This window comes from Mycoplana sp. BE70 (assembly GCF_031455855.1).
In the GTDB taxonomy this organism is placed as follows: domain Bacteria; phylum Pseudomonadota; class Alphaproteobacteria; order Rhizobiales; family Rhizobiaceae; genus Mycoplana.
On sequence record NZ_JAVDTM010000009.1, the window covers coordinates 225,757 to 273,091 of the forward strand.

52 protein-coding genes and 2 pseudogenes (1 of these 54 cut by a window edge) are annotated in these 47,335 nt (G+C 62.2%); 14 read left to right on the plus strand and 40 right to left on the minus strand.

Annotation, left to right across the window (positions count from 1 at the left end; genetic code table 11):
• Nucleotides 1-5,167 carry the 3' portion of a hypothetical protein gene (locus J2Y48_RS18115; RefSeq protein ID WP_310420768.1) on the plus strand. Its footprint begins 467 nt before the window's first position, so only the last 5,167 of its 5,634 coding nucleotides appear in the window; its start codon lies off the left edge, out of view; the stop codon is at nucleotides 5,165-5,167.
• 221 nt (nucleotides 5,168-5,388) lie between these two features.
• On the opposite strand, the pseudogene J2Y48_RS18120 reads toward J2Y48_RS18115, so the two are convergent.
• The 5 genes and pseudogenes from J2Y48_RS18120 to J2Y48_RS18140 form a co-directional block, all read right to left on the minus strand.
• Nucleotides 5,389-5,988 (minus strand): annotated as a pseudogene (locus J2Y48_RS18120) (dienelactone hydrolase family protein); the annotation flags it as partial.
• A 214-nt stretch (nucleotides 5,989-6,202) separates the two neighbouring features.
• A complete protein-coding gene (locus tag J2Y48_RS18125) occupies nucleotides 6,203-6,820 on the minus strand; it encodes an ABC-type transport auxiliary lipoprotein family protein (RefSeq protein ID WP_405030252.1) in 618 nt (205 codons plus the stop codon).
• Nucleotides 6,821-7,053: 233 nt separating this feature from the next.
• Nucleotides 7,054-8,424 (minus strand): MlaD family protein, encoded by a 1,371-nt coding sequence (locus J2Y48_RS18130; RefSeq protein WP_310420771.1) that lies wholly within the window; start codon nucleotides 8,422-8,424, stop codon nucleotides 7,054-7,056.
• Between the two features lie 238 nt (nucleotides 8,425-8,662).
• Entirely contained in the window at nucleotides 8,663-9,463 is an 801-nt protein-coding gene (locus J2Y48_RS18135) for an ABC transporter ATP-binding protein (RefSeq protein ID WP_405030253.1), read from the minus strand.
• Nucleotides 9,463-10,674 carry an ABC transporter permease gene (locus tag J2Y48_RS18140; RefSeq protein ID WP_405030254.1) on the minus strand — a complete coding sequence of 404 codons (1,212 nt, stop codon included), beginning with the start codon at nucleotides 10,672-10,674 and terminating at the stop codon, nucleotides 9,463-9,465. The genes J2Y48_RS18135 and J2Y48_RS18140 overlap by 1 nt, the downstream gene beginning before the upstream one ends.
• A gap of 86 nt (nucleotides 10,675-10,760) precedes the next feature.
• On the opposite strand from J2Y48_RS18140, the gene dgcA reads away from it, so the two are divergent.
• Complete coding sequence (gene dgcA / locus J2Y48_RS18145) at nucleotides 10,761-11,744, plus strand: N-acetyl-D-Glu racemase DgcA (protein WP_310420777.1); 984 nt, start codon at nucleotides 10,761-10,763, stop codon at nucleotides 11,742-11,744.
• On the opposite strand, the gene J2Y48_RS18150 is transcribed toward dgcA, so the two are convergent.
• The 3 genes from J2Y48_RS18150 to J2Y48_RS18160 form a co-directional block, all read right to left on the minus strand.
• The gene (locus J2Y48_RS18150; protein ID WP_310420779.1) at nucleotides 11,696-12,916 is read right to left on the minus strand and encodes an MFS transporter; all 1,221 of its coding nucleotides are present in this window, start codon (nucleotides 12,914-12,916) and stop codon (nucleotides 11,696-11,698) included. The genes dgcA and J2Y48_RS18150 overlap by 49 nt on opposite strands.
• 152 nt (nucleotides 12,917-13,068) lie before the next feature.
• Complete coding sequence (locus J2Y48_RS18155) at nucleotides 13,069-13,899, minus strand: UDP-2,3-diacylglucosamine diphosphatase (RefSeq protein ID WP_310420781.1); 831 nt, start codon at nucleotides 13,897-13,899, stop codon at nucleotides 13,069-13,071.
• 118 nt (nucleotides 13,900-14,017) lie between these two features.
• Nucleotides 14,018-14,422 (minus strand): nuclear transport factor 2 family protein, encoded by a 405-nt coding sequence (locus J2Y48_RS18160; RefSeq protein WP_310420783.1) that lies wholly within the window; start codon nucleotides 14,420-14,422, stop codon nucleotides 14,018-14,020.
• Between the two features lie 238 nt (nucleotides 14,423-14,660).
• Here J2Y48_RS18160 and J2Y48_RS18165 point away from each other — a divergent pair, with 238 nt between their 5' ends.
• The 4 genes from J2Y48_RS18165 to J2Y48_RS18180 all read left to right on the plus strand — a co-directional run bounded on the left by J2Y48_RS18165 (nucleotide 14,661) and on the right by J2Y48_RS18180 (nucleotide 21,799).
• Nucleotides 14,661-16,973: an NADP-dependent malic enzyme gene (locus J2Y48_RS18165; RefSeq protein WP_310420785.1), complete on the plus strand. Its 2,313-nt coding sequence runs from the start codon at nucleotides 14,661-14,663 to the stop codon at nucleotides 16,971-16,973.
• Between the two features lie 193 nt (nucleotides 16,974-17,166).
• Entirely contained in the window at nucleotides 17,167-17,823 is a 657-nt protein-coding gene (locus tag J2Y48_RS18170) for a CBS domain-containing protein (RefSeq protein ID WP_310420787.1), read from the plus strand.
• A 104-nt stretch (nucleotides 17,824-17,927) separates the two neighbouring features.
• A complete protein-coding gene (locus J2Y48_RS18175) occupies nucleotides 17,928-20,390 on the plus strand; it encodes a phosphoketolase family protein (RefSeq protein WP_310420789.1) in 2,463 nt (820 codons plus the stop codon).
• Between the two features lie 89 nt (nucleotides 20,391-20,479).
• Nucleotides 20,480-21,799 carry a glucoamylase family protein gene (locus J2Y48_RS18180; protein WP_310420791.1) on the plus strand — a complete coding sequence of 440 codons (1,320 nt, stop codon included), beginning with the start codon at nucleotides 20,480-20,482 and terminating at the stop codon, nucleotides 21,797-21,799.
• A gap of 1 nt (nucleotide 21,800) precedes the next feature.
• Here the strand turns inward: J2Y48_RS18180 and J2Y48_RS18185 are convergent, their stop codons facing one another.
• Nucleotides 21,801-22,016, minus strand: a complete 216-nt coding sequence (locus J2Y48_RS18185) for a hypothetical protein (RefSeq protein WP_310420793.1) — start codon at nucleotides 22,014-22,016, stop codon at nucleotides 21,801-21,803.
• A 657-nt stretch (nucleotides 22,017-22,673) separates the two neighbouring features.
• Here J2Y48_RS18185 and J2Y48_RS18190 point away from each other — a divergent pair.
• The 6 genes from J2Y48_RS18190 (at nucleotide 22,674) to J2Y48_RS18215 (ending at nucleotide 26,733) form a co-directional block, all read left to right on the plus strand.
• A complete protein-coding gene (locus J2Y48_RS18190; protein ID WP_310420795.1) occupies nucleotides 22,674-23,711 on the plus strand; it encodes a GH25 family lysozyme in 1,038 nt (345 codons plus the stop codon).
• 402 nt (nucleotides 23,712-24,113) lie between these two features.
• On the plus strand, nucleotides 24,114-24,623 hold the full coding sequence (locus J2Y48_RS18195) for a hypothetical protein (protein WP_310420797.1): 510 nt from the start codon (nucleotides 24,114-24,116) through the stop codon (nucleotides 24,621-24,623).
• A 164-nt stretch (nucleotides 24,624-24,787) separates the two neighbouring features.
• Nucleotides 24,788-25,699 (plus strand): J domain-containing protein, encoded by a 912-nt coding sequence (locus tag J2Y48_RS18200; RefSeq protein ID WP_310420799.1) that lies wholly within the window; start codon nucleotides 24,788-24,790, stop codon nucleotides 25,697-25,699.
• A gap of 1 nt (nucleotide 25,700) precedes the next feature.
• A complete protein-coding gene (locus J2Y48_RS18205; protein ID WP_310420802.1) occupies nucleotides 25,701-26,015 on the plus strand; it encodes a chaperone modulator CbpM in 315 nt (104 codons plus the stop codon).
• A 39-nt stretch (nucleotides 26,016-26,054) separates the two neighbouring features.
• A complete protein-coding gene (locus J2Y48_RS18210) occupies nucleotides 26,055-26,222 on the plus strand; it encodes a hypothetical protein (RefSeq protein ID WP_310420804.1) in 168 nt (55 codons plus the stop codon).
• A gap of 190 nt (nucleotides 26,223-26,412) precedes the next feature.
• Nucleotides 26,413-26,733 (plus strand): DUF1883 domain-containing protein, encoded by a 321-nt coding sequence (locus J2Y48_RS18215; RefSeq protein WP_310420806.1) that lies wholly within the window; start codon nucleotides 26,413-26,415, stop codon nucleotides 26,731-26,733.
• An 18-nt stretch (nucleotides 26,734-26,751) separates the two neighbouring features.
• Here J2Y48_RS18215 and J2Y48_RS18220 read toward each other — a convergent pair whose 3' ends face one another.
• Entirely contained in the window at nucleotides 26,752-28,059 is a 1,308-nt protein-coding gene (locus J2Y48_RS18220) for a replication-associated recombination protein A (RefSeq protein ID WP_310420808.1), read from the minus strand.
• Complete coding sequence (locus J2Y48_RS18225) at nucleotides 28,056-29,447, minus strand: DegQ family serine endoprotease (protein ID WP_310420812.1); 1,392 nt, start codon at nucleotides 29,445-29,447, stop codon at nucleotides 28,056-28,058. Before J2Y48_RS18225 ends, J2Y48_RS18220 begins: the two co-directional genes overlap by 4 nt.
• A gap of 207 nt (nucleotides 29,448-29,654) precedes the next feature.
• Between J2Y48_RS18225 and msrP the strand changes: the two genes are divergently transcribed.
• Both msrP and msrQ read left to right on the plus strand, forming a co-directional pair.
• A complete protein-coding gene (gene msrP, locus J2Y48_RS18230; protein WP_310420814.1) occupies nucleotides 29,655-30,596 on the plus strand; it encodes a protein-methionine-sulfoxide reductase catalytic subunit MsrP in 942 nt (313 codons plus the stop codon).
• Between the two features lie 2 nt (nucleotides 30,597-30,598).
• Nucleotides 30,599-31,246 carry a protein-methionine-sulfoxide reductase heme-binding subunit MsrQ gene (msrQ, locus tag J2Y48_RS18235; RefSeq protein WP_310420886.1) on the plus strand — a complete coding sequence of 216 codons (648 nt, stop codon included), beginning with the start codon at nucleotides 30,599-30,601 and terminating at the stop codon, nucleotides 31,244-31,246.
• 8 nt (nucleotides 31,247-31,254) lie between these two features.
• Here the strand turns inward: msrQ and J2Y48_RS18240 are convergent, their stop codons facing one another.
• The 29 genes and pseudogenes from J2Y48_RS18240 to J2Y48_RS18380 all read right to left on the minus strand — a co-directional run.
• Entirely contained in the window at nucleotides 31,255-31,692 is a 438-nt protein-coding gene (locus J2Y48_RS18240; RefSeq protein WP_310420816.1) for a hypothetical protein, read from the minus strand.
• A 131-nt stretch (nucleotides 31,693-31,823) separates the two neighbouring features.
• Nucleotides 31,824-32,246 carry a 50S ribosomal protein L17 gene (rplQ, locus tag J2Y48_RS18245; protein ID WP_310420818.1) on the minus strand — a complete coding sequence of 141 codons (423 nt, stop codon included), beginning with the start codon at nucleotides 32,244-32,246 and terminating at the stop codon, nucleotides 31,824-31,826.
• Between the two features lie 123 nt (nucleotides 32,247-32,369).
• Nucleotides 32,370-33,380, minus strand: coding sequence for a DNA-directed RNA polymerase subunit alpha (locus tag J2Y48_RS18250; RefSeq protein WP_310420821.1), 1,011 nt, complete (start codon nucleotides 33,378-33,380; stop codon nucleotides 32,370-32,372).
• Between the two features lie 106 nt (nucleotides 33,381-33,486).
• Nucleotides 33,487-33,876 carry a 30S ribosomal protein S11 gene (gene rpsK / locus J2Y48_RS18255; RefSeq protein ID WP_023513823.1) on the minus strand — a complete coding sequence of 130 codons (390 nt, stop codon included), beginning with the start codon at nucleotides 33,874-33,876 and terminating at the stop codon, nucleotides 33,487-33,489.
• A 258-nt stretch (nucleotides 33,877-34,134) separates the two neighbouring features.
• The gene (gene rpsM / locus J2Y48_RS18260) at nucleotides 34,135-34,503 is read right to left on the minus strand and encodes a 30S ribosomal protein S13 (protein ID WP_310420824.1); all 369 of its coding nucleotides are present in this window, start codon (nucleotides 34,501-34,503) and stop codon (nucleotides 34,135-34,137) included.
• A 229-nt stretch (nucleotides 34,504-34,732) separates the two neighbouring features.
• Nucleotides 34,733-35,311, minus strand: coding sequence for an adenylate kinase (locus J2Y48_RS18265; protein ID WP_310420826.1), 579 nt, complete (start codon nucleotides 35,309-35,311; stop codon nucleotides 34,733-34,735).
• Nucleotides 35,308-36,648, minus strand: a complete 1,341-nt coding sequence (gene secY, locus J2Y48_RS18270) for a preprotein translocase subunit SecY (protein ID WP_310420830.1) — start codon at nucleotides 36,646-36,648, stop codon at nucleotides 35,308-35,310. The genes J2Y48_RS18265 and secY overlap by 4 nt, the downstream gene beginning before the upstream one ends.
• A 323-nt stretch (nucleotides 36,649-36,971) precedes the next feature.
• Nucleotides 36,972-37,442 (minus strand): 50S ribosomal protein L15, encoded by a 471-nt coding sequence (gene rplO / locus J2Y48_RS18275; protein WP_310420832.1) that lies wholly within the window; start codon nucleotides 37,440-37,442, stop codon nucleotides 36,972-36,974.
• Nucleotides 37,443-37,455: 13 nt separating this feature from the next.
• Nucleotides 37,456-37,659, minus strand: a complete 204-nt coding sequence (rpmD, locus tag J2Y48_RS18280; RefSeq protein WP_192244083.1) for a 50S ribosomal protein L30 — start codon at nucleotides 37,657-37,659, stop codon at nucleotides 37,456-37,458.
• A 13-nt stretch (nucleotides 37,660-37,672) separates the two neighbouring features.
• Nucleotides 37,673-38,239: a 30S ribosomal protein S5 gene (gene rpsE, locus J2Y48_RS18285; protein WP_310420834.1), complete on the minus strand. Its 567-nt coding sequence runs from the start codon at nucleotides 38,237-38,239 to the stop codon at nucleotides 37,673-37,675.
• A 126-nt stretch (nucleotides 38,240-38,365) separates the two neighbouring features.
• Complete coding sequence (gene rplR / locus J2Y48_RS18290) at nucleotides 38,366-38,728, minus strand: 50S ribosomal protein L18 (protein ID WP_310420836.1); 363 nt, start codon at nucleotides 38,726-38,728, stop codon at nucleotides 38,366-38,368.
• Between the two features lie 12 nt (nucleotides 38,729-38,740).
• Nucleotides 38,741-39,274 carry a 50S ribosomal protein L6 gene (gene rplF, locus J2Y48_RS18295; protein WP_310420838.1) on the minus strand — a complete coding sequence of 178 codons (534 nt, stop codon included), beginning with the start codon at nucleotides 39,272-39,274 and terminating at the stop codon, nucleotides 38,741-38,743.
• Between the two features lie 41 nt (nucleotides 39,275-39,315).
• Nucleotides 39,316-39,714: a 30S ribosomal protein S8 gene (gene rpsH, locus J2Y48_RS18300; protein WP_310420840.1), complete on the minus strand. Its 399-nt coding sequence runs from the start codon at nucleotides 39,712-39,714 to the stop codon at nucleotides 39,316-39,318.
• Nucleotides 39,715-39,726: 12 nt separating this feature from the next.
• Nucleotides 39,727-40,032, minus strand: a complete 306-nt coding sequence (gene rpsN, locus J2Y48_RS18305) for a 30S ribosomal protein S14 (protein ID WP_310420842.1) — start codon at nucleotides 40,030-40,032, stop codon at nucleotides 39,727-39,729.
• Between the two features lie 34 nt (nucleotides 40,033-40,066).
• Nucleotides 40,067-40,624: a 50S ribosomal protein L5 gene (gene rplE / locus J2Y48_RS18310; RefSeq protein WP_310420844.1), complete on the minus strand. Its 558-nt coding sequence runs from the start codon at nucleotides 40,622-40,624 to the stop codon at nucleotides 40,067-40,069.
• On the minus strand, nucleotides 40,617-40,928 hold the full coding sequence (gene rplX, locus J2Y48_RS18315) for a 50S ribosomal protein L24 (RefSeq protein ID WP_310420845.1): 312 nt from the start codon (nucleotides 40,926-40,928) through the stop codon (nucleotides 40,617-40,619). Before rplX ends, rplE begins: the two co-directional genes overlap by 8 nt.
• 13 nt (nucleotides 40,929-40,941) lie before the next feature.
• On the minus strand, nucleotides 40,942-41,310 hold the full coding sequence (rplN, locus tag J2Y48_RS18320; RefSeq protein WP_119258425.1) for a 50S ribosomal protein L14: 369 nt from the start codon (nucleotides 41,308-41,310) through the stop codon (nucleotides 40,942-40,944).
• A gap of 245 nt (nucleotides 41,311-41,555) precedes the next feature.
• Nucleotides 41,556-41,792: a 30S ribosomal protein S17 gene (rpsQ, locus tag J2Y48_RS18325; protein ID WP_310420848.1), complete on the minus strand. Its 237-nt coding sequence runs from the start codon at nucleotides 41,790-41,792 to the stop codon at nucleotides 41,556-41,558.
• Between the two features lie 12 nt (nucleotides 41,793-41,804).
• Nucleotides 41,805-42,005 carry a 50S ribosomal protein L29 gene (rpmC, locus tag J2Y48_RS18330; protein WP_112599126.1) on the minus strand — a complete coding sequence of 67 codons (201 nt, stop codon included), beginning with the start codon at nucleotides 42,003-42,005 and terminating at the stop codon, nucleotides 41,805-41,807.
• A 10-nt stretch (nucleotides 42,006-42,015) separates the two neighbouring features.
• Entirely contained in the window at nucleotides 42,016-42,429 is a 414-nt protein-coding gene (rplP, locus tag J2Y48_RS18335) for a 50S ribosomal protein L16 (RefSeq protein WP_003573792.1), read from the minus strand.
• 33 nt (nucleotides 42,430-42,462) lie between these two features.
• Nucleotides 42,463-43,179: a 30S ribosomal protein S3 gene (rpsC, locus tag J2Y48_RS18340; protein WP_310420849.1), complete on the minus strand. Its 717-nt coding sequence runs from the start codon at nucleotides 43,177-43,179 to the stop codon at nucleotides 42,463-42,465.
• Nucleotides 43,179-43,568, minus strand: coding sequence for a 50S ribosomal protein L22 (rplV, locus tag J2Y48_RS18345; RefSeq protein ID WP_310420851.1), 390 nt, complete (start codon nucleotides 43,566-43,568; stop codon nucleotides 43,179-43,181). Before rplV ends, rpsC begins: the two co-directional genes overlap by 1 nt.
• Before the next feature lie 2 nt (nucleotides 43,569-43,570).
• Nucleotides 43,571-43,849 carry a 30S ribosomal protein S19 gene (gene rpsS, locus J2Y48_RS18350; protein WP_075627127.1) on the minus strand — a complete coding sequence of 93 codons (279 nt, stop codon included), beginning with the start codon at nucleotides 43,847-43,849 and terminating at the stop codon, nucleotides 43,571-43,573.
• A gap of 16 nt (nucleotides 43,850-43,865) precedes the next feature.
• The gene (gene rplB / locus J2Y48_RS18355) at nucleotides 43,866-44,702 is read right to left on the minus strand and encodes a 50S ribosomal protein L2 (RefSeq protein ID WP_310420853.1); all 837 of its coding nucleotides are present in this window, start codon (nucleotides 44,700-44,702) and stop codon (nucleotides 43,866-43,868) included.
• A gap of 31 nt (nucleotides 44,703-44,733) precedes the next feature.
• Nucleotides 44,734-45,027 carry a 50S ribosomal protein L23 gene (locus J2Y48_RS18360; RefSeq protein ID WP_310420855.1) on the minus strand — a complete coding sequence of 98 codons (294 nt, stop codon included), beginning with the start codon at nucleotides 45,025-45,027 and terminating at the stop codon, nucleotides 44,734-44,736.
• Nucleotides 45,024-45,644 carry a 50S ribosomal protein L4 gene (gene rplD / locus J2Y48_RS18365; RefSeq protein WP_310420857.1) on the minus strand — a complete coding sequence of 207 codons (621 nt, stop codon included), beginning with the start codon at nucleotides 45,642-45,644 and terminating at the stop codon, nucleotides 45,024-45,026. Before rplD ends, J2Y48_RS18360 begins: the two co-directional genes overlap by 4 nt.
• 12 nt (nucleotides 45,645-45,656) lie before the next feature.
• Nucleotides 45,657-46,340 (minus strand): 50S ribosomal protein L3, encoded by a 684-nt coding sequence (gene rplC, locus J2Y48_RS18370; protein ID WP_310420858.1) that lies wholly within the window; start codon nucleotides 46,338-46,340, stop codon nucleotides 45,657-45,659.
• Between the two features lie 167 nt (nucleotides 46,341-46,507).
• Nucleotides 46,508-46,816 carry a 30S ribosomal protein S10 gene (gene rpsJ / locus J2Y48_RS18375; protein ID WP_108001314.1) on the minus strand — a complete coding sequence of 103 codons (309 nt, stop codon included), beginning with the start codon at nucleotides 46,814-46,816 and terminating at the stop codon, nucleotides 46,508-46,510.
• Between the two features lie 434 nt (nucleotides 46,817-47,250).
• Nucleotides 47,251-47,335, minus strand: a pseudogene (locus tag J2Y48_RS18380) (elongation factor Tu); the annotation flags it as partial.

The following is a 47,335-nucleotide window of genomic DNA, read 5'->3' on the forward strand; positions in this document are numbered from 1 at the left end:
CATGCCGATCATGCTGTTCTTCGCTTTTGCGACGATGATCTCGCGCGCCCAGGAACTGCGCAGCGCCGCCCGCTCGATGGCGGAGGTCGCCCTTCGCCTCTCGGAGCCGGAAACGGTTGCCTCCGAACGCATCATGTCCGTGGGACAGGCCGTGCGGCGCGAAGTGTCGGCAATGAACGAGGGTATCGAGCGCACGATTGCGCGCGCCACCGAGTTGGAGACGCTCGTTCACTCCGAGGTCAATGCGCTCGAACGCAGCTACGCCGACAATGAAATTCGCGTTCGCACGCTCGTGCAGGAACTCGGCGCCGAGCGCGAAGCGATCGTCAACCACTCCGAGCGGATCCGCACCACGATCTCCGGCGCCAACGAGCAATTGCGTCGCGACCTCGAAAGCGCAAGCGAGGACATCGCAGCACGGATGGCCACGTCCGGGGAAGCCTTTGCCTCGATGATCGATACGCGCTCTGCGATGCTGATGGAGAAGTCCGACAGCGCGACGCAGACGATCGGTTCGATGCTTGCCGCCCGTACGGATTCCCTGCTCTCGACGCTGAACTCTTCCGGTTTCGCGCTTGCCAACGAGTTCGACAGCCGGTTGGAGGGGCTTACCGCCGCGATGGAACGGCAGGGCCAGGCGCTGCTCAAGCAATTTGAGACCCGCGCCTCCTCGCTCGACGCGAACACCGAGAAGCTGAATGCGGCGCTGAACGAGCGCGCACGCCAACTCAACGAAACCCTCATCGCCCGGACCCGTGAAATCAACGACAGCCTGACGATCGGCCAGCAGGCCGTCGTTAGCGGTCTCGACGACGTGATCCAGACGATGAATGCGACGCTCGACGAAAAGGGTGCGCAATTCCGGCAAAGCCTGAAGAACGCTGCCGACGACACGATCATGGATCTCGATCTGCGTTCCGGCTTCTTCGATGAAAAAATGCAGGCGACCATCGGGCATGTTGCCGGCGCCTTTGATCAGCGCTTGGCTGACTTTGCCGAGGCCTTCGACCAGCGTGCCGGCTCGCTCGACACGAAGCTGATGGAGAGCCTGGGCCGCCTGAACGAGACGATCAGTGGCGGCAGCGACGCGATCGAGGGTGTTCTCGGCAGCAGCATCGACCGCCTTGCCTCAACGCTGACCGACCAGTCGTTTGCGCTGACCACAGCGCTGGGAACCGGTCAGGAAGTCTTTGAAAGCGCCGTCACCGGCCACGCCGAGTCCATTCGCGCCTCCGTGGACGGTGCGCACGGGAAGATGCGCGACGTGATGAAGGCTGCGCAGGACCGGATGCAGACGACCCTCGGCGACGCGCAGGAAAAGATGCAGTCCGCTCTCGACGAGCGTTCCGGGACCCTGCTTGGAAACCTTACCAAGGTCCAGGAGCGGCTGGAGCGTAGCGTTGGCACCCATGCCGAGCATCTCGTCGGCGCCATGACGGCCAGCGAGGAGCGCCTCACCAACGCGCTTGAGTCCCGCACCCTCGGCTTCGTCACCGTTCTCGACATGGCACAGACGCGCATGGAAGAGACGCTCGCCGGCCGGGCCGACGAATTCACCTCGTCGATCGCAGCAAGCCACAACCGTATCGACAACGCACTGTCCGAACGGACAGCCTCGCTGTCCTCGATGCTGAACGAGACGAGCGGCGCGCTGGAAACATCGGTGGGTTCCGCTGCCAATCGGATCGAGACCGCTCTCTCGGGCGCGGCGGAGGAGATGGACGGCGTCCTGTCGAAGCGGACGGAGACGCTCACCACCGCTCTCGGCAACAACACCGATGCGATGAAGGCAGCGATCCATCAGGCTGCGAACCGCGTCGAGACCGTTCTCAGCGAGGGCACCGAACAGATCGGCGGCGTTCTCTCCGGCCAGGTGGCGGAATTCGCCGATGCCTTCTCCGGTCGTGCTGCCGAAATCGCCGGCACGCTGTCCGAACGGGCGACGGCGCTTGCGGGCTCCCTGGTCTCCACGCATGACCAGATCCGCTCGACGCTGGACGACCGCATCACCGCCATCAACGTCGCGATCAACGAGGGCCAGCAACAGCTGTCGGAGACCCTTTCCGACCAGGTGACAGCAATCGGAACCACCATTGCCACCAGCGCCGGCATGCTCGAAATGACCCTCGAGCAGCAGGAGGAAAGCCTGCGCCGCGCCATCGATGGCAGCGCGACGGCCCTCGACAAGCGGCTGCGCGACAGCGCCAGCGCAGTTGCCGACCGCCTCAGCAGCAATTCCGACGAGATCGCCCAGGTTGCCGAAGCCTTCAGCAACCGCATGGATGTTACCCTTAACAGCGTCGCCACCCGCCTGGACGGCACCGGAAGCCGGATCGAAGGCAACCTCGGCGCGCTTGAGAACCGCATCCAGCACGGTGTCGAACAACTCTCCGGCCTCGTCGACTCCGCCGGCAACCGCATTGTCGAGACGTTTTCTGACCGGCTTGGCGATCTGGAGCGGGCTGCTGCCGATGCCTCGGAAAGCGTCACTGCCGCGGTGACGAGCAGCATTGATCACCTTGAACGGGCGGCAAATGCCTCGTCGGATGCGATCGGTTTGGCCGTAAGCACCAGCGTCGGAACGCTTGAGGATGCAAGCGAGAGCGTTACCCGGCGGATCTCCGATACGCTGGCCGGCCGCGCATCCGAGATCGATCGAGTGACCGAGGAAGCGGCAAGCCGCATCGCCGGGACGATCGACGAGCGGACGGACCGGATCGGCGAACGCCTCGCCACGATGGACAAGGCGCTGACGATCGGGCTGGAAAACGTCAACCGGACGATCGACGGCAAGGCCGCAGGCCTGGCGCAGACCCTGCGTGAAGCCGTCACGCAGGCTGCCCAGGACATGGACGCCGAAGCCGTCCGCTCGGCGCAGTCGCTGGCCAAGACCGGCGAAGAATTCGCCAGCCTCAGCAGCACCCTTCGCGGCGCGGTATCGCGCGCCGCCCAGGACATGGGAGCCGAAGCACAGCGCGCCACGGATGCGATCGCCAAGACCGGCGAAGCGTTTTCCGAGAACCTTGCCGCACGCAGCGAGGCGTTTACCCGCTCCGTCGAGGACACGACCGCCGCAGCCGCCAGCCGCTTCGCCGAGGTCGAGGGGCGCCTGGAAGGCCACAGCCAGTCGATCCGCACCGGTCTTTCCGACATCGACAAGGCGCTGGAAGCACGTGGCTCCTCGATCCGTGCGACGCTCGACGAACGCACACGCGAACTGAACTCGATGCTCGCAGGCCGTTCGGCCGAACTGTCCCGCATCATCGACGAACAGGCCAAGCCGATCATCGAGCAGTATGCCGCAACCGGACGCGAGGCGGCCGAACAGATCACCGCGTCGGCCCAGATGAATGCCGATCGGATGCGCACCGAGAATGCCGCTCTGCTGGAGGCGATCTCTGCCCGCACCAATGATACGCTCGGCGCGATCACGGCCCGCACCCAGGAGGCGGCGCAGGCGCTCAATCAGGTCGAATCCAGCCTTCAGGGCAGCGTCCTCGGCCTGATCGATCGCCTCTCCGGCAGCAACAACGCCATCGCAGCACTCGTCAGCGAGGCGACGACGAACCTCGCCAAGGTGGACGAGCAACTGACGGCGTCGAGCGAGCGCTTCTCCTCGTCCGCCGACGTGGTCTCGACAGCGTCCCGCCTGCTCGAGGGCAAGATCGATCGGCTTTCGGACATTTCGAACGGCACGCTGTCACAGATCGGCGGTATCGTCGGCCGCTTCGAAGACCACTCGAAGCTGCTCTCCCAGGCCACCGACCTTCTGGGCGCGGCCCAGTCCAACCTGGTCAGCACGCTCGAGGAACGCCAGGACGCCCTACGCGTGCTTGCCGTCGGCCTGGTTCAGCGTTCGGAAGATATCGAGAACACGATGCGCTCGCTGGAGGGCATGGTGGAAGGCGCCTTCAGCCGCGCCGAGCAGCGCTCGGGCCAGGTTGCGGCCAACCTGCGCAGCGGCATCCAGGCGTCCTTCACCGATGTCGGCCAGTTGCTGGGCGAAACCGAGGAGCGTGCACAGGCCGCATCGGCCACCCTGCGCGACGCGCTTGCCAAGGCGAGCGAGGACGCGGGCCGTGCCGTCGAGGGCGCATTCGCCAACGCCGAGGAGCGCGCCCGCGACGTTGCCAACCGGCTGCGTGGCAGCGTCGGTGCAACGCTTTCCGACGTGGATCGCCTTGTCTCAGAGACCGGCCAGAAGTCCGATGCCGCCACCCAGAAGATGGGTGAAACGCTGCGCCAGGCGGTCGACGACGCGCTCGGCAAGTTCTCGGGCGCCACCGACGAAATCCGCCGCGCCGCCTCCGATATCCGCCGCGAACTCGACCAGACCCGCACGGAACTGAAGCGCGGCGCCTTCGACCTCCCGGAAGAGGCCAAGGAGAGTGCCGCCAGCATGCGCCGCGCGGTCTCCGAGCAGATCAAGGCGCTGCAGGACCTGTCCGACATCATCGGCAAGTCCGCCCAGAACCTCGAAGTCTCGCGACCGGTGGACTATCGTCCGACCGCCGCCCAGACCGTCGCTCAGGCGATCCAGCAGGTCTCCCAGCCGGTCGCCCCGCCGCGGCAGGAAGAGAGCACCCCGGCTCTGCGCGGTACCCTCGGTCTCGAACGTGCGTCGACGCCGGCACCGGCACCGGCGCCGAGCGTCCGCGAGGCTCCTCAGAGTACCCAGGTCACAGAGTCCGCCCGTCAGGGTGAAGGCGGCGGCTGGATGCGCGACCTCCTGCGCGGCGCTTCCCGCGAGGAGCAGCAGTTCGGACAGCCGCCGAAGACCGAGAACCAGCCGCAGCGCACGGCAGATGCCCGCAATCCGCACCACGTGGTCGAGTCGCTGAATTCGCTTTCGGTGGATATCGCCCGCGCGATCGATCATGACGCATCCGTCGACCTCTGGCGTCGTTACCAGCGCGGCGAGCGCGACGTCTTCACCAGGCGCCTGTACACGCTGAAGGGCCAGCAGACCTTCGACGAGATCAAGCGCAAGTACGATCGCGAACCGGAGTTCCGGACCGCTGTCGACCGCTACATCGGCGACTTCGAAAAGCTGCTGGCCGACGTTGCGCGCAATGACCGCGACAAGGTGCTCACCCAGTCCTACCTGACGTCGGACACCGGCAAGGTCTATACGATGCTTGCCCACGCGGCCGGCCGCTTCAACTGAGCCCACGGGAAATAGGTATCGAGAACGGCCGCTTAAGCGGCCGTTTTCATTTGCGGCGAATAAAGCGAGGGTGACGCGGAACCCGCGGCGCCACGACCGACCTGCCGGCTTTCGTGGCGCCAAAGGGCATAGAGCTGATGGTTCGCCGATTTCGACATAGCGACTACGCTACCTGCATCCCCCCGAAAGGGTGCTGCGCCCAGGCCGGGACACGGCATGGATCAAACGCGATCCAGGAACGCGCGCACTCGACTGGCGAGCAGCACGGCCGCATCCGCGTCATAGGACGGGAGCGAACTGTCGGCAAAGTAGTGCTGATCGCCCGGGTAGAGAAAAAGCTCCGCGTCCTCGACCTTCTCGACGATCTCACGGGCGGCGTCGATGTCGCCCTCGCCGACGAAGATCGGGTCGTTGTCCATGCCGTGAATCTGGACGGCAACACCGTCTGGCCAAGGTCCAAAACCCCACTCGCCGCTGATCGGCAGGCAAGAGTGGAAGAGCAGGGCTCCGCGGGCGCCGGGCCGTGTCTGTGCCAGCTTCTGCGCCGGCAGCACTCCGAAGGAGAACCCGGCATAGACGAGCTCGCGGGGCAGTTCGTCGGCGACGCGGACGCCGCGCTCCCGCATCGCTTCAAATCCGCTCTCACCGATAAAGGCGAGCCCCTCATCTATGCTCTGGAACGTGCGCCCACCGAACAGATCCGGCGTGTGCACGATGTGGCCGGCGGCCCGCAAGTCGTCGGCAAACGCTCGCACACCCGGGGTCAGCCCCTGGGCGTGGTGGAACACCAAGACCTCGGCCATAGGGAGCCTCCGGGATGGTCGGGCGCCTGTCCACTCTACAGCGTCATCGCTTGGCCGGGAACCGTGCCGGCGCTTTGAGTAACGTCGGCGACCAAATGTGGGCGCCAGAATGCGCCCCGTACAAATGGTGCCCTATACTTTGGGTGTAATCGGCTGCGGGAGCGGAACTGGTTGCGTTCGGCCAGAGCCGTCGGAACTGGAGCGAACGGCCGCGACTGGAACGCGGCGCCGGTCAGATCGACTTCAGCGTCCAGCCGACGATGTCGGCGGTGACCCGGGCAAAGGCCGCATCGAGCCCGGCTACGAAGGCCGGACCGCCGGAGCCTGATACGGGCGCGGTGGCGCGGAAGACCTGCTGCGCCCTGACTGTGCCGTTGCGGTCGTTGATGATCTTCGCAAAGATCTCCACCACGGCGGTTGCGGGCCCGTTCGTCCGCACTTCGAAGGTCCGGAGAGTGGTCACCACCTGATAGTCGATTGCCAGCCCCTCGCCCGGTTTGCCGACGCCGCCGACCCTTCCGGTTGTTTCGAAGGCCTGGATCAACTTCGCCTGCACCAGTTTCGGCAGGCTATCGCTCCATTGCGCCTTGGCGAGATATTGGATTTCCGAGGATGTCGGCCGCACCACCACCTGGTCACCGCCGAGCGCCCTCAGGGCTGAGGGTTCGGGCACAAGGATCTGGCGACCGCGCGCAGAGGGGCCTTCCACCGTGGGCACGGACGTCAGGTTGAAGGTGTCGTTCACCGCCTTGCCGCCGCCGCACGATGCAAGAGCGGCGGCGGCAACGGCCAAAACCGCGACCTTCGTCGCCCATCCGTATCCCTGCCGCGTCATCCCCAATACCGTCATGCTGTGCGAATCTCTCCAACATGCAATCTGTAGCAGCGGCCCGGCGGACTGTCACCGCCGGCCGAGAGCAGAAGGCACGGAAAAGCCAATCGCTTCAATGGTTGTGGAGTTGCGGCCACAGGGGAAGCCGCTAAAGCGCGTCGCGATCTTTCAGATTCGCTTGCCACGCTTTAGGTCCTTGTTCTCGCATGTCTTTTGTCCCGAAACCGGTTGCCACTTTCGGGGGACATGCTCTAGCGGCGGGCCCGGCCGTCGTAGGTCTTCACCGTATCGCCGCCGAACAGCAGCCGGCTCGGGTTCTTGTCGAAGTTGGAAATAGTGCCCTGCAGGCTCTGGACCGCCTGCCGCGTCTCGCCGACGAGCGCCTCGACATCCCGCAAACCGCCGCCGGAGAAGCGCTGCAGGTTGTCGGCAATGGGACCGATGCGGGCGTTCAGCGTGTCGGCCGCCTGCTTGAACGATTGCAGCGTCGACTTCGCCTCGGCAAACAACGATTCGGAATCGCCCTTGCCGAGGAACTCGTCGAGTTTGGCGAGGACGCCGTCGACGCGGCTCGAGGCCGCATTCAGCTTGCTCGCCATCTGCCGAAAATCGGTGACGGTCTGATCGATGTCATCCTTGCGCTCGCCGAGTTTGTCGGCGACCCCCTTGATGGAGGCAATCGCCTGGCGCGCATCGGCACTCGCCGCATTGATGTCGTTGATCGTGAGCTCGACCTTCTGCGTATCGACGGCCGCAATGAGCTTGTCGACCTTGTCCAGGGTCGCGGTCGCGTTCTTGCCGACACTGTCGAAGGTTTCAGCTGCCCGCTTGAAGCTTTCGACGGTGCCCTTGACGTCGCCCGATGCTGCAGCCAGGTCCGACGTCACCTTGTCCACGTTCGAAACGACCCGGTCGATCTTCTTCGCGTCCACCGCTTTCAGCAGCGAATCAATGGAAGCCATCGTTGCATCGAGACGGCCGGACAGGCCGGTGAAGGTATCGGATAGCCCGCCGACGCTCTGCAGGAACTTGTCGATGTTGTCCGAATTCCGCGTCAGGACATCGGAGAACTTCTCCGCGTTCCGGATGGTTGAGGTCAATGGTCCGCGCGCATCGGCGACAAAGCCCTGGATATCGGAGATGGCGTCGTCCGCACGCTTGAGAATCTTGTCGGCGGTCGCAAGCAAGTTGGTGACACTCGACTGTTCGGCAACGAGAACGGCGGTTCCGTCCGTCTCAAGCGCGAGCTTCAGAATATTCTTGTCTTCCGTCCTGCCGCCGGAAAGTTCGATGTAGGCTGCGCCCGTCAGACCCTGGACTTCGAGCACGGCCGAGGTCGACTGCTTTACCGGCGCCTCGGTCGAGACCTCCGTCAGGGCGACGGAGTAGCGCGGATCGTCGGAATCGATTGCGAGGTTGCGCACCGTCCCGACCGGAATGCCGTTGAAGCGCACCGGCGAGCCGACGCTGAGACCGTTGGCGGAACCCGGGATGCGGATGGCGAGCGGCGCCATCTCGCCGCTGCGACCATACTGCGACATCCAGTAGACGAAACCGAAAGCGGCTGCGATCACCAGCAAGGTGAAGAAGCCGACGATCGCGTAGTTGGCCTTTGTTTCCATATCTCTCTCAGTGCACCCGCATTCGCCCGAAACGCGCCATCGGCGCCTCTAAAGCGCGTCGCGATCTTTCAGATTCGCTTGCCACGCTTTTGGTCCCTGTTCTGTCGCATGTCTTTATCCCGAAACCGGTTCCCACTTTCGGGAGACATGCTTTAGTCGACGTTCCGGGAATCGCTTCCCGTCTGTCAGCATCAATTCAACCCCACCCGGCTGGCGACGTCCAGCCGGCGGCATTCGATCACGTCCTGACGATCGAACGCGCGCGCTTGCCCTGAAAATAGGCTTTCACCCATGCATCGTCACAGCCCAGCATGTCCTCGATCGTTCCCTCGACCAGGACCTTCTTCTGCGCCAGCACCGCGATCCGGTCGCAGACCGAAAAGAGGCTGTCGAGGTCGTGCGTTACCATATAGACCGTCAGGCCCAGCGTGTCCCGCAACTTGGCGATCAACTCGTCGAATTCCGCCGCCCCGATCGGGTCGAGACCGGAGGTCGGCTCATCGAGGAACACCAGGTCCGGGTCGAGGGCGAGCGCGCGCGCCAGGGCCGCACGCTTGATCATGCCGCCGGACAGTTCCGAAGGGAATTTGTCGGCAGCCTCCGGTGCCAATCCGACCAGCTCGATCTTCAGCCGGGCCAGGTCGTCCATCATCGATTGCGGCAGGTCGAGATATTCCCGCATCGGCACCTGGATGTTTTCGCGCACCGTCAGCGAGGAGAAGAGTGCGCCGTGCTGGAAGAGCACGCCGAGCCGCATGTCGAGCGCCATTCGCTCTTCTTCGCTCGTCCGGTCATAGTCGGCGCCGAGGATATGGATCGTGCCGGCGCGGCGCGGCAGGAGGCGCAGCACCGTGCGCATCAACACCGATTTGCCAGAACCTGACGCGCCGACGAAACCGAGGATCTCGCCACGGTAGATGTCTAGGTTCAGCCGGTCGAGAACGATGCGATCGCCGAAGCCCACGGTGAGGTCCTTGACCGAGAGCACCACCTCTTCGCCCGTGCTTGCAGCTTGCTTGTCCACGCCCTGCCCGTCCATCAGAAATCGATCGCCGCATAGAACATGGCGAACAGTCCGTCCATGAGGATCACGACGAAGATCGACTTCACCACGGAGGTCGTGACCCGCAGCCCGAGCGATTCGGCGCTGCCGCCCACCTTCAGCCCCTCCACCGACGCGACGATGCCGATGACGAGCGCCATGAACGGCGCCTTGATCATGCCCGACACGACCGTGGACAGGTCGACCGCTTCTCTGAGCCGCGACAGGAAGGTGTCATAGGTTATGCCGGAATAGGCATTGGCCACGACGGCGGCCCCGAACAACGCCGCAAAGTTGGCGATGATCGTCAGCAGCGGCAACGCAACGGTCAGTGCCACGAGCCGCGGAAAGACGAGGACGCCGATCGGCGAAAGGCCCATGACCTTCAGCGCATCGATTTCCTCGCGCATCTTCATCGAGCCGATCTCGGCCGTGATCGCGCTGCCCGAGCGGCCGGCGATCATGATGGCGGTCAGAAGCACGCCGATCTCGCGCAACTGCAGAATTCCGACGAGGTCGACGACAAACACTTCGGCGCCGAAATAGCGCAGCTGGAAGGCGCCCTGCTGGGCGATGATCGCGCCGATGAGGAAGGACATCAATGTGATGATCGGGACGGCCCGCACACCCATGTGGTCGATCTGGTTGATGATCGCCGCCGGCGAGACGCCGCTGTGGCGGCCGAGTTTGAGCTGCGCGCCGCGAACCGCCGAGCCGAGGATGAACATCGCGGCAACCACGTCGCCCCAGATCTCGACGACATTCCGGCCGATCGCCGTCAGGAGACGCGTGTGCAGTCCTTCCCGGCGTCCGTTGTCGGCGGTGGGCTCGGGCAGTTCCGCGGGCAGCGCTTCAATGAGATCCAGAAAGCGGCCGTGCGGATCGGTGACGCGAACGTCCGCGCCGGCCTGCTGCCGTTCGGTCATCGCCTCGCGGATCAGCCATGCGCCGGCCGTGTCCATCCCCTCGATCGCGCTGAGATCGATTTCGAGCGGTCCCCTGTCGTGATTGAGTGCGTCCAGCTTGCGCTTGGCTGTAACTGCGGTCTGCGCACGCCACGCCCCGGAAAGCCGCCAGATCTCACCGCCGCCCTCTGGACGGCTGGCACTCTCGATCTCGGCGGATGGGATGGTCGCGGAATTCAATGCTCTTGCTTCTTCCCGGACGATGCGGACAAAAACTGATAGGAACCGTTGATTGCGACTCATATCGGCTCGGCCTTGATCTGTCACCGAAAGAAGCCTTATCGGATCGTTGCACCGCCTGAAAAATTCGAACGGGAGCCAAAGAAGACATGCGCCGAACCCTTGCCTCAGCCACAGAAACCTTTCCGATCGCCGGCGGCTTCACGATTTCGCGCGGAACCAAGACCGAGGCGGCCGTCGTCACCTGCCGAATCACCGCAGACGGTCATACCGGCTGGGGCGAATGCGTGCCCTATGCGCGCTACGGCGAATCGCTCGACAGCGTTCTGGCGGAAATCGCCGCCGCGACGGCGGCTGTCGAAGCCGGCGCCTCTCGCGACGAACTGCGCCGGATCATGCGGGCCGGTGCCGCTCGCAACGCCGTCGATTGCGCATTGTGGGATCTAGAGGCCAAGCTCTCCGGGACGCCCGTGTCGTCCACGATCAACGCCACGCCGCCACAGCCGCTCACCACCGCCTATACGATCTCGCTCGGCGAACCGGAGGTCATGGCCGCCCAGACCGCCCGCCACGCGGATCGCGCCCTGTTGAAGGTGAAGGTCGGAACCCCGGACGACGCGACACGCATACGCGCCGTTCGCGCCGCCGCGCCGAAATCCCGCATCATCCTCGACGCCAATGAGGGGTGGACCGGCGAGACGCTCGCCTATCACTTCGCCATCTGTGCCGAGGCAGGCATCGCCTTGATCGAACAGCCGCTTCCGGCGGGTCGGGACGAGGCGCTGGCGCAGGTGAAGCGCGTCGTTCCCGTCTGCGCGGACGAGAGCGTGCATCTGGCGTCCGATCTCGCAGCGCTAACCGATCGCTACGACGCCATCAACATCAAGCTCGACAAGGCGGGCGGCCTGACGGAAGCGCTCGACTTGCGCGCCGAGGCGGCCCGTCTCGGGCTACAGGTCATGGTGGGCTGCATGGTCGGCTCGTCGCTCGCCATGGCCCCCGCGGTCCTGCTGGCGCAGGGCGCGGATTTCGTCGACCTGGACGGCCCGCTTCTTCTTGCGCGCGACCGGGAGCCCGGACTTCGCTACGAGGGTTCGTTGGTGTTCCCGCCAGATTCCATTCTCTGGGGCTGAATGCTGCGGGCCAGAAGCACCAGCACCAGTCCGAGAGCCGCGACCACGGACATCGCGTAGAAGCCGTCGATGCCGTACCAGGCGAAGAGATAGCCGGACAGGAACGTCGTCAGGGCCATGAAGATGCCGTTGTAGAAGAAGTACAGCCCCTGCGTGGAGGCTTCCTTCTCCTCGGCGAGCCGTTCGATGATCCGCCCCTGCACGCCGACATGAATGGCGGCGAAGGTGAAGGCATGCAGGCTCTGCAATGCGAAATAGCCGAAGAACCCCAGGTCATGGGGGAAGGCGACCCACCGGAACATCGCAACCGCGCTGCCGAAGACAATCATCGTCCAGAGACTAAAGCGGCGGCACAGGCGGGCCGACACGATGAAGAACAGCACTTCCGCGGCGACACCGACGCTGAACAGCAGGCCGATTTCAGTGCCCGAGAAACCCTCCGCGCCCCACAGGATTGCGGAAAAGGCATAGAACATGCCGTGGCTGGCATTTACCAACGCCGCGCCGAGCATCATCAATTGCACGTCCATCTGGCCGGCCAAGCCGGTCGGAGCAACCGGCAGCGCCGATATCGGTGACGCCCGGCGCGGCTTGCCGATGCGCGGTGCGATGAATGCGGCCATGACCGTGGTGATGAAGCCCACGGTCATGGCCGGCAGCACCATCGCACCACCGAATATCCCGGCAAGCCAGCCGCCGATCATGGTCGACACGATGAAGGCGAGCGAGCCCCAGAACCGCATGCGGCTGTAGTCGAAGTGCCAGCGGCGCACGCCGCTGAGAGCAATTGCGTCGGTGATCGGCAGATAGGGCGCATAGACGATCCCCTGCAGCGTATAGAGGATCAGCACAGGCCAGAAATGTTCCGTAGAGAGCAGCGCGATGGCAGTCGCAAGCGACATCGCTCCGGACCAGACAAGCACGCTCGCCCGATCGCCGATCCGGTCGGCAATCATACCTGCAATCGGTGCGGTAAAGACGCGGACCACCATCGGCACGGCCAGCACCACGCCGATTTCCCAATCCGTCATCGACAGCGTATTGAGCCAGATCGGAAAAAACGGCAGGGCGATGCCGTTCACCAGCATCGGCGCGCAGAAGACAATCGCGATCCGCAGAACGAAAAGGCGCGGCGGACCAGCGGTCGCGACCATGCCGTGAGGCGCGTGCATGTTTGGAACCTGAATAGAGAGATAGGCAGAATTACCACGCCAAGGCAGATGCGCCAATCCGTGATTTCTGCCAGCCCCTGCGGGTCCCCGCCTCTCCGGTTCGGTCGATAAAGTCCGATGGCGCGTCTCGGGATTTTAGCCCACGCCGGTTTTTACGCGGCCTCCGGCGCTCGCACCTGCGCGGCTGGCGCGTCTACGGCAGCGGTCACGGCTGAACGGGCAGCCGGCGACGGCCAGGAGATCAGTTCCATGCGGCCGTCGAAATGCTCGACGACGGCCGTGCAGCTCTCCACCCAGTCGCCGGTGTTGATATAGCGTATCCCGTCCAGTTCCTCGATCACGGCATGGTGGATGTGCCCGCAGATCACACCGTCGGCGTCGTGCCGGCGCGCCTCTTCGGCCACCACGTGCTGGAAGGCGCCGATGAAGTTCACCGCGTGCTTGACCCGCAGCTTCGCCCAGGCCGAGAATGACCAGTAGGGCATGCCGAGACGCCGGCGCGCGGCGGCAAGCACGATGTTGATAGCGATCGCCGCGTCATAGGCCCAGTCCCCGAGATAGGCGAGCAGGCGGGCATTGCGCACGACGACGTCGAATTCGTCGCCGTGCAGCACCAGGTAGCGTTTGCCGTCGGCCGCCTCGTGGATGATCTGTTGTGCGACCTCGATGCCGCCAAAGTGAACGCCGGGGAAGTCCCGCAGGAATTCGTCGTGGTTGCCAGGGATGTAGATGATGCGGGTCCCCTTGCGCGCCTTGCGCAACAGTTTCTGGACCACATCGTTGCAGCTCTGCGGCCAGTACCAGCTGCGCTTCAGCCGCCAGCCATCGACGATATCGCCGACAAGGACGATCGTCTCCGCCTCATGGCACCGCAGGAAATCGAGCAGAAAGTCCGCCTTTGCCGCCCTCGAGCCAAGGTGAACATCCGACAGGAACAAGGTTCTCACGCGGCACACGTTCGGTGTCGGGTCGTTGGCACTCATCCCATGCACTCCGGCAATACCTCTCGGGGAGAGCCTCCCCCCAAGCAGGTGAAAACCAGACTCGTGTATCAGCAGGATGACAGCCGCCGCGCCGAACGCTCACTCTTTCGCGCTGCGGCTACCCGATGACCTGGCGGGCAATGGCGGCACTGTCGCGCGCACCCCAACGACAGGTGATGCGGCCGTCCTCGATGACAAACCACTCCATCGCGGTGATCTCGTAGGAGCGTCCGGTCGGCTCGTGGCCAGCGACCCCGCGGAACGTCCCGGTAAAGCGGCCCGTCTCGCGAAGCCGCACCACGACATTGGCGCCGTCGGCAACGATATCGAGTGCTTCGAGCCGCATGTTCATCCCCTCGTGCAACTCACGCCAGATCGGAGCGACATCGGCAAGCACGCCGAAACCAAGCACGCCATGAATTTTTGCGTCCGGGGCGAAAAGCTCTGCGAGCCTCTCCAGGTCGAATGCGTTGAATGCGGCAATATATTCCTGGACGATGGATTTGTTTGCTTCCGCTTTCATCGGGGCCTCCTTGGCTCAAGCGACGTTTTCATACGATCAACAGCGACGCATCACAACCATTGGTCGTCACTGCCGCCACGCCTTTGATGGTGGCGCCGCTGGTCATCCCACAAAGGCAGGGTTGGTGGTTGCAAGTAAGGACAATTGGGGCTTTATGGCGTTGGTCCCAACTTCACGGCGCGCCCCATCCGTGCCAGAAGGACGGCCGAAAGAGCGAATGGAAACGGGCAGGAAGAACATGACCACTGGCGACAAATCGAAAGCGAATTCCAAGCCGACGAGCGGCGACATCGACCAGCAGGCCCTGTTCTTTCATCGCTACCCCCGCCCCGGCAAGCTGGAGATCCAGTCGACCAAGCCGCTCGGCAACCAGCGCGACCTGGCGCTCGCCTATTCGCCGGGCGTTGCCGCCCCCTGCCTTGCGATCCGCGACAATCCGGAAACGGCAGCGGACTACACCGCCCGTTCCAACCTCGTCGCGGTCATCTCGAACGGCACCGCCGTGCTGGGCCTCGGCAACATCGGGCCGCTTGCCTCCAAGCCCGTGATGGAAGGCAAGGCCGTCCTTTTCAAGAAGTTCGCCGGCGTCGATGTCTTCGATATCGAGATCGACGCGGCAACCGTAGATGAGATGGTCAACGTCATCTCCGCCCTCGAGCCGACCTTCGGCGGCATCAATCTCGAGGACATCAAGGCGCCGGAATGCTTCGACGTCGAACACCGGCTGCGCGAGAAGATGGACATCCCCGTCTTTCACGACGACCAGCACGGTACGGCGATCATCGTCGCCGCAGCGATCATGAACGGGCTGGAACTCGCCGGCAAGGACATCGCCAAGGCGAAGATCATCGCGTCCGGCGCCGGAGCCGCCGCCCTCGCCTGCCTCAATCTGCTCGTTACCCTCGGCGCAAAGCGCGAGAACATCTGGGTCCACGACATCGAAGGCCTCGTCTACAAGGGCCGGGAAGCGCTGATGGACCAGTGGAAGGCCGTCTACGCCCAGGAGTCCGACAAGCGCGAGCTGGCGCAGACGATCGACGGCGCCGATGTCTTCCTCGGCCTTTCCGCGGCCGGAGTCATGAAGCCCGAGCTGTTGGCGCGCATGGCCGAAAGGCCGCTGATCATGGCGCTGGCGAACCCGACGCCGGAGATCATGCCCGAAGAGGCCCGCGCCGCAAGGCCCGACGCGATGATCTGCACCGGCCGCTCCGACTTCCCCAACCAGGTCAACAACGTTCTCTGCTTCCCCTACATCTTCCGCGGCGCCCTCGATTGCGGTGCCCGCACGATCAACGAGGAGATGAAGATGGCGGCGGTTCGGGCCATCGCCGCACTTGCCCGCGAAGAGGTCTCGGACGTGGCGGCACGCGCCTATTCCGGCGACACGCCGGTATTCGGCCCGAATTACCTGATCCCCTCGCCGTTCGACCAGCGCCTCATCCTGCGCATCGCCCCGGCGGTCGCGCGCGCTGCCGCCGAAAGCGGTGTCGCCACCCGGCCGATCGCCGATTTCGACGCCTATCTGGATCAGCTCAACCGCTTCGTCTGGCGCTCGGGCTTCATCATGAAGCCGATCTTCGCGGCAGCGAAAAAGGCGGAAAAGAAGCGCGTGATCTTCTCCGAAGGCGAGGACGAGCGCGTGCTGCGCGCGGCCCAGGTGTTGATGGAGGAAAACATCGCCCAGCCGATCCTGATCGGCCGGCCGCAGATCATCGAGGCCCGGTTGAAGCGTTACGGCCTGCGCATCCGCCCCTCACAGGATTTCGAGGTCATCAACCCCGAAGACGATCCACGTTACCGCGAATATGTCGACGACTATTTCAAGCTGGTCGGCCGGCTAGGCGTGATTCCGGAGGCCGCCCGCACCATCGTTCGCACGAACCAGACGGTCATCGGCGCGCTCGCGGTGCGCCGTGGTGAGGCGGACGCGCTGATCTGCGGTGTCGAAGGACGCTATGCCAAGCACCTGCGCGACGTTCGGCAGATCATCGGCCTGCGCGAGGGGGTGACCGACTTCTCCGCCCTCAGCCTACTGATTTCCCAGCGGGGAGCGACCTTCTTCACCGACACCTATGTCAACTTCGAGCCGAGCTCGGAGGAAGTTGCGCAGATGACGGTGATGGCGGCCAAGGAGATCCGCCGCTTCGGCATCACGCCGCGTGCGGCGCTGGTTTCGCATTCCAATTTCGGCTCGCGCGATTCGGTCAGCGCTTTCAAGATGCGCAAGGCCATGGACCTTGTCCGTGAAAGGGCGCCGGAACTGGAGGCCGACGGCGAAATGCACGGCGATTCCGCGATATCCGAATTGCTGCGCCAGCGCGTGATGCCCAGCAGCACGCTGACCGGCGAGGCCAACCTCCTGGTGTTTCCGAACCTTGACGCCGCGAACATTTCGCTCGGCGTCCTGAAGACGATGATGGACGGTCTTCACGTCGGTCCGATTCTGCTCGGTGCCGCCATGCCGGCTCACATCCTGTCGCCTTCGGTGACCTCGCGCGGCGTGGTCAACATGGCGGCGCTTGCCGTCGTCGAGGCGTCGTACCCGGGCTGATCGCTCCATCTGCAGCACAGAGCCGCCGCGGCCCGTAACGGAGCCGCGGAGGCTGGCTGACGCCGCAAGCGCAAGCGTTGTGCTGCTCGAATCTCAAGGACAGCACCTCCCCTCGTGCCGGTGCCCAAACGGTTGTCGAACTCCCGCAACAGGGTTAACGTGAGGCTCCGCTAACGTTCGAGCTGGAACCGAGATGCGCGTCAAGGATGTCATGTCGTCGACCGTTGTCGGTGTGTCGCCTGACAACAGCATCAGGCAGGCGGCCCGGATCATGCTGGACCATCGCGTCAGCGGCCTTCCCGTCGTTGGCGGGGACGGGCAGCTTGTGGGTATCATCAGCGAAGGCGATCTGATCCGCAGAACGGAACTGGGGGGAGGATCGACCGCTTCTGCTGCCGAGATGACAGAACCGGCCGAACATCGCGCCAATGCCTACATAAAACGTACTTCCTGGAAGGTCGGCGACGCGATGACGCCCGACCCGGTGACAATCGATGAGAATGCCACCATTTCGCAGGCCGCAACCCTCATGCAGCGACATGGCATCAAGCGCATCCCGGTCATGCGGGACGGGACCCTGGCGGGGATCGTCAGTCGCGCGGACCTGCTGCACGCAATCACAGCCGCCAGGCCGGATGAAACCGCATCGGGAGATGAAGCCATCCAACGAAGCGTCATGGTTCGGCTTCTGGAAAATACCGGCCTGGAAGCACTCGGCCTCAACGTGACCGTGGAAAATGGGATCGTCCATCTCTGGGGCGTTGTGGAGTCACCGGAATGCAAACGGGCCGCTCGTACCGTAGCGGAAAGTGTCTACGGCGTGCGGGGCGTCGTCGAGCACTTTACCTGAGCGTCTGCGCGTGGATGGCCCGCCGTCGCCGTATCGCGTAGTAGCGCCCCGGCGGGATAGCAACCAACTTCTCGAACGCAATCCGACTTGGCAAGGAGGCTTCGATGGAACCGGACAAGACGGACAAGGGCAAGCAAGAACGGACGACCGATACGCGAACAGAAAACGCTCTTGCCGCAGAAGAGCTTCGCCTGTTGGACGCATACTGGCGGGCATCCAACTATTTGTCCGTCGGTCAGATATACCTTCTCGACAATCCTCTCTTGCGTGAGCCTCTCAAACGCGAGCACATCAAGCCGCGCCTGCTCGGACATTGGGGGACATCCCCTGGCCTGAACATGCTGTATGTGCATCTGAACCGGGCCATCAAGCGGGACAAGCTCGACATGATCTACGTGATCGGCCCCGGCCATGGCGGTCCGTCGCTGGTCGCGCACGCCTATCTCGAAGGCACCTACAGCGAGTTCTATCCCAATATCAGTGAGGACGCGGAGGGCATGAAGCGGCTGTTCAAGCAGTTCAGCTTCCCCGGCGGCATCCCCAGCCATGTCGCCCCGGAAACCCCTGGCAGCATCCACGAGGGCGGTGAACTCGGATACGCACTCAGCCACGCCTATGGCGCGGCCTTCGACAATCCGGACCTGATCGTCGCGTGCGTCGTCGGCGATGGCGAAGCGGAGACCGGCCCGCTGGCGACCGGTTGGCAGGGCAACAAGTTCCTCAATCCGGCCCGCGACGGCTGCGTGCTGCCGATCCTGCACCTCAATGGGTACAAGATCGCCAATCCATGTTTCCTCGCCCGCATTCCCGAGGACGAATTGCGCAAGTTCTTTGAAGGTATGGGTTACCGGCCGTATTTCGTCGAAGGACACGAGCCCGACAAGGTCCATCAGCAACTGGCAACCACGCTCGATGCCGCAGTGGCGGATATCAAGGCGATCTGGACCGACGCCCGCGTCAACGGCAACCTGAATCGGCCGGCGTGGCCGATGATCGTCTTTCGCACACCGAAGGGCTGGACGTGCCCGAAGGAAATCGACGGCAAGAAATGCGAGGGCTACTGGCGATCGCACCAGGTGCCGATGGGCGAGATGGACAAGCCGGAACACATTCGCATTCTCGAACAGTGGATGAAGAGCTATCGTCCGGAGGAACTGTTCGACGCCTCCGGCAGGCTGCGGCCCGAGATCGCATCGTTGGCGCCCGCCGGCCATAGCCGGATGAGCGACAACCCGCACGCCAATGGCGGCCTGCTGCTGCGCGACCTGAAGCTGCCGGACTTCAGGGACTATGCCGTCGAGGTTCCAAGCCCTGGAGCGAAGACGGCGGAATCCGCCCGCGTCATGGGGAAGTTCCTGCGTGACGTCATGAAGTCGAACATGGAAAGCCAGAACTTCCGCCTGTTCAGTCCCGACGAGAACAATTCCAACCGCTGGCAGGACGTGCTCGAGGTGACGGACCGTTGCTACATGGCAGAGATCTATCCCGAGGACGATCATCTGTCACCGGACGGCCGCATCATGGAGGTTCTCAGCGAGCACCAATGCCAGGGATGGCTGGAAGGCTATCTCCTGACCGGCCGGCATGGCTTCTTCTCCTGCTACGAGGCCTTCATTCACATCATCGACTCCATGTTCAACCAGCATGCGAAATGGTTGAAGGTGTGCAACGAGATTCCATGGCGCCGGTCGATCGCCTCGCTGAACTATTTCCTCAGTTCGCATGTCTGGCGACAGGATCACAACGGCTTCAGCCATCAGGATCCGGGCTTCATCGATCATGTCGTCAACAAGAAGGCCGACGTGATCCGCGTCTACCTGCCGCCTGACGCAAACACGCTTTTGTCGGTCACCGACCATTGCCTGCGCAGCCGCAATTACGTCAACGTGGTCGTCGCCGGGAAACAGCCCGCGCCGCAATGGCTGACCATGTCCGAAGCGGTCCGGCATTGCAGCATGGGGCTTGGCATCTGGGAATGGGCCAGCAATGACAAAGGCAGCGAGCCGGATGTCGTGATGGCCTGTTGCGGTGACGTTCCGACCCTGGAGACACTTGCGGCAGTCCAGTTGATACGGGAGCACCTGCCCGAATTGAAGGTGCGGGTCATCAACGTCGTGAACCTGATGAAGCTGCAGCCGGCGGAAGAGCATCCGCACGGGCTGTCGGATCGGGATTTCGACGCCCTGTTCACCAGGGACAAGCCGATCATCTTCGCCTTCCACGGCTATCCATGGCTGATCCACCGCCTGACCTACCGCAGGACCAACCACGCGAACCTGCATGTTCGCGGCTACAAGGAGGAAGGAACGACGACGACGCCGTTCGACATGGTGGTTCTGAACGAGCTCGATCGCTTTCACCTCGTCGGCGATGTCATTGACCGGCTGCCGCAGCTCGGTGCGCGTGCGGCCTACTTCAAGCAGGCGATCCAGGCGAAGCTGATCGAGCACCGCGAGTACATCGAGAAGCACGGTGACGACATGCCTTCCATCAGTGGCTGGAAATGGGGCACCAGGGCGCCCGCTGATGCGACGCGGAAAACGTCCACGGAAGGAGACAACATGTGACGGCGTGGACGTCCTGACCGGTAATGCGACGGTGCCACTTGCCGGAGGCGGTCGCTGCGACGATCTCCGGCTTGGCTCTGGATAGCGCGATGTCCCAACTGCCTTCGACCGCTCCGGAATTGCATCGGATGCCGACGGATCAGGATCTTGGTCGGCTGCAATTCACCACGCTTCTATACTACCTTCAATGCACCAATCCGGATAACGGGCTCGTGAGGGACAAGACGGCGCCCGACACGCCTGCGAGCATCGCCGCTATTGGAATGGCGCTCGCGACAATTCCGGTGGTGGTGGAGCGCGGCATCGTCATCCGCGAGTTTGCGGCCAAGATCGCGCGGCGACGGCTGCAGTTCCTGCTGTCCTGCCAGCAAGGGCCTGAAACGGACGCTTCCGGGTACAAGGGCTTCTTCTACCACTTCCTCGACATTGAAACGGGTCGCCGGGTCTGGGAGTGCGAATTGTCCACCATCGACTCGGCCTTCCTGTTCGCGGGCGCGTTGACGGTGGCCACGTACTTTGACGGCGATGCCGCCGAGGAGACCGAAGTCCGCCATCTTGCCAATGAACTCTACGAGCGGGCCGACTGGACCTGGGCGTGCGATCACGGTCTGACGCTGACGCACGGCTGGAAGCCTGAGAGCGGATTCCTTCCCCATCGTTGGCGGGGATACGACGAGGGCCTGCTGCTCTACATCCTTGGGCTGGGGTCGCCAACGCACCCGTTGCCGCCGGAATCCTATGTCGCCTACACCGAGAGCTACGAATGGCGAAATATCTACGGTCGCGAGTTGCTTTACTCCGGCCCGCTGTTCACCCACCAACTGTCACACATGTGGATCGACTTTCGCAGCATCCGCGACGACTTCATGCGTGAACATGACAGCGACTACTTTCAGAACAGCCGCCACGCCACCTACGTCCACCAAGAGTACGCCATCCGCAATCCCCTGCATTTTTCTGGCTACGGAGAACATTGTTGGGGTTTTACGGCCAGCGACGGTCCCGGGTGGATCAAGAGGAACGTTGACGGCGTGGAAAGGGAGTTCTTCGACTACCTAGCGCGCGGCGCGCCATTTGGCCCGGACGATGGAACCGTGTCGCCATGGGTCGTCGTCGCATCGCTTCCATTTGCACCGGAGATCGTCGTTCCCACCGTCAGGAACTTTGCGCAGATGGACCTGGGCATGACCCGGCTCTATGGCTTCAAGCCCTCCTTCAACCCGTCTTTTCCTGTTGAAGGGAAGTCGGCCAAATGGTGGGTCAGTCCCTTTCATTTCGGCATCGATCAGGGCCCGGTCGTGCTGATGATCGAAAACTATCGGACGGGCCTGCTGTGGAACACCATGCGTCGATGCGAGCCGATCGTTGCCGGGTTGCGCAGGGCAGGTTTCTCAGGGGGATGGCTCTGAATTAGTGACGGCGGAAACGCGTCTCCATGATCGCCAGGATCTCGGTCGATTCTCGAATGCCGCTTCGATAGAGATAGACGATCTGCTTTCCGACTTCGTCACATAAGGCGGAATGATGGGCGACATGTTCGTTCAGACAGATCTCGTCGAGCACCTTCTGCAACCGCTCAACCTCCCCTGGTGAGAGGAATCCAGCACAATGAAGGTCTGAGAGCATGGCAAGAACCTCCTCTACTTTTGAGCACAGAGAGCCCGCAAGCGCGCGCCAGTCCAACTTCTTGAAATTAAATGAACACGGCGACCATGTTGAATTCGACGCAGATGGTCGGGCCGCACACGGGGACGAGGCGCTTCATCGTGTGCCGCCCCCCACGGGTACTGCAACAATAGCCCTTCCCGTGCTGCTCGTAAAGCAACGCAAAATATACGCATTTGCACTTCGCACCGATTTCCGGTGCCGTTGTCATGCACAGGCACGGACGTCCGTCTACTATGAGGACCTCTCCACGCGGCGACATGCCCGTTCGCCCGGCGGGCGTCGCGTCTGATCGAACACCGGACGCCATAAACCGTCCCAATGAAGTGGCCGGGCATCCCGGCCATTTCGCTGCCTGAGCGATCACTTTTCTGCTATCGCCCTACTTCCCCTCGATGCGGGCAAAGGTGCTCCCTCGCCTTGTCGGTGTGCGGCATCTCGAAAACGCGACAAAGGTCTGGAAACCGACCGGCCTCACCCTTCACCCGTCGGCAGGAGCCCCGATTTGTATAAAGATCGGATTAAGTCTTTGTTGGTAATTACCCGTTAGCCTTGACGTTCCAATGGTCCCGGACGGCGCATTCGATGCCGTCTGTTTGTTTTGCGTAGCGGGTTTCCATGCGTTTATCGGCTGTTCCAGCAATCTTCCTTCTCGGTTTGGCACTCGCGGGCTGCGGGGGCAGATTCGGTGGCGATGACACCCAGGCCAAGCGCCCGTCCCGGGAGACGACGAGTTCAGTCGCCAGGGCCGCTTCGGCGATGCCCGCAGCGAGTATCGGTGAGGTCGCCGCCGCACAGGACAGCGAGCAGCAGACGGAGCTCGCCTGGGCGGGACAGGTGCCCGACCAGCAGGCGTTCGAGGCGGTGACGCGGACGGCCGGGATGGCGATCCCCTCGCAACGGCCGTTGCAGACGTTGGCGCCCGCGGCACCGGCGATCGGTTCGGCACCGGGTGGGCGCAGCAAGGTCTACGGCCAGCGCTTCCGCGACGCCAAGCCGATCAATTTCGGCAAGACATCGCCGCGCAATCATGCCGTCCATGGCGTCGACGTGTCGCGTTGGCAGGGCGAAATCGACTGGGTGACCCTGCGTCAGCAGGGGGCGAACTTCGCCTTCATCAAGGCGACGGACGGCGGCGACCACCTCGATCCGATGTTCAGGAAGAACTGGCAGCGGGCGAAGGACGCCGGGATCAAGCGTGGCGCCTACCACTTCTTCTACTGGTGCAGAACGGCCGGCGAGCAGGCCGACTGGTTCATCCGCAACGTTCCGAAGGAGCCGGGCGCGCTGCCGCCGGTGATCGACGTCGAATACAATGCCGAATCCAGCTGCAAAAAGCGGCTATCGCGCGCCAAGGTGCTGGAAAAGATGCAGGTGTTCATGGACAAGCTGGAACGCCATTACGGCCAGCGACCGATCATCTACACCGCTCCGGACTTCTATGCCGACAATCTCAGCGGCGAGTTCCTCGACTACCCGTTCTGGCTGCGTTCGGTCGCCGCCCACCCGTCGAAGCGCTATCCGGGCCGCAAGTGGGTGTTCTGGCAGTATTCCGGCTCCGGCCTGTCGCATGGCGTCAGCGAGAAAATCGACCTCAACGTTTTCCGCGGCAGCGTGGAAGATTGGCACAATTGGGTCGGCGGGCAATCCAGCTGAGATTCTTCTCGTAAAATCGACGACCCGATTGTCACGTTCGACGGCCCTGGCCGTCGAACGCTTTCGTCTCTTGTCCAGCGGCAAGAACAAACTGGCCTAATTGTCCCGCAAACAGCTCGCAGGCGATGAACCGGTTCATCGGTGCCGGCCCGGGGAATGGCACGGAGCTGGACACGGTGACCCGAACCGATATTGACGCGGTGAATTTCCCGACTTCCGTGATCGCGCCACCAGCATCGGCCGCACCGGCACAGGGCGACGCTGTGTGTCGTCCGATCGATCGGCTTCAGTCGCATCCACCAATCGAAGCAGGTGGTAACCGCTCGCCTTCGCGCCGTGTTTGAGACAAGATGGACCATAGCGTTCTCGTCACCGGCTATCGAAGATTACCGGAACAGACCCATGGTGCGTGTATCGCAGATCCTTCCGCGCTGTCTGTTGTTGCTGCTCGCGGCGCATCCCGTCATGGCCGACGAAACGGCGTTTCTGAATTCGCTCACCGGCAACTGGAGCGGCAAGGGTACGGTCATCACCCGCATCGGCAGGCCCGCGATCAACGTCAAGTGCCGCCTCGTCTCTACGGCCGATGGCGCGTCGATCGAAATGAAGGCGACGTGCCGCGGCCTTCTCGTGGTCAGCCGGACAATCTCCGCAGCGCTGAATGTCGACGCCGGGCACTACACAGGTATCTACATAGGTCCGACCGGCCGCCGCTCCACGCTTTCCGGAAACCGGCAGGGAGATTCCATCAACCTGGATGTCCGCTGGAGCCGGATCGTCAACGGCGACCGGTCGGCGCAGATGACGATCGAGAAGATCGGCGCCAGCGGCCTCAGGCTGCGAACCGTCGACAAGGACCTGACGACAGGAAAGGACGTCGCGACCAGCGACATTGTCCTGCAGCGCAGCTAGTGTCACCAGGTAACCTTGCTGGCACTCCAACCGGCGAATGAGTTGCCGCATCCCTGTCCATTCCCGTTCCCTGCCCTATGGTTGAGATCAGGGCGAAGACGTGACACGTTTCCTGTACCGGCCGTTGTCCACGATGCAAATGTCATGGTTCGAGGGAAGAACGAATGAGCCGCAGCCCATACGAGGTCCTTGGCGTCGGCAAGAACGCGACCCAGAAGGACATTCAGAGTGCCTATCGCAGGCTTGCCAAGAAGCTGCATCCCGATCTCAATCCCGGCGACAAGGGTGCCGAGGACAGGTTCAAGGCCGTCTCGGCGGCCTACGCTCTGCTCGGTGACGAAGAGAAGCGCGGGAAATATGACCGCGGCGAGATCGACGAGACCGGCGCGGAGACGCCACCCAGGCACTTCTATCGCGAGTACGCATCGGCGGGCGATACGGCCGGTCGATACGAGAGCGCGCACAGCTTCTCGGATTTCGGCGCCGACGACGACATCTTCTCCGGTTTCTTTTCAAGGCGCAGCCGCGGTCAGCGCCAGACGAAGGGGCGTGACGCTTACTTTTCCATGGAGCTCGACTTCCTCGAGGCCGCGAACGGCGCGAAGAAGCAGATCAGCCTGCCCGACGGCCCGCCGATCGATTTGACAATTCCCCCCGGCACACGCGACGGCCAGACGCTGCGGTTGCGCGGCAAGGGTGAGCCGGGAATGAATGGCGCCCCCGCAGGCGATGCCCGCATCGAAATCCGCGTACGCCCCCATTCCTTCTACAAGCAGGATGGCGACGACGTCCGCTACGAGGTTCCGATCTCCCTGTCCGAGGCGGTGCTTGGCGGCAAGATCCGCGTACCGACGCTCGACGGCGCGGTCAACGTCACGATCCCGGCGAACTCCAACACCGGCAAGGTCCTGCGACTGAAAGGCAAAGGCCTGCACAAGCCGAGCGGCGGGCACGGCGATGCCTACGTGACCTTGCAGGTAATGTTGCCGACCGCAGCGGATCCCGACCTCACCGCCTTCGTTCAGGGCTGGGAAGCCGGAAAGGCACAGCGGCCGCGCAAACACATGGGAGGCTGAGATGAAGGACACCGAATTCTGCAGCAATCTCGAAATCGAGATCGCAGTCCTCGATTTCTGGGTCGATCACCACTGGCTCGTCCCGGAAGAGCAGAACGGAATGCGTATCTTCCATGAAGCGGACCTGGCACGGGCGCGCCTGATCCAGGACCTCGTGGGACCGATGGGCGTCAACGTCGACGGTGTGGACGTTGCCATGCGGCTTCTCGACCAGATCCACGGCCTTCGTGGTAGACTCACCGTCCTGATGGAAGCGATCCGCACCCAGGATCAAGACGTACAGAGGCGCATTCTGGCGTTGATCGACAAAGAGTAACCGCACGATGGCCGAACAACGCCAACACGGGAGCTTGTGATGACCAAAGGAAAGCAGCCGGCAAAGCAACCGAGGCAGCCAAAACCGTCCGAGGATGAAAAGGCGAAGCGAAAGGCGGAAAATGACTATCTCGACGAAGCGCTCGAGGAATCGTTTCCCGCGAGCGACCCGATCGCGCCGCCCAAATTCGACGACAGCAAGAACTGACGATCGCGCCGCTGTCGCGGGAAACTGGCGCTGTGGCTCTGGGGCTCCGGCGGCCGATCCGTCGCCGTTTCCATTTCTCCACAGCAACGGGTCGCCGCGCCACGCTGTGCGCAATTTGCCCTGCACTGCCAACTGATCCTTAACGGCTGAGCCGCATATTACCGCGGAGTGATGACACGGCAGGGCGGCAATGGCGCAGATCAGTTTTCCCTTCACCCACTATGACCTCAAGGATATCCGTGCCGGCGTCACGATCGAGATCACGCTTTCGGCCATAGCGAACGTGCGCCTGATGACCAATGATGATTTCGATCGGTTCAAGAACGCGCGCCAGCACCAGTTCCTCGGCGGCGTGGCGAAGAAATCGCCGATACGGCTGACGATACCGAAGGACGCCCACTGGCATGTCGTCGTCGACATGGAGGGGCATGCAGGCAAGGCTGAATCCTCGATCCGGGTCGTATCGAAGCCGAAAATGGCCGCAGGTCCTCGCATCACCGCCACTGCCTGAACGCGGAGCCGGACGTGCTCAGCCGCGATCACGCCTGAGCTTTGCCCACCAGTCCAGCCGTTTGCGGATCTCCCGCTCGAAGCCGCGCTCCGGCGGATCGTAGAAGGTTTTCCGACCCATCTTCTCGGGAAAATAATCCTGGCCGGAAAAGGCGTCCGGCTCGTCGTGGTCGTAGCGGTAGCCGTCGCCGTAGCCCTCGCCCTTCATCAGTTTCGTCGGCGCGTTGAGAATATGCTTCGGCGGCAGGAGCGACCCGTTTTCCTTGGCCGCACGCGTCGCCGCCTTGAAGGCCGTGTAAACGGCATTCGATTTCGGCGCCGTGGCGATATAGACGCAGGCCTGGGCAAGCGCCAACTCTCCCTCTGGTGAGCCGAGGAAATCGTAGGCGTCCTTGGCGGCGTTGCAGACCACAAGCGCCTGCGGATCGGCCAGGCCGATGTCCTCCACCGCCATCCTGACCAGCCTGCGGCCAATGAACAGCGGATCCTCGCCGGCATCGAACATGCGGCAGAGGTAATAGAGGGCGGCATCGGGATCCGAACCGCGGACCGATTTGTGCAGAGCGGAAATCAGGTTGTAGTGACCGTCCTGCCCCTTGTCATAGACCGGCGCCCGCCGCTGCACGACGCGGAAGAGATCATCCTGGCCGAAGACCTCATCGGGGCGCGCCGCACGCCAGACCTCCTCCGCCAGCGTCAGCACGGCCCGGCCATCACCGTCAGCCATGCGCAGCAGCGAGGCGCGCGCATCTGGTTCCAGCGGCAGGGACCTTCCTTCCGTCGCCTCGGCCCGCTTGAGCAGTTCCTCGAGGCTGTCCTCGTCGTGCGGCTTGAAAGTCAGCACGCGCGCCCGAGAGAGCAGAGCCGCGTTGAGTTCGAAGGACGGGTTTTCCGTCGTCGCTCCGACAAGGATGATGGTTCCATCCTCCATCACCGGCAGGAAACTGTCCTGCTGGGCGCGGTTGAAGCGATGGATCTCATCGACGAACAGCAATGTCTGCCGGCCGCCCATCCGGCGCTGCCGGGCCGTATCGAACACCTTCTTCAGGTCGGCAACTCCGGAAAAGATTGCCGAAATCTGCTCGAAGCCGAGCCCCGCCTCGCCCGAAAGCAGCCGGGCGACCGTCGTCTTGCCGGTACCCGGCGGTCCCCAGAAAATCATGGAGCCGAGCGAGCCCGAAGCAATCATCCGGGAGAGAACGCCATCATCCCCCGTCAGATGCTCCTGGCCCGTGACCTCGCTCAGGGACTGCGGCCGCAGGCGATCGGCTAGCGGTCGCTTGGCGGCCATTCCTTCCGGCTCGGAGGGGGCGAACAGGTCCGTCATCGGAAATACTGGCGAATTTGCTGGCCGTCGCGCTCGATCACGACCCGCCAGACGGAGGGATCCTGGGAAACCAGACCTTCGAGGATTTCGGTGGACGCGACGTTGGTGCCGTTCAGCTCGACAATGATATCGCGTGGCTGAAGGCCGATACGGGCGGCCGGCGATCCGCGGTTGATGTCGGTCACGACAACCCCCACGGAGCTTGCAGGCATGCGCAGTTCCTCGGCAACACGCGGCGAAAGATTGGCCACCACGGCGCCGGAGAACGGATTGCGCCCCTCGATCAACCGCTCGTCACGCGGGGTCGATTCGGGGGCGCGATCGAGCGCAATCGTCAACACCTCCTCCTTGCCGCCGTCGCTGACCGTCAGCTTCGCCGTGCCGCCGATGCCGACCGTCGCCAGCCGATAACCGAGCGCATCGGGATGTTCGACGGCGATACCGTTGACGGCGGTGATCACCTCGCCCGCCTTCAGGCCGGTCTTTTCCGCCGGGCTGCCCGGCAGGACCTTCGACACGAGCGCGCCACGCGCCTTGCTCAGCCCAAGCGCTTCGGCGACATCCGAAGTCACGGCATCGAACGTCGCGCCGACAAACGGACGGTCGAAAGTGGTCCGACCACCGACAGCACTGGCCACGAAAACCTTGACGAGGTTTGCGGGGATCGCGAAGCCGACGCCGTTCGAGCCGCCGCCGCGCGAAAAGATCGCCGTGTTGATGCCGATCAGCTCGCCCTTCATGTTGATCAGGCCGCCGCCGGAATTGCCGGGATTGATCGAGGCATCGGTCTGGATGAAGAAGCCGAAATCGCCGGCCTTCACCTGATTGCGCGCCAGCGCGGAGACGATGCCGCTCGTCACGGTCTGGCCGACGCCGAAGGGGTTGCCGATCGCCAGCACGAGATCGCCGACCTCGACGGCGTCGCTGTCGCCAAGCGGAAGCGTGTCGAATGCGTCCTTCGATTCGATCTTCAGCACGGCAAGATCGACCCGATCGTCCTTTAGAAGCACCTTGCAGGGATATTCGCGACCATCGGCAAGCGCCACCTTGATGTCGTCGGCCCCCTCGATGACGTGATTGTTCGTCACCACGATGCCGTCCGCACCGACGATGACGCCGGAGCCGAGCGAGGCCTGCTTTTGCGACCGGTTCGGCATACGCTGGCCGAAGAACTCGTCGAAGAAGGGATCGTTGAAGAGCGAGCGCCGCTCCACCACGCGTTCTGCATAGACGTTGACCGTCGCATTCGCAGTCTTCTTGACCAGCGGCGCAAAGGAGAGCTGCATCTCCACCTGCGAGGCGGGCACGGATTTTTCCTGTGCGAGAGCGGGCGCGCAGACCGGCAGCAGAAGAAGGATTGCCGTCGCAAGGCCATGGCCGAATTTCATCAAAGATTCTCCCTTTCGTTGCCGCCACGTTCAGATAAGATTTGGCACGAAAAAAGGCAAATGCACCAATGCTGCCGGGTGCGAAAATGACTCACGGACCGCGCACGAAATCGTGGTCGTTCGCCCCCTATCTTCGTGATTGAAACTTTGGTGTCATTCGGCCCATTAAGACAATCGGGCCCGATTTGTTCCTTCGAGGAAACCGCCATGACCGCCTACCGCCCACCGAAGATCGCCGCCCACGAGATCACCCCTGAGGCCATTTTCATGAACCGGCGCAGTTTTGTCGGGGCCGCCGCCGGCGGATTGCTTATCGCGTGGGCGGACAGCGCGCACGCGGCTGCGCTGAAGGCCTCCGCTTCCGCATTCAAGGCCGGCGAAGCACCGACGCCGGAAAAGGATGTGACGAACTACAACAACTTCTATGAGTTCGGCATGGGCAAGGGTGACCCGGCGGCCAACAGCGGCGATTTCCAGCCGAAGCCATGGACGGTGACTGTCGGCGGCATGGTGACCAAACCACGGGAGTTCGGTCTCGATGACCTGCTGGCGTTCCCGCTCGAGGAACGCATCTACCGCATGCGTTGCGTCGAGGCGTGGTCGATGGTCATCCCCTGGATCGGCTTCCCACTGACAACCCTGCTCGACAAGGTCGAACCGCTCGGAAGCGCCAAGTATGTCGCCTTCGAAACGATCGTCCGACCGGAGCAGATGCCCGGTCAATCCGGCTACTTCCAGCCGCTTCCCTGGCCCTATGTGGAAGGGCTTCGGCTCGATGAAGCCCGACACCCGCTGACGATCCTGTCCGTCGGGCTCTATGGAAAGACGCTGCAGAACCAGAACGGCGCGCCGGTCCGCCTTGTTGTGCCGTGGAAATACGGTTTCAAGGGCATCAAGTCGATCGTGAAGATCACGCTCACCGACAAGCAGCCGCCGAACACCTGGAACACCGCCGCGCCGAACGAATACGGCTTCTACGCCAACGTCAATCCGGCGGTCGACCATCCGCGCTGGAGCCAGGCGACGGAGAACCGGATCGGCGCAGGCGGCTTCTTCGGCGGCAGCCGGCGCGATACCCTGCCTTTCAACGGCTACGCCGACGAGGTCGCGAGCCTCTATGCCGGCATGGACCTTGTGAAGAACTTCTGATGATGGCCGCGATCCCCGCCCTGCCCCGAAAATACCACGGCGCTTCCGTGTGGGCGCTCTATGCGTTCGGCTTCATTCCGGCCATCTACGGCTTCTATCTCGGCGCCACGGGCCAACTGCCCGGCAATGCGATCAAGGAGTTCGAGCACCTGCTCGGCCTCTGGGCGCTGCGCTTCCTGATCGCCACGCTTTGCATCACGCCGCTTCGCGACCTGTTCGGCATCAACTGGCTGCGCTATCGCCGCGCACTCGGGCTGCTCGCCTTCTGGTACGTGGTCATGCACTTTTCGACCTACCTCATCCTCGACAAGTACTTCGACTTTCCGACGATCGTTGCGGACATCGCCAAGCGCCCGTTCATCACCATCGGCATGGCGGCCTTGACGATGCTGATCCCGCTCGCGCTGACCTCTAACTCCAGGTCGATCCGCAGACTCGGTTCGCGCTGGAACAAGCTGCACAAGCTCGTCTACGTCATCGCCGCCGCCGGTGCGCTGCACTTTGCGATGTCGGTGAAGATCGTGGGGCCGGAGCCGATGATCTATATCGCGATCATTGCAGCACTTCTCATCTGGCGACCGCTTCGCCCGCACTTCAACCAGTGGCGACGCGGACAAACCGCACGAACAAGCTACCAGCGGGCATTGTAAGCCCGCACCTAGCGCAATTGTTTTGCTGGCGGCTCTCGCAATAAATCCATAACCGAATTCAAATTCTCGGGTGTATCATCCAAGATTGATGGTCCTCGACAAACGTCATCAACGATTTCAATTACCGGAACACCATCGCGGTCGATCACGGCGCGCAAACCCACGATAACTTGCGCCGAGCGAGCCCATTCATCGCGCCCTGTGGCATGAACCCACGTCGCGGTCCAATGTTTCACGTGCTTAAAAGTACCGGTAAGGCTCTCAATTGTATCAAGCTCCAGCACCGATCGCCCGAATGTCGCCGGCGTATAACCAACTACCTTTGCCCGGATCACCACTTCAGCGCTCCTCAAAATGCTCAACTTGAATGGCTTAGGCACAGTGCACGCCAAGCTTGGATTCGCGGCGGCCAATCCAAATGCAATCGAGCAAAGCAACCGCTTCATGCGCCTCTTCTCCGCTATCTGCGGTCGCTGCCAAGCAACTTGGCCCACCAGGTCTGTGTCAGCAAGTCTGACAACAAAAAAGGCCGGGCGCTTGCGCACCCGGCCTTTTCATTTCATTCCGTTGCCTGAACTCAAGCAGCTTCGGCAGCAGCCTCGGCTTCGACGCGGGCCTTGTCGGCTGCGCCCTTGGCGGCGACGTCGCGGTCGACGAACTCGATGACGGCCAGTGCAGCGTTGTCGCCCTGGCGGTAGCCGGCCTTCATGATGCGAAGGTAGCCGCCGTTGCGGGTGGCGTAGCGCGAGGCGATCGCATCGAACAGCTTCGAAACGACAGCAGCGTCACGGATCTGCGAAATCGCCTGACGACGAGCGTGCAGGTCGCCGCGCTTGCCGAGGGTGACGAGCTTTTCGACGATCGGACGGATTTCCTTCGCCTTCGGAAGGGTCGTGACGATCTGCTCATGGGTGATGAGCGAAGCAGCCATGTTGGCGAACATCGCCTTGCGGTGGCTGGCGGTGCGGTTCAGCTTGCGGCCGGCTTTCTGGTGGCGCATTGCTATTCTCCTTCTGCGCAGGGCTCCCGATATCGCATCGGTCCTGCCGTTTCCTGGCACATACAGGCATCACGCCTGCTGTTTGACGGGGAAAGGCAGCGAAAAACCCTGCCTTTTTGTTGCTTAGTACTGGTCTTCGTAGCGCTTGGCGAGATCTTCGATGTTCTCGGGAGGCCAGGCCGGCACTTCCATGCCGAGATGCAGGCCCATGGAAGCGAGAACTTCCTTGATCTCGTTCAGCGACTTGCGACCGAAGTTCGGAGTGCGGAGCATTTCCGCTTCCGTCTTCTGGATCAGGTCGCCGATGTAGACGATGTTGTCGTTCTTCAGGCAGTTCGCCGAACGGACCGAAAGTTCCAGTTCGTCGACCTTCTTGAGCAGCGCCGGATTGAAGGCAAGCTCGGTGACCGCCTCTTCTTCGGTCTCCCGCTGCGGCTCGTCGAAGTTGACGAAGACCGACAGTTGGTCCTGAAGGATACGGGCGGCAAACGCAATCGCGTCTTCGCCGGTGACGGAGCCGTCGGTCTCGATCGACATCGTCAGCTTGTCGTAGTCGAGAACCTGTCCTTCGCGGGTATTTTCAACCTTGTAGGACACCTTCTTGACCGGCGAGTAGAGGCTGTCGACCGGGATGAGACCGATCGGCGCGTCTTCGGCGCGGTTGCGGTCGGCCGGAACGTAGCCCTTGCCGTTGTTGACGGTGAACTCCATGCGGATCTCCGCGCCCTCGTCGAGCGTGCAGATCACATGGTTCGGGTTGAGGATCTCGATGTCGCCAACCGTCTGGATGTCACCGGCGGTAACGACGCCCGGACCCTGCTTGCGCACGACCATGCGCTTGGAATCATCGCCGTCCATCTTGATGGCGATTTCCTTGATGTTGAGCACGATGTCCGTCACGTCTTCCCGGACGCCCGGGATCGAGGAGAACTCATGCAGTACGCCGTCGATCTGGACCGCGGTGACAGCAGCACCGCGCAGCGACGACAGAAGCACGCGGCGCAGCGCGTTGCCGAGCGTCAGACCGAAGCCGCGCTCGAGCGGTTCTGCGACGAGCGATACCTTGGTGCGACCGGAGGAGGCGAACTCCACCTTGTTCGGCTTGATCAGTTCCTGCCAGTTTTTCTGGATCATATCTTTTGCCTTCCGTTCGCCGCCACCATCCAATCGTGACGGCCGAGCCTTGAAGAGCCGGGAGGAGCGCGCCAACCGCGCTCACCGGCATGACGAATTTGAATGATCAGACGCGGCGCTTCTTGCGCGGGCGGCAGCCGTTGTGCGGGATCGGCGTGACGTCGCGGATCGAGGTGATCATGAAGCCGGCAGCCTGCAAGGCGCGCAGAGCCGATTCACGGCCGGAACCCGGGCCGCAGACTTCGACTTCGAGCGACTTCATGCCGTGCTCCTGGGCCTTCTTGGCGCAGTCTTCAGCAGCAATCTGGGCCGCGAACGGGGTCGACTTGCGCGAACCCTTGAAGCCCTTGGCGCCGGCCGACGACCAGGCAATGGCGTTGCCCTGTGCGTCGGTGATGGTGATCATTGTGTTGTTGAACGAAGAATTGACGTGAGCAACACCGGAGGTGATGTTCTTGCGTTCGCGACGGCGGACGCGTGCGGCTTCCTTGGCCATGGGTAGTCCTTTCGTTGATCTCTACACCGCCGTAGTTCCAGCGGCTCCACCGGGTGGAGGCATTCACGCCCCTGCCCTGCATTATTGTTTGCCCGAACCCTGGGGCTCGTGCGGCGATATCGTCACTGCCGTAATACCAGCAGCTCCACCGACCGGGACGACCTTCAAAGACGGCCACCGCATAGCGACCAAGATCCCGCTCGAAACTCAAAAGAGGCCGGCGCAGGCGCCAGCCTCCAATTTCCCGATTGCGGGAAATTACTTCTTCTTGCCCGCGATCGCCTTCGCCGGACCCTTGCGGGTACGTGCGTTGGTGTGCGTGCGCTGACCGCGAACCGGAAGGCTGCGGCGATGACGCAGGCCGCGGTAGCAGCCGAGGTCCATCAGGCGCTTGATGTTCATCGAGGTCTCGCGACGCAGGTCGCCTTCAACCTGATAGTCACGGTCGATGGCTTCACGGATCGCCAGAACCTCGGCATCAGTCAACTGATGCACGCGGCGCTCCGCCGGAATGCCGACCTTTTCGATGATTTCCTGTGCGAATTTCGGGCCGATCCCGTGAATGTAACGCAGCGCGATAACGACGCGCTTTGCAGTCGGGATGTTGACGCCAGCGATACGAGCCACGCCTGTTCTCCTTGCTTCCAGTTGCCATCCGGCAAGTGGGTTTCTTCGTCATACGGCCGATGGCCGCTCGTTCAATTAGAAGTTCGAGACACGTCAAAAGCGACCGCACTCGGACCTCATTCTTCTGAGGAATCCGCGCCGATCGCTTAAATGCCGCGAGTTGGCGCTGTCTTAAGGGGAATCGGCCGGAAAAGTCAACCCCGGCCGCCCGTTTTGGCAATGGTCCGACTTAAGCCAGGATCCTGCCAATTTCTTTGGTCACCGCATCGACATCCGCCATGCCGTCGACTGTCTGCAGCTTTCCGGTTGTCGCATAGTAGTTCGACAAGGGCGCAGTCTTTTCACGGTATTCGGCGAGCCGCCGCCGGAAGGCGTCCGGATTGTCGTCGGAGCGGACGGAGCCGCCGGCGGCAATAGTTTCGGCGACACGCGTCTCCATGCGCCTGACCAGTGCCGCCTCATCAACCTTCAGCTCGATGACCGCGTCGAGGCCGATGCCCTTGCCGGCAAGCATTTCGTCGAGCGCCTGCGCCTGGGGCACGGTGCGCGGGTAACCATCCAGAATGAACCCCCTGGCGCAGTCCGGCGAATCGATTCGATCGGAGACGATCTCGTTGACGATGGCGTCGGAAACAAGTTCCCCCGCATCCATCACCGCCTTTGCCCGCTTGCCGACCTCCGTCTGCGCCGCGACGGCGGCGCGCAACATGTCCCCGGTGGAAAGCTGGGGAATTCCGTGCCTTTCCGTCAGGAGCTTCGCCTGCGTGCCTTTGCCGGCACCCGGCGGCCCCAAAAATATCAGTCTCATCGTCCCCTCTTACCTCCGCGCAGCTTCGACTTCTTGATCAGCCCCTCGTACTGCTGTGCGATCAGGTGACCCTGAATCTGTGCTACAGTATCAAGGGTGACGCTGACAACAATCAAAAGCGACGTACCACCAAGGTAGAACGGCACGCCGGTCTGCGCGATCAGGATTTCCGGAAGAATACAAACGAAGACGAGATAGATGGCGCCGAGCACCGTGATACGGGTCAGCACGTAGTCGATGTACTCGGCGGTGCGCTCGCCCGGGCGGATTCCCGGAATAAAGCCGCCATGCTTTTTCAGATTGTCGGCGGTGTCCTTCGGATTGAACACGATCGCCGTATAGAAGAAGGCGAAGAACGCAATCATCGCTGCATAAAAGACCATGTAGAGCGGCTTGCCATGGCCAAGTGAGGCAATGATCGTCGTTGCCCAACCGGGCAGCTCGGTCGTATTGCTGAAGCCGGCAAGTGTCGCCGGCAGCAGCAGCAGCGACGAGGCGAAAATCGCCGGAATCACGCCCGAGGTGTTGAGCTTCAGCGGCAGGTGCGAAGTGTCGCCCTGGAACATGCGGTTGCCGACCTGGCGCTTCGGATACTGGATCAGCAGGCGACGTTGCGCGCGCTCCACAAAGACGATCAGCGCGATCACGCCGACGGCCATGACGACGACGGCCGCAATGACGCCGAAGGACAGCGCGCCGGTCCGGCCAAGTTCGAGGGTTCCGGCCAACGCAGTCGGCAGATGCGCCACGATCCCGGCGAAGATGATCAGCGAAATACCGTTGCCGATGCCGCGCGAGGTGATCTGCTCCCCGAGCCACATCAGGAACATCGTGCCGCCGAGCAGCGAGATGACCGTCGAGATGCGGAAGAACCAGCCCGGATCGACCACCAGTCCCTCACCGCCTTCGAGGCCGACCGCGATGCCGTAGGCCTGCAACGCGCCGAGCAGGACGGTGCCGTAACGGGTGTACTGGTTGATGATCTTGCGACCCTGTTCGCCTTCCTTCTTCAACTGCTCCAACGCCGGAACGACCGACGTCATCAGCTGAACGATGATCGAGGCGGAGATGTAGGGCATGATGCCCAGCGCGAAAATCGCCATCCGCTCGACGGCGCCGCCGGAAAACATGTTGAACAGGCCAAGGATACCGCCGCTCTGCCCCTGGAAGGCACGGGCGAACGCGTCCGCGTTCAAGCCCGGAAGCGGGATATAGGTCCCAAGCCGGTAGACCAGCAGCGCGCCAAGGGTGAACCAAAGGCGCTTCTTCAGATCCTCGGCCTTGGCGAAGGTCGAAAAGTTGAGATTGGAGGCAAGTTGTTCCGCTGCCGAAGCCATGCATTTCTCCGCGTAACCATGCCCGAAGCGGAGGAAGGGATCCCAGGCCCGGACAACGGCTGATCCGTTGCGGCGCGCCCCCTGCCCGGCTTCCGCCCGGCTCAATGGCACGCCTGAATTTCATTGCCGGCCCGACCGAAAGGCGAAGCAGGCGGAACGGAGGGTAAACCGGGCAGAACGGGGATTGTCAAGCAATCCAGGCCTCACCGCGGTCTAAACTCCCGAGAAACAAACGAAGCGTGCTTCGCCTGCCAGTGTGAGGCTCTCATATGGGAGCAAGAACGCCCGGAATGAAGCACTCCGGGCGTTCAAAAATTCGAAATTTACTCGGCAGCAGCCGAAAGCAGCTTCACGTTGCCGCCGGCCTTCTCGATCTTCTCGACGGCCGCCTTGGAGGCGCCGGCGACTTCGATCGAAAGCTTCGCCTTCAGCTCACCGTCGGCGAGGATGCGAACGCCGTCCTTGGCGCGACGGATCACGCCGGCAGCCTTCAGGGCTGCTGCATCGACCGTTGCCTTCGGATCCAGCTTGCCTGCGTCGATCGCCTTCTGAAGGCGGTCGAGCGATACAACGACAAATTCGGAAGCGAAGATGTTGTTGAAACCGCGCTTCGGCAGACGGCGGTAGATGGGCATCTGGCCGCCTTCGAAGCCGTTGATCGAGACGCCCGAGCGGGACTTCTGACCCTTGACGCCGCGGCCGCCGGTCTTGCCGGAGCCCGAACCGATACCGCGACCGACGCGCTTGCGGTTCTGGGTTGCGCCTTCGTTGTCCTTGATTTCGTTCAGTTTCATGAGCTTATCTCCCTCACTTCTCGTCGACGACGCGAACGAGGTGCTGGACGGCACGGATCATGCCACGCACGGAAGGCGTATCTTCCAGCGTGCGAACCCGGTGCATCTTGTTGAGACCGAGGCCGATCAGCGTCTGGCGCTGGACGGCCGGGCGGCGGATCGGCGAGCCGATCTGCTCGACGGTGACCGTCTTCGTTGCAGCTTCTTTCTTAGCCATTGTTCAAGCTCCCTTATTCTTCGGAAGCGACGCCGGCGGAAGCGCGGCGGGCCTGCAGCGTTGCGTACTTGATGCCGCGCTGTGCCGCGATGTCCTTCGGGTGCATCTGGCTCTTGAGCGCGTCGAAGGTCGCACGGATCATGTTGTAGGGGTTCGACGAACCGGTCGACTTGGCGACGACGTCCTGCATGCCGAGCGTTTCGAAAACGGCGCGCATCGGACCACCGGCGATGATACCGGTACCGGCCTTGGCCGAACGCAGCAGCACCTTGCCGGCGCCGTGGCGGCCGTGCACGTCGTGGTGCAGCGTGCGGCCGGAGCGCAGCGGAACGAAGATGAGGTCGCGCTTGGCGGATTCGGTGGCCTTCCGGATCGCTTCCGGAACTTCACGGGCCTTGCCGTGGCCGAAGCCAACGCGGCCCTTCTGGTCGCCGACGACGACGAGGGCTGCAAAGCCGAAACGACGGCCGCCCTTCACCACCTTGGCGACGCGATTGATTGCTACGAGCTTGTCGACAAATTCGCTGTCGCGCTCTTCACGGGGCTGGCGATCCTCGCGGCCCCTTCTTTCCTGTGCCATTGTCCTTTTCCTTTTTCTTTTCCGGGTGCAATCGGCAGATTGTCAAAAGATCGCCTTGCCCATTTCGGACAGGCGACCACTACCCACTGATTGTCGAATGGCGGGCACGAGGCCCGCCAACAACGATCAGAAGCTCAGACCACCTTCACGGGCAGCCTCGGCAAGAGCCTTGATGCGACCGTGATAGATGAAGGCGCCGCGGTCGAAGACCACTTCCTTGACGCCAGCCTTGACGGCACGCTCAGCGATGAGCTTGCCGACGGCAGCAGCGGCTGCCGCGTCGGCGCCCGTCTTCAAAGACGAGCGCAGATCGGTGTCGAGCGTGGAGGCGGACGCAAGCGTCTTGCCGGCCACGTCGTCGATGACCTGTACGTAGATGTTCTTCGACGAGCGATGAACCGACAGGCGCGGACGGCCGTTGGCGACCGCCTTGATTTGACGGCGCACGCGGTTGGCACGACGTGCAAGTGTTTCTTTCCTGCTAGCCATATCGCGTGATCCTTACTTCTTCTTGCCTTCTTTGCGGACAATCCGCTCTTCGGCATACTTGACGCCCTTGCCCTTGTAGGGCTCGGGGGAGCGGTATTCGCGGATTTCCGCGGCAACCTGGCCGACCTGCTGCTTGTTGATGCCGCTGACGATGATTTCAGTCGGCTTCGGAACAGCGATCGTGATGCCTTCCGGGGTCTGATAGACCACGTCGTGGCTGAAACCGAGCGCCAACTGCAGGTTCTTGCCCTGCATGGACGCACGATAACCGACGCCGTTGATCTCGAGCTTGCGCTCGAAACCGTCCTTGACGCCCTTGAGGATGCCTTCGATCATCGTGCGGGACATGCCCCACTTCGACCGAGCGTCCTTGGACTGATTGATCGGCTGGACGACAATGGCGTTGTCTTCCAGCTTCACGGAAACCTCGTCGTTTGCGACGAAGAAGAGTTCACCCTTCGGGCCCTTTGCGGAAACCTTCTGGCCATCAACAGAAGCCGAGACACCAGCGGGAACCGGAACGGGTCTTTTACCGATACGAGACATTTTCTATCCTGTCTGTTCGCTATGGAGTTTCCTTGCCTGCCTTAGAAGACAGAGCAAAGAAGCTCGCCACCAACGTTCTGTTCGCGTGCCTGGTGATCGGCCATCACGCCCTTCGGGGTCGAAAGGATGGTGATACCGAGACCGTTCGCGACCTGCGGAATGGACTTGACCGAGACATAAACCCGGCGGCCCGGCTTGGAGACGCGGTCGATCTTGCGGATCACGGACGCGCCTTCATAGTATTTCAGTTCGATGTTCAACTCGGCCTTGCCATTGTCGAACTCGACTTCGGAGTAACCGCGGATGTAGCCTTCGGCCTGAAGGACATCGAGAACGCGTGCACGCAGCTTGGAAGCCGGCGTGGAAACGCTCGACTTGCGGCGAGCAGCACCGTTGCGGATACGGGTGAGCATATCGCCCAGCGGATCAGTCATTGCCATGTACCCGTCTCCTTACCAGCTCGACTTGACGATGCCCGGCACCTTGCCGAGATTGCCGAGTTCACGCAGCGCGATACGCGACATGCGGAGTTTACGATAGAATGCGCGCGGGCGGCCCGTGACTTCGCAACGGTTGCGGATGCGGGTCTTGGAGCCATTGCGCGGCAGGGCGGCAAGCTTCAGGGTGGCCTTGAACCGATCTTCAATCGGAAGCGACTGGTTCTGGATGATTGCCTTCAGAGCCGCACGCTTTGCGGCCTGGTTGGCAACCAGTTTGCGGCGGCGCTTGTTCTTTTCAACTGCGCTCGTTTTCGCCATAACAGTTATCCTTCTTTACGCTTGTCGTTACGGATTACTGACGGAACGGGAAGTTCAGCTCTTTCAACAGAGCGCGAGCTTCGTCGTCGTTAGCGGCCGTCGTGCAAACGATGATGTCCATGCCCCACATCTGATCAACCTTGTCGTAGTTGATTTCAGGGAACACAATGTGCTCCTTGATGCCCATGGCGAAATTGCCACGACCATCGAAGGACTTCGGGTTCAGACCACGGAAGTCGCGTACGCGAGGCAGCGCGATGTTCACGAGGCGATCCAGAAATTCGTACATGCGAACGCCGCGCAGGGTGACCTTGGCGCCGATCGGCATGCCTTCGCGAAGCTTGAAGCCCGCGATGGAATTGCGCGCACGGGTGATGACCGGCTTCTGACCGGCGATAGCAGCCAGATCGGCAGCAGCAACCGTAGGCTTCTTCGAGTCGCCCGTCGATTCGCCAACACCCATGTTGATTACGATCTTGTCGAGGCGCGGGATCTGCATCTCGTTGGCGTAGGAAAACTGCTCCTGCAGCGCCTTGCGGATACGCTCGACATATTCCTTCTTGAGCCGCGGCTCATACTTGGTCTCAGCCATCGATCGAAACTCCCGAACGCTTTGCCACCCGGACCTTCTTGTCGCCTTCGATCTTGAAACCGACGCGGGTCGGCTTGCCGTCCTTGGGGTCGGCGATCGCGATGTTGGACAGGTGGATCGAGGCTTCTTTGGTGATAATGCCGGCTTCCTGCGCCTGGGTCTGGCGCTGATGGCGCTTGACCATGTTGACGCCGCGCACGACCGCGCGATCTTCCTTCGGCATCACCTGGATGACTTCGCCGGTACGGCCCTTGTCCTTACCGGTCAGTACGACGACCTTGTCGCCCTTGCGAATCTTTTGCATAGCCATCGCCCCCTTAGAGTACTTCCGGAGCCAGCGAGATGATCTTCATGTGGTTCTTGGCGCGAAGTTCGCGCGGAACCGGTCCGAAGATACGGGTGCCGATCGGCTCTTTCTTGTTGTCGATCAGGACAGCTGCATTGCTGTCGAAACGAATGACGCTGCCATCGGCGCGACGGATGTCCTTGGCGGTGCGAACGACAACCGCCTTCATCACGTCACCCTTCTTTACGCGGCCACGCGGAATCGCTTCCTTGATCGAGACGACAATGATGTCGCCGACCGAAGCGTACTTGCGCTTGGAACCGCCCAGCACCTTGATGCACATGACACGACGTGCGCCGGAATTATCCGCCACGTCGAGGTTAGTCTGCATCTGAATCATGTCAGGTCGCCTTCTTGTTGTAACCGGACCGGTTGGGCACGGATGCCCCCTGTTCCAGCTTATGAGAATCCATGTTTTCGCGCGGGATGGGTCTTGCCAAGGTGGTTTCCTCGTCAGTTCCGCCTGGCGAAACCCGGGACCTTCCCTGCGCTGAAAGCAAAAGACGCTCGCGATTCCGAGCGTCCTTGCGCTGCTTCATACAGGTTTTCGCGCAAAGGGCAACCCCTTGCGCGAAAAGTGTTGTATCAGGCCTGGGCGGAAACGACCGTCCAGCGCTTGTCCTTGGAGATCGGCGCGCATTCCTCGATGGAAACAACGTCGCCAACCTTGAACTGGTTGGTTTCGTCGTGCGCCTTGTACTTCTTCGAGCGACGAACGGTCTTCTGAAGAAGCGGGTGTGCAAAGCGGCGTTCGACGCGAACGACAACGGTCTTGTCGTTCTTGTCGCTGACTACGGTGCCCTGCAGAATGCGTTTCGGCATTTTTCTTGGTCCTTAGGCCTTGGCTTCTGCCGCCTTCTGGCGGGCAATGGTTTTCACGCGCGCGATATCCTTGCGGACTTCGTTGATACGCGAGGACTTTTCGAGCTGGCCGGTCGCCTTCTGAAAGCGCAGATTGAACTGCTCTTTCTTCAACTTGGCAAGCTCGTCGTTAAGCTGGTCGGCGCTGAGTGCGCGAACATCTGCGGCTTTCATGGCTCAATCCTCACTCTGCAATGCGCTGTACGAAGCGCGTCTTGACCGAGAGCTTGGCGGAACCCAGACGAAGAGCCTCGCGGGCGATCTCTTCGCTGACGCCGTCGATCTCAAACATCATACGGCCGGGCTTGACCTTGCATGCCCAGTATTCAACCGAACCCTTGCCCTTACCCATGCGGACTTCGGTCGGCTTTGCGGTTACCGGAACGTCCGGGAACACGCGGATCCAAACGCGACCGGCACGCTTCATGTAGCGGGTGATCGCGCGGCGGGCCGCTTCGATTTCGCGTGCGTTGACGCGGTTGGGTTCCTGAGCCTTCAAGCCGAACTCGCCGAAGGCGAGGTCCGAGCCGCCCTTGGCGACGCCCTTGATGCGGCCCTTGAACTGCTTGCGGTACTTAGTACGCTTTGGCTGCAACATTTTCTATTCTCCGATCTGCTCGCCTAAAGCGAATTAAGCGTTTTCACGGCGGCGGCGGTCGCCCTGGCGTTCGCCCTGGGCTTCACCTTCGGTCGCGCGGCGCTCGGAGGCCATCGGATCGTGCTCAAGGATTTCGCCCTTGAAGATCCAGACCTTGATGCCGCAGATGCCGAAAGCGGTTTCCGCTTCTGCCGTACCATAGTCGATGTCCGCCCGCAGCGTGTGCAGCGGAACGCGGCCTTCGCGGTACCATTCGGTACGGGCGATTTCCGCGCCACCCAGACGGCCGCCGCAGGTGATCTTGATGCCTTCGGCGCCAAGACGCATTGCCGACTGAACCGCACGCTTCATCGCACGGCGGAAGGCCACGCGACGCTCGAGCTGCTGGGCGATCGACTGGGCAACCAGCGTCGCGTCGGTTTCCGGCTTGCGCACTTCAACGATGTTGAGGTGCGTCTCGGAGCTGGTCATCTCGGAAAGCTTCTTGCGAAGCTTCTCGATGTCTGCGCCCTTCTTGCCGATGATCAGACCCGGACGAGCCGAGTGGATCGTGACGCGGCACTTCTTGTGCGGACGCTCGATGACGACCTTCGAGATACCGGCCTGCTTCAGTTCGCCCATCAGATAGCTACGGATCTTCAGGTCTTCATGAAGCAGCTGGCCATACTCGGCGTTGTCGGCAAACCAGCGGCTATCCCAGGTACGGTTGATGCCGAGGCGGAAGCCGATCGGATTGATTTTCTGACCCATTATGCGGCCTCCCCTTTGGCTTCAGCTTCACGGACGACGATCGTCAGGTGCGAGAAAGCCTTCTCGACACGCGATGCACGACCGCGACCGCGGGCGTGGAAGCGCTTCATGACGATCGACTTTCCGACGTAAGCCTCAGCGACGACGAGCGAGTCGACGTCGAGATCGTGGTTGTTCTCAGCGTTCGCGATCGCCGATTCCAGGGTCTTCTTGACCGTGCCGGCAATACGCTTGCGGGAGAATTCAAGTTCGGCCAGAGCGCGGTCGACCTTCTTGCCGCGGATCATCGCGGCAACCAGGTTGAGCTTCTGGGGGCTGACGCGGATCGTGCGCGCAATGGCCTGCGCCTCGTTATCCTTCAGCCGACGTTCGGCTTTTGCCTTGCCCATCGTTACTTCCTCTTCGCCTTCTTGTCCGCACCGTGACCGTAGTAGGTCCGGGTCGGAGAGAATTCACCGAACTTGTGCCCGACCATGTCTTCATTGACGCTGACCGGAACATGCTTGCTGCCGTTGTAGACACCAAAGGTGAGACCGACGAACTGCGGCAGGATCGTGGAGCGACGGCTCCAGATCTTGATAACCTCGTTGCGGCCGCCTTCGCGCACCTTCTCAGCCTTCTTGAGAAGATAGCCGTCAACAAACGGGCCTTTCCATACTGAACGAGCCATTTCTGACTAACCTCTCTTACTTCTTCTTCAGGTGGCGCGAGCGCATGATGAACTTGTCGGTCGACTTGTTCGAACGCGTACGCTTGCCCTTGGTCGGCTTGCCCCACGGCGAAACCGGGTGACGACCACCGGACGTGCGGCCTTCGCCGCCACCGTGCGGGTGGTCGACCGGGTTCATGACGACACCGCGGTTATGCGGGGTCTTGCCGCGCCAGCGAGTACGACCGGCCTTGCCGTCGTTGATGTTGGCGTGATCCGGGTTGGATACGGCGCCTATGGTGGCCAGGCACAAGCCCGGTACGAGGCGCTGTTCGCCGGAGTTCAGGCGAAGGATAGCCATGCCCTGGTCACGGCCGACGAGCTGGACGAAGGTGCCTGCCGAACGGGCGATCTGGCCGCCCTTGCCCGGCTTCATCTCGACGTTGTGAACGATCGAACCGACCGGGATGTACTGCAGGGGCATCGCGTTGCCCGGCTTGACGTCAACCGCCTTGTCCGAGGCAATCACCTTGTCGCCGGCAGCAAGACGCTGCGGCGCGAGGATGTAGGCCTGCTCGCCATCGGCATAGGACACCAGAGCGATGAACGCGGAACGGTTCGGGTCGTATTCCAGGCGCTCGACCGTGCCCTCGACGTCAAACTTGCGACGCTTGAAGTCAATCAGACGGTAGCTGCGCTTGTGACCGCCGCCGATAAAGCGGGCAGTAATGCGACCGAGGTTGTTACGGCCACCGCTCTTGGAGAGACCTTCGGTCAGAGCCTTGACCGGCTTGCCCTTGTACAGGCCCGAACGGTCGACGATGACGAGCTGACGCTGGCTCGGAGTGGTCGGATTGAAACTTTTCAATGCCATTTTCTTGTTTCCTCTTTAGCCGACTGCCCGATTAGAGCCCGGTGGAGACGTCGATCGACTGACCGTCAGCAAGCGTGACGATCGCCTTCTTGACATCTCCCTGCCGGCCGGAGAAGCCGCGGAAACGCTTGATCTTGCCCTTGCGGACGAGCGTGTTCACAGCCGTGACCTTGACGCCGAACAGAGCTTCGACCGCAGCCTTGATCTCAGGCTTGGAAGCGCGCTTGGCGACGTTGAATACGACCTGGTTCTGTTCGGAGACCAGCGTCGACTTTTCCGTGATCGACGGCGAGACGATCACATCATAGTGGCGAAGATCCGTCATTTGAACCGCTCCTCCAGAGCTTCGACTGCAGCCTTGGAAAGCACGAGCTTGCCACGGCGCAGGATGTCGTAAACGTTGATGCCCTGGATCGGCAGAACGTCCACGTTCGGGATATTCTGTGCTGCGAGCTTGAAGTTGTTGTCGAGCTCGGCGCCACCGATGAAGAGCGCGTTGGTCAGGCCGAGGCTGGCGAACGAGCCGGCCAGTGCCTTGGTCTTTGCTTCGGCAGCAACGAGATCATCGATGATGATGATGTCTTCTGCCTTCAGCTTTGCGGAAAGCGCGTGGCGCAGGCCGAGGGCGCGAACCTTCTTCGGAAGGTCATGCTCGTGGCTGCGAACGACCGGACCATGAGCCCTGCCGCCGCCGCGGAACTGCGGTGCACGGGCAGAATGGTGACGAGCGCGACCCGTGCCCTTCTGCTTGTACATCTTGGCACCGGTGCGGGAAACTTCAGCGCGGCCCTTGGTCTTGTGGGTGCCCTGCTGCTTCTTGGCAAGCTGCCAGCGAACGACGCGGGCGATGATGTCCTCGCGCGGCTCCAGACCGAAGATCGCGTCGGAGAGGGAAACCTTGCCGGCGTCCTTCCCTTCGAGGGTCGTGACTTTGAGATCCATAACCAGGCTCCCTTACTTAGCTGCGGCGCGAACAGCGGCCGGACGCGGAGCGTCAGCCGGCGTGCCGGACTTGATGGCGTCGCGAACGACGATCCAGGAACCCTTGGAACCCGGTACGGCGCCCTTGACGAGGATCAGACCACGGTCCTCATCGGTCGAAACGACCTCGAGGTTCTGGGTGGTGACGCGCGTCTGGCCCATGTGACCAGCCATGCGCTTGCCCTTCCAGACGCGACCCGGATCCTGGTTGGAGCCGGTCGAACCATGCGAGCGGTGCGAGACGGACACGCCGTGCGTGGCGCGCAGACCGCCGAAGTTGTGGCGCTTCATCGCACCGGCAAAACCCTTACCGATCGTGGTGCCAGTGACGTCGACCAGCTGGCCGGCGACGAAATGGCTGGCGGAAAGCTCCGCACCGATCTCGACAAGGTTGTCGGCGGAAACGCGGAACTCGACGAGCTTCGCCTTCGGCTCTACGCTTGCAGCGGCAAACTGACCGCGAAGCGCCTTCGACGTGTTCTTGACTTTCGAATGGCCGGCACCGAGCTGAACTGCGGTGTAGCCATTCTTTTCTTCCGTGCGATGGGCGACAACCTGGCAGCCGTCCAATCGCAAAACTGTTACAGGAACGTGCTCTCCTGCGTCGTTATAGACGCGGGTCATTCCCACTTTCTGTGCAATCACACCTGAACGCATGGTTCATTCCTCTTAGAAGTCCTGTCGGGGCAGAGCCCCCACACGCCTCTTGTTTAAGGATTCCACGGAGGCCGTCCGACCTTCGGGTTTCCCGTTCCTAGAAGCCGTTGGCGTTACCGCCACGTACCTTCCTTGTTATTCGGCTTACGCCGGACTTGAGAACCCGATTAGAGCTTGATCTCTACGTCGACGCCGGCGGCGAGATCGAGCTTCATCAGGGCGTCGACCGTCTGAGGGGTCGGGTCGACAATGTCGAGAAGACGCTTGTGAGTGCGCATCTCGAACTGTTCGCGGCTCTTCTTGTCGATGTGAGGCGACCGGTTAACCGTGAATTTTTCAATACGCGTCGGAAGCGGCACCGGGCCGCGCACGCCTGCACCGGTACGCTTGGCCGTCGACACGATTTCGCGCGTCGAGGCATCGAGGATCCGGTGATCAAACGCCTTGAGGCGGATGCGGATGTTCTGGCCGTTCATACGACTTGTCCTTGTTCTTGTTTACCGCGGCTCCATTAGAGGAACACGCATTGAACTTCGATTAATGTCCGGCCAGTCCGCTAGCTTTTCAAAGATCGGAGGGACAGGGTTTCCCCTGCCCCTTCCTATTTGAGCGGCCGTGGCCGGCCTTGTCCTTTGGCGATCGCACCATGACGAAGCAGGGTGCAAATCACGCGTGCGCGCCATTTGCACTATTTTCGCGTCGTCGGCAAGCGGTGCGACCGACTAAATCTTTCGTGGCGGCTATGCCTGGGCCGCATAGCGACGCGGCCCGAGCGTTTCGCCTGTTTTACCTTCGCCGATTACTCGACGATCGAGGCTACGATGCCGGCGCCGCAGGCAAATCGCGCTGACGCGCCATTTGCCCGATTCTTGCGCCGTCGGCATGCTGTCGCCATCGGCCTCGCCGTCGATTACTCGACGATCGAGGCTACGATGCCGGCGCCGACGGTACGGCCGCCTTCGCGGATGGCGAAGCGCAGCTTTTCTTCCATGGCG

Coding starts and splice junctions, on each gene's coding strand:
- J2Y48_RS18150 (WP_310420779.1), bottom strand. CDS start 12,916: ATGCACGCGCCTCACGGCATGGTCGCGACCGCTGGTCCGCCGCGCCTT.
- J2Y48_RS18250 (WP_310420821.1), bottom strand. CDS start 33,380: ATGATCCAGAAAAACTGGCAGGAACTGATCAAGCCGAACAAGGTGGAG.
- J2Y48_RS18165 (WP_310420785.1), top strand. CDS start 14,661: ATGACCACTGGCGACAAATCGAAAGCGAATTCCAAGCCGACGAGCGGC.
- J2Y48_RS18185 (WP_310420793.1), bottom strand. CDS start 22,016: ATGCTCTCAGACCTTCATTGTGCTGGATTCCTCTCACCAGGGGAGGTT.
- rplC (WP_310420858.1), bottom strand. CDS start 46,340: ATGCGTTCAGGTGTGATTGCACAGAAAGTGGGAATGACCCGCGTCTAT.
- J2Y48_RS18170 (WP_310420787.1), top strand. CDS start 17,167: ATGCGCGTCAAGGATGTCATGTCGTCGACCGTTGTCGGTGTGTCGCCT.
- rplD (WP_310420857.1), bottom strand. CDS start 45,644: ATGGATCTCAAAGTCACGACCCTCGAAGGGAAGGACGCCGGCAAGGTT.
- rpsH (WP_310420840.1), bottom strand. CDS start 39,714: ATGGCAATGACTGATCCGCTGGGCGATATGCTCACCCGTATCCGCAAC.
- rplB (WP_310420853.1), bottom strand. CDS start 44,702: ATGGCATTGAAAAGTTTCAATCCGACCACTCCGAGCCAGCGTCAGCTC.
- J2Y48_RS18240 (WP_310420816.1), bottom strand. CDS start 31,692: ATGAAGCGGTTGCTTTGCTCGATTGCATTTGGATTGGCCGCCGCGAAT.
- rpsS (WP_075627127.1), bottom strand. CDS start 43,849: ATGGCTCGTTCAGTATGGAAAGGCCCGTTTGTTGACGGCTATCTTCTC.
- rplQ (WP_310420818.1), bottom strand. CDS start 32,246: ATGCGCCACCAGAAAGCCGGCCGCAAGCTGAACCGCACCGCCAGCCAC.
- J2Y48_RS18160 (WP_310420783.1), bottom strand. CDS start 14,422: ATGAAAGCGGAAGCAAACAAATCCATCGTCCAGGAATATATTGCCGCA.
- rplV (WP_310420851.1), bottom strand. CDS start 43,568: ATGGGCAAGGCAAAAGCCGAACGTCGGCTGAAGGATAACGAGGCGCAG.
- rpsK (WP_023513823.1), bottom strand. CDS start 33,876: ATGGCCAAGGAAGCCGCACGCGTCCGCCGTCGCGAACGCAAGAACATC.
- J2Y48_RS18215 (WP_310420806.1), top strand. CDS start 26,413: ATGGCGCAGATCAGTTTTCCCTTCACCCACTATGACCTCAAGGATATC.
- rplP (WP_003573792.1), bottom strand. CDS start 42,429: ATGTTGCAGCCAAAGCGTACTAAGTACCGCAAGCAGTTCAAGGGCCGC.
- J2Y48_RS18220 (WP_310420808.1), bottom strand. CDS start 28,059: ATGACGGACCTGTTCGCCCCCTCCGAGCCGGAAGGAATGGCCGCCAAG.
- J2Y48_RS18205 (WP_310420802.1), top strand. CDS start 25,701: ATGAAGGACACCGAATTCTGCAGCAATCTCGAAATCGAGATCGCAGTC.
- rpmC (WP_112599126.1), bottom strand. CDS start 42,005: ATGAAAGCCGCAGATGTTCGCGCACTCAGCGCCGACCAGCTTAACGAC.
- rpsQ (WP_310420848.1), bottom strand. CDS start 41,792: ATGCCGAAACGCATTCTGCAGGGCACCGTAGTCAGCGACAAGAACGAC.
- J2Y48_RS18360 (WP_310420855.1), bottom strand. CDS start 45,027: ATGACGGATCTTCGCCACTATGATGTGATCGTCTCGCCGTCGATCACG.
- J2Y48_RS18155 (WP_310420781.1), bottom strand. CDS start 13,899: ATGAGTGCCAACGACCCGACACCGAACGTGTGCCGCGTGAGAACCTTG.
- rpsC (WP_310420849.1), bottom strand. CDS start 43,179: ATGGGTCAGAAAATCAATCCGATCGGCTTCCGCCTCGGCATCAACCGT.
- rpsN (WP_310420842.1), bottom strand. CDS start 40,032: ATGGCGAAAACGAGCGCAGTTGAAAAGAACAAGCGCCGCCGCAAACTG.
- rplO (WP_310420832.1), bottom strand. CDS start 37,442: ATGAAACTGAACGAAATCAAGGACAACGAAGGCGCAACCCAGAACCGC.
- J2Y48_RS18130 (WP_310420771.1), bottom strand. CDS start 8,424: ATGGAAACAAAGGCCAACTACGCGATCGTCGGCTTCTTCACCTTGCTG.
- J2Y48_RS18195 (WP_310420797.1), top strand. CDS start 24,114: ATGGTGCGTGTATCGCAGATCCTTCCGCGCTGTCTGTTGTTGCTGCTC.
- rpmD (WP_192244083.1), bottom strand. CDS start 37,659: ATGGCTAAGAAAGAAGCTGCAACGAAGACGGTCACCGTCGAGCAGATC.
- rplN (WP_119258425.1), bottom strand. CDS start 41,310: ATGATTCAGATGCAGACTAACCTCGACGTGGCGGATAATTCCGGCGCA.
- J2Y48_RS18190 (WP_310420795.1), top strand. CDS start 22,674: ATGCGTTTATCGGCTGTTCCAGCAATCTTCCTTCTCGGTTTGGCACTC.
- msrQ (WP_310420886.1), top strand. CDS start 30,599: ATGGCCGCGATCCCCGCCCTGCCCCGAAAATACCACGGCGCTTCCGTG.
- J2Y48_RS18210 (WP_310420804.1), top strand. CDS start 26,055: ATGACCAAAGGAAAGCAGCCGGCAAAGCAACCGAGGCAGCCAAAACCG.
- J2Y48_RS18265 (WP_310420826.1), bottom strand. CDS start 35,311: ATGAGACTGATATTTTTGGGGCCGCCGGGTGCCGGCAAAGGCACGCAG.
- rplX (WP_310420845.1), bottom strand. CDS start 40,928: ATGCAAAAGATTCGCAAGGGCGACAAGGTCGTCGTACTGACCGGTAAG.
- J2Y48_RS18180 (WP_310420791.1), top strand. CDS start 20,480: ATGTCCCAACTGCCTTCGACCGCTCCGGAATTGCATCGGATGCCGACG.
- J2Y48_RS18125 (WP_405030252.1), bottom strand. CDS start 6,820: ATGACGGTATTGGGGATGACGCGGCAGGGATACGGATGGGCGACGAAG.
- secY (WP_310420830.1), bottom strand. CDS start 36,648: ATGGCTTCGGCAGCGGAACAACTTGCCTCCAATCTCAACTTTTCGACC.
- rplR (WP_310420836.1), bottom strand. CDS start 38,728: ATGGCTAGCAGGAAAGAAACACTTGCACGTCGTGCCAACCGCGTGCGC.
- msrP (WP_310420814.1), top strand. CDS start 29,655: ATGACCGCCTACCGCCCACCGAAGATCGCCGCCCACGAGATCACCCCT.
- rpsE (WP_310420834.1), bottom strand. CDS start 38,239: ATGGCACAGGAAAGAAGGGGCCGCGAGGATCGCCAGCCCCGTGAAGAG.
- rplF (WP_310420838.1), bottom strand. CDS start 39,274: ATGTCTCGTATCGGTAAAAGACCCGTTCCGGTTCCCGCTGGTGTCTCG.
- J2Y48_RS18175 (WP_310420789.1), top strand. CDS start 17,928: ATGGAACCGGACAAGACGGACAAGGGCAAGCAAGAACGGACGACCGAT.
- J2Y48_RS18140 (WP_405030254.1), bottom strand. CDS start 10,674: ATGAGTCGCAATCAACGGTTCCTATCAGTTTTTGTCCGCATCGTCCGG.
- J2Y48_RS18200 (WP_310420799.1), top strand. CDS start 24,788: ATGAGCCGCAGCCCATACGAGGTCCTTGGCGTCGGCAAGAACGCGACC.
- dgcA (WP_310420777.1), top strand. CDS start 10,761: ATGCGCCGAACCCTTGCCTCAGCCACAGAAACCTTTCCGATCGCCGGC.
- J2Y48_RS18225 (WP_310420812.1), bottom strand. CDS start 29,447: ATGAAATTCGGCCATGGCCTTGCGACGGCAATCCTTCTTCTGCTGCCG.
- rplE (WP_310420844.1), bottom strand. CDS start 40,624: ATGGCTGAGACCAAGTATGAGCCGCGGCTCAAGAAGGAATATGTCGAG.
- J2Y48_RS18135 (WP_405030253.1), bottom strand. CDS start 9,463: ATGGACGGGCAGGGCGTGGACAAGCAAGCTGCAAGCACGGGCGAAGAG.
- rpsJ (WP_108001314.1), bottom strand. CDS start 46,816: ATGAACGGCCAGAACATCCGCATCCGCCTCAAGGCGTTTGATCACCGG.